Origin of the sequence: Pyxidicoccus trucidator (assembly GCF_010894435.1) — a bacterium.
Classification (GTDB): Bacteria; Myxococcota; Myxococcia; order Myxococcales; family Myxococcaceae; genus Myxococcus; species Myxococcus trucidator.
In genome coordinates, this window is record NZ_JAAIXZ010000009.1 from 398,028 (window position 1) to 455,698 (window position 57,671).

Annotated in this window: 41 protein-coding genes (2 of these 41 cut by a window edge); 10 read left to right on the forward strand and 31 right to left on the reverse strand. The window is 70.5% G+C overall.

Going from position 1 to position 57,671, the window contains the following annotated elements; all coding sequences use genetic code 11:
* The 11 genes from polA to G4D85_RS26145 all read right to left on the reverse strand — a co-directional run.
* Positions 1-1,236, reverse strand: partial view of a DNA polymerase I gene (gene polA / locus G4D85_RS26095; protein WP_164016698.1) — the 5' portion only. It extends 1,482 nt beyond the left edge of the window; only the first 1,236 of its 2,718 coding nucleotides appear in the window; it begins with the start codon at positions 1,234-1,236; the stop codon falls past the left edge of the window.
* Positions 1,237-1,281: 45 nt separating this feature from the next.
* Complete coding sequence (locus tag G4D85_RS26100; RefSeq protein WP_164016699.1) at positions 1,282-3,540, reverse strand: FHA domain-containing protein; 2,259 nt, start codon at positions 3,538-3,540, stop codon at positions 1,282-1,284.
* Between the two features lie 6 nt (positions 3,541-3,546).
* Positions 3,547-5,331, reverse strand: coding sequence for a TadA family conjugal transfer-associated ATPase (locus tag G4D85_RS26105; protein WP_164016700.1), 1,785 nt, complete (start codon positions 5,329-5,331; stop codon positions 3,547-3,549).
* Between the two features lie 155 nt (positions 5,332-5,486).
* On the reverse strand, positions 5,487-6,944 hold the full coding sequence (locus G4D85_RS26110) for a type II and III secretion system protein family protein (protein ID WP_164016701.1): 1,458 nt from the start codon (positions 6,942-6,944) through the stop codon (positions 5,487-5,489).
* Between the two features lie 29 nt (positions 6,945-6,973).
* A complete protein-coding gene (locus tag G4D85_RS26115; protein ID WP_164016702.1) occupies positions 6,974-7,510 on the reverse strand; it encodes an A24 family peptidase in 537 nt (178 codons plus the stop codon).
* A 102-nt stretch (positions 7,511-7,612) separates the two neighbouring features.
* Positions 7,613-8,488 carry an FHA domain-containing protein gene (locus G4D85_RS26120; RefSeq protein ID WP_164016703.1) on the reverse strand — a complete coding sequence of 292 codons (876 nt, stop codon included), beginning with the start codon at positions 8,486-8,488 and terminating at the stop codon, positions 7,613-7,615.
* 63 nt (positions 8,489-8,551) lie between these two features.
* Complete coding sequence (locus tag G4D85_RS26125; RefSeq protein WP_164016704.1) at positions 8,552-10,723, reverse strand: hypothetical protein; 2,172 nt, start codon at positions 10,721-10,723, stop codon at positions 8,552-8,554.
* Complete coding sequence (locus tag G4D85_RS26130) at positions 10,720-12,180, reverse strand: YncE family protein (protein WP_205525706.1); 1,461 nt, start codon at positions 12,178-12,180, stop codon at positions 10,720-10,722. The genes G4D85_RS26125 and G4D85_RS26130 overlap by 4 nt, the downstream gene beginning before the upstream one ends.
* Positions 12,181-12,413: 233 nt before the next feature.
* On the reverse strand, positions 12,414-14,525 hold the full coding sequence (gene glyS / locus G4D85_RS26135) for a glycine--tRNA ligase subunit beta (RefSeq protein ID WP_164016705.1): 2,112 nt from the start codon (positions 14,523-14,525) through the stop codon (positions 12,414-12,416).
* Positions 14,515-15,507 (reverse strand): glycine--tRNA ligase subunit alpha, encoded by a 993-nt coding sequence (glyQ, locus tag G4D85_RS26140; RefSeq protein ID WP_164016706.1) that lies wholly within the window; start codon positions 15,505-15,507, stop codon positions 14,515-14,517. The genes glyS and glyQ overlap by 11 nt, the downstream gene beginning before the upstream one ends.
* A gap of 82 nt (positions 15,508-15,589) precedes the next feature.
* Complete coding sequence (locus G4D85_RS26145; protein WP_164016764.1) at positions 15,590-17,884, reverse strand: protein kinase domain-containing protein; 2,295 nt, start codon at positions 17,882-17,884, stop codon at positions 15,590-15,592.
* 316 nt (positions 17,885-18,200) lie between these two features.
* Here G4D85_RS26145 and G4D85_RS26150 point away from each other — a divergent pair, with 316 nt between their 5' ends.
* The 5 genes from G4D85_RS26150 to G4D85_RS26170 all read left to right on the forward strand — a co-directional run bounded on the left by G4D85_RS26150 (position 18,201) and on the right by G4D85_RS26170 (position 28,180).
* Positions 18,201-19,166 (forward strand): carboxypeptidase-like regulatory domain-containing protein, encoded by a 966-nt coding sequence (locus G4D85_RS26150; RefSeq protein WP_164016707.1) that lies wholly within the window; start codon positions 18,201-18,203, stop codon positions 19,164-19,166.
* Between the two features lie 202 nt (positions 19,167-19,368).
* Positions 19,369-20,385, forward strand: coding sequence for a hypothetical protein (locus G4D85_RS26155; protein ID WP_164016708.1), 1,017 nt, complete (start codon positions 19,369-19,371; stop codon positions 20,383-20,385).
* 459 nt (positions 20,386-20,844) lie between these two features.
* The gene (locus tag G4D85_RS26160; protein WP_164016709.1) at positions 20,845-21,612 is read left to right on the forward strand and encodes a hypothetical protein; all 768 of its coding nucleotides are present in this window, start codon (positions 20,845-20,847) and stop codon (positions 21,610-21,612) included.
* Positions 21,609-26,036, forward strand: a complete 4,428-nt coding sequence (locus G4D85_RS26165) for a M15 family metallopeptidase (protein ID WP_164016710.1) — start codon at positions 21,609-21,611, stop codon at positions 26,034-26,036. Before G4D85_RS26160 ends, G4D85_RS26165 begins: the two co-directional genes overlap by 4 nt.
* 26 nt (positions 26,037-26,062) lie before the next feature.
* On the forward strand, positions 26,063-28,180 hold the full coding sequence (locus G4D85_RS26170; RefSeq protein ID WP_164016711.1) for a hypothetical protein: 2,118 nt from the start codon (positions 26,063-26,065) through the stop codon (positions 28,178-28,180).
* Between the two features lie 22 nt (positions 28,181-28,202).
* Here G4D85_RS26170 and dbpA read toward each other — a convergent pair whose 3' ends face one another.
* From dbpA to G4D85_RS26185, 3 genes are all read right to left on the reverse strand, one after another.
* On the reverse strand, positions 28,203-29,591 hold the full coding sequence (gene dbpA, locus G4D85_RS26175; protein ID WP_164016765.1) for an ATP-dependent RNA helicase DbpA: 1,389 nt from the start codon (positions 29,589-29,591) through the stop codon (positions 28,203-28,205).
* 98 nt (positions 29,592-29,689) lie between these two features.
* Positions 29,690-30,889 carry a cyclic nucleotide-binding domain-containing protein gene (locus G4D85_RS26180; protein WP_164016712.1) on the reverse strand — a complete coding sequence of 400 codons (1,200 nt, stop codon included), beginning with the start codon at positions 30,887-30,889 and terminating at the stop codon, positions 29,690-29,692.
* Positions 30,890-31,035: 146 nt separating this feature from the next.
* On the reverse strand, positions 31,036-31,350 hold the full coding sequence (locus G4D85_RS26185; protein ID WP_164016713.1) for an MmcQ/YjbR family DNA-binding protein: 315 nt from the start codon (positions 31,348-31,350) through the stop codon (positions 31,036-31,038).
* A gap of 223 nt (positions 31,351-31,573) precedes the next feature.
* Between G4D85_RS26185 and G4D85_RS26190 the strand changes: the two genes are divergently transcribed.
* Both G4D85_RS26190 and G4D85_RS26195 read left to right on the forward strand, forming a co-directional pair.
* Positions 31,574-32,443, forward strand: a complete 870-nt coding sequence (locus G4D85_RS26190) for a helix-turn-helix transcriptional regulator (RefSeq protein ID WP_240359503.1) — start codon at positions 31,574-31,576, stop codon at positions 32,441-32,443.
* 99 nt (positions 32,444-32,542) lie between these two features.
* Positions 32,543-33,352 carry a metal-dependent hydrolase gene (locus G4D85_RS26195; protein WP_164016715.1) on the forward strand — a complete coding sequence of 270 codons (810 nt, stop codon included), beginning with the start codon at positions 32,543-32,545 and terminating at the stop codon, positions 33,350-33,352.
* 7 nt (positions 33,353-33,359) lie between these two features.
* On the opposite strand, the gene G4D85_RS26200 is transcribed toward G4D85_RS26195, so the two are convergent.
* On the reverse strand, positions 33,360-34,088 hold the full coding sequence (locus G4D85_RS26200) for a TetR/AcrR family transcriptional regulator (protein WP_164016716.1): 729 nt from the start codon (positions 34,086-34,088) through the stop codon (positions 33,360-33,362).
* A 132-nt stretch (positions 34,089-34,220) separates the two neighbouring features.
* On the opposite strand from G4D85_RS26200, the gene G4D85_RS26205 reads away from it, so the two are divergent.
* Positions 34,221-34,862: a hypothetical protein gene (locus tag G4D85_RS26205; RefSeq protein ID WP_164016717.1), complete on the forward strand. Its 642-nt coding sequence runs from the start codon at positions 34,221-34,223 to the stop codon at positions 34,860-34,862.
* Positions 34,863-34,922: 60 nt separating this feature from the next.
* On the opposite strand, the gene G4D85_RS26210 is transcribed toward G4D85_RS26205, so the two are convergent.
* A complete protein-coding gene (locus G4D85_RS26210) occupies positions 34,923-35,792 on the reverse strand; it encodes a hypothetical protein (RefSeq protein WP_164016718.1) in 870 nt (289 codons plus the stop codon).
* A gap of 119 nt (positions 35,793-35,911) precedes the next feature.
* Here G4D85_RS26210 and G4D85_RS26215 point away from each other — a divergent pair, with 119 nt between their 5' ends.
* Positions 35,912-37,336: a sigma 54-interacting transcriptional regulator gene (locus tag G4D85_RS26215; RefSeq protein WP_164016719.1), complete on the forward strand. Its 1,425-nt coding sequence runs from the start codon at positions 35,912-35,914 to the stop codon at positions 37,334-37,336.
* A gap of 3 nt (positions 37,337-37,339) precedes the next feature.
* On the opposite strand, the gene G4D85_RS26220 is transcribed toward G4D85_RS26215, so the two are convergent.
* The 5 genes from G4D85_RS26220 to G4D85_RS26240 all read right to left on the reverse strand — a co-directional run bounded on the left by G4D85_RS26220 (position 37,340) and on the right by G4D85_RS26240 (position 47,030).
* On the reverse strand, positions 37,340-38,710 hold the full coding sequence (locus G4D85_RS26220) for a serine/threonine-protein kinase (protein WP_164016720.1): 1,371 nt from the start codon (positions 38,708-38,710) through the stop codon (positions 37,340-37,342).
* Positions 38,711-38,734: 24 nt separating this feature from the next.
* A complete protein-coding gene (locus G4D85_RS26225) occupies positions 38,735-40,225 on the reverse strand; it encodes a hypothetical protein (protein WP_164016721.1) in 1,491 nt (496 codons plus the stop codon).
* 166 nt (positions 40,226-40,391) lie between these two features.
* Positions 40,392-44,336 (reverse strand): serine/threonine-protein kinase, encoded by a 3,945-nt coding sequence (locus G4D85_RS26230; RefSeq protein ID WP_164016722.1) that lies wholly within the window; start codon positions 44,334-44,336, stop codon positions 40,392-40,394.
* 15 nt (positions 44,337-44,351) lie between these two features.
* Positions 44,352-46,208 (reverse strand): OPT family oligopeptide transporter, encoded by a 1,857-nt coding sequence (locus tag G4D85_RS26235; protein ID WP_164016723.1) that lies wholly within the window; start codon positions 46,206-46,208, stop codon positions 44,352-44,354.
* A 72-nt stretch (positions 46,209-46,280) separates the two neighbouring features.
* The gene (locus tag G4D85_RS26240; protein WP_164016724.1) at positions 46,281-47,030 is read right to left on the reverse strand and encodes a MerR family transcriptional regulator; all 750 of its coding nucleotides are present in this window, start codon (positions 47,028-47,030) and stop codon (positions 46,281-46,283) included.
* A 55-nt stretch (positions 47,031-47,085) separates the two neighbouring features.
* On the opposite strand from G4D85_RS26240, the gene G4D85_RS26245 reads away from it, so the two are divergent.
* Positions 47,086-47,577, forward strand: coding sequence for a GyrI-like domain-containing protein (locus G4D85_RS26245; protein WP_164016725.1), 492 nt, complete (start codon positions 47,086-47,088; stop codon positions 47,575-47,577).
* Positions 47,578-47,590: 13 nt separating this feature from the next.
* On the opposite strand, the gene G4D85_RS26250 is transcribed toward G4D85_RS26245, so the two are convergent.
* From G4D85_RS26250 to rpoC, 10 genes are all read right to left on the reverse strand, one after another.
* Positions 47,591-48,598 carry a carbohydrate kinase family protein gene (locus G4D85_RS26250; RefSeq protein WP_164016726.1) on the reverse strand — a complete coding sequence of 336 codons (1,008 nt, stop codon included), beginning with the start codon at positions 48,596-48,598 and terminating at the stop codon, positions 47,591-47,593.
* Between the two features lie 26 nt (positions 48,599-48,624).
* Positions 48,625-49,359 (reverse strand): DNA repair protein RecO, encoded by a 735-nt coding sequence (recO, locus tag G4D85_RS26255; protein WP_164016727.1) that lies wholly within the window; start codon positions 49,357-49,359, stop codon positions 48,625-48,627.
* A 9-nt stretch (positions 49,360-49,368) separates the two neighbouring features.
* The gene (locus G4D85_RS26260) at positions 49,369-49,755 is read right to left on the reverse strand and encodes a helix-turn-helix domain-containing protein (protein ID WP_164016728.1); all 387 of its coding nucleotides are present in this window, start codon (positions 49,753-49,755) and stop codon (positions 49,369-49,371) included.
* A 21-nt stretch (positions 49,756-49,776) separates the two neighbouring features.
* The gene (gene tgl / locus G4D85_RS26265; protein WP_164016729.1) at positions 49,777-50,538 is read right to left on the reverse strand and encodes a social motility TPR repeat lipoprotein Tgl; all 762 of its coding nucleotides are present in this window, start codon (positions 50,536-50,538) and stop codon (positions 49,777-49,779) included.
* Positions 50,539-50,572: 34 nt separating this feature from the next.
* On the reverse strand, positions 50,573-51,037 hold the full coding sequence (locus tag G4D85_RS26270) for a social motility and stimulation tgl protein (RefSeq protein WP_164016730.1): 465 nt from the start codon (positions 51,035-51,037) through the stop codon (positions 50,573-50,575).
* A gap of 36 nt (positions 51,038-51,073) precedes the next feature.
* Positions 51,074-51,784, reverse strand: a complete 711-nt coding sequence (locus G4D85_RS26275) for a hypothetical protein (RefSeq protein WP_164016731.1) — start codon at positions 51,782-51,784, stop codon at positions 51,074-51,076.
* 127 nt (positions 51,785-51,911) lie between these two features.
* Entirely contained in the window at positions 51,912-52,661 is a 750-nt protein-coding gene (locus G4D85_RS26280) for a lytic transglycosylase domain-containing protein (RefSeq protein ID WP_164016732.1), read from the reverse strand.
* Positions 52,658-53,008 carry a phasin family protein gene (locus G4D85_RS26285; RefSeq protein ID WP_164016733.1) on the reverse strand — a complete coding sequence of 117 codons (351 nt, stop codon included), beginning with the start codon at positions 53,006-53,008 and terminating at the stop codon, positions 52,658-52,660. Before G4D85_RS26285 ends, G4D85_RS26280 begins: the two co-directional genes overlap by 4 nt.
* 169 nt (positions 53,009-53,177) lie before the next feature.
* Entirely contained in the window at positions 53,178-53,684 is a 507-nt protein-coding gene (locus G4D85_RS26290; protein WP_164016734.1) for a hypothetical protein, read from the reverse strand.
* Positions 53,685-53,898: 214 nt separating this feature from the next.
* Positions 53,899-57,671, reverse strand: partial view of a DNA-directed RNA polymerase subunit beta' gene (rpoC, locus tag G4D85_RS26295; RefSeq protein WP_164016735.1) — the 3' portion only. 439 nt of this gene lie beyond the right edge of the window; 3,773 of the gene's 4,212 nt are visible here — the last part of the coding sequence; its start codon lies off the right edge, out of view; the stop codon is at positions 53,899-53,901.

A 57,671-nucleotide genomic window follows, 5' to 3' on the forward strand; every position in this document is an offset into this window, starting at 1 on the left:
CCCGCCACGCAGGGTGATTCCCTCGTTGGCCAGCACCAGGGTGAGCGCCTTGAGGTCGTGTCCGCCCTTCTTCACGGCCGCGTCCTCCAGCACCGCCTTGAGCGCGGCCGTGAAGGCCCCCGGCCTCACCTGCGTGACGCCGAGCACGTCATGGCGCAGGGGCACGTAGTACGTGCTCGCATCCGGCAGCGCGACGCCCAGGCCCACCAGCTTCGCGGCGAAGGGCAGCCCCTCGTAGGCGGGCACCAGGGTGACGCTCCCCCCCGCGCGCACGGCCTCGGCCAGCGTCTTCAGCTCCGCCTCGGTGCCCACCAGCGCGTGAGAAGAAGCGAGCGGCGCGGGCGCCTGCGCCGGCTCCGCCTGCGGCAGCCCCTGCTGCGGCAGGTCCTTGAGCAGCGCGTAGAACTCCAGCTCGGAGAACAGCTCGCGGGCGCGCGGCGCGTCCACCGGCTTGCGGGCCAGGTCCGCCATCTTCACGGGCAGCGGCAGGTCCGTCTTGAACGTCACCAGCTGCTTGGCGCGCAGCAGGCTCTCTCGGTGCGAGGCGATGGCCTCGCGAATCTTCGGCTTCTTCACCTCGTCCAGCCGGGAGAGCAGCGTCTCCACGTCGCCGAACTGCTGGATGAGCTCCGTGGCCGTCTTCGGGCCGATGCCCGGCACCTTGGGGACGTTGTCCACCGCGTCGCCGATGAGGGCCAGGTAGTCGCGCATCTGCCGGGGTTCGATTCCCAGCTTCGCCTTCACCTCGTCCGGCCCGGTGTGCGTGTCCTTCATCGGGTCGAACAGGCGCACGTCCGGCTCGACAATCTGGACGAAGTCCTTGTCGCCGGTGACGACGCGGACGCAGAAGCCCTCTTCCTTGGCCTTCACCGCCAGCGTGCCGATGACGTCGTCGGCCTCCCAGCCGGCCGCCTCCAGCAGGGGCAGGTTGAGCGCCTCCACCACCCGGCGGATGAGCCCGAACTGCGGCACCAGGTCCTCGGGCGGGCCCTCGCGGTTGGCCTTGTAGGAGGGGTCTATCTTCTGCCGCTCGGTGCGGCTCTCCTTGTCGAAGGCGAGCGCCACGTGCGTGGGGTTCAAGTCGCGCAGCGCCTTGAGCACCATGCGGGTGAAGCCCAGCACGGCATTGGTGGGCACACCCTTGCTCGTGGTGAGCGGCGGAATCGCGTGGTAGGCGCGGAAGATGAAGCCGGACGCGTCGATGAGGACCAGGGTGGGCGCGGAGGAGTCGGCCATGCCCCCGTGCCTAGCGCGCCCGTACGCCCCTGTCCACGATGCGGCTCAGGGGCACTTCCACTCGGCCTTCTTCTCGTCGACCTTCTCCGCGATGCCATCGCCCTTGACGGCGTAGTCCAGTACCTCCGCCAGGTTGGGGCAGCCACCGGCGGCCTTGAAGGCGTCCGACGCCAGGTTCGAGCAGTAGGCCGACGCCTTGTTCAGGTCCGGGTTGCCCGCGTAGAAGCCGAAGCCCAGCTTCCACACCCTGCACGCGCGCCGCCGGTCCTGGCGGTCCGCCCACTCCCTACCCCGCTGGTAGGACTTGTCCGCCATGTCCTGGAGGATGTTGCGCCGGTAGAAGGACGGCTTGGACTCGGCCAGGTCCAGCATCAGCTCCTTGTCCACCTGCAGCGCCTCGCGGAAGGGCTCGGCGGCCTTCTCCGGGTCGTCGGCGGCGAGGTACGTCTGCCCGCCCTTGAAGAGCTGATCCACGGTGGACATGATCTTGATGAGCTCGTCCGTCTGGGCGTGGAACGGCGCGGCCTCGTAGTTGCCACGCAGCTTCTGCAGGGTGGCCAGCGCCTCGCTGCCGCGGCCGGCCCAGTAGTCCATCATCGCCGCCTGCATCAGCTTGTGGGTGAAGCGCTTCTTCACCGCCGCGTCCACCACCGCGCGAGGGTCCGCCGTCGCCTCGTCCGGGCCGATGATTTCCGTCACCGGGCACACCCACGGCTGGGCGTTGGGGTCCAGCCGCTGCCGCGCGCTGAGGAAGCGCACGAAGAGCGTGTCCTTGGGCCGCCACTCGTTGCGGCGCAGCCGGCCCTCCAGCTTCAGCGTGTAGCCCAGCGGAGGGTTCAGGCTCTCGCGAGGCTGCGCCTGGCACCACACGGCCATGAACTGCTCGCAGCGCGGCACCGCGGCCGTCCACTGCGCGTTGCTCAGGTAGCGCTTGCAGTCATCCAGCGCGCGCTTGGTGACCTGCTCGGCCGCCTCGCGCGCCTTGCCCTTGCCGCGGCGGAAGTACTCGCTCTCCTTCGGAATCTTGCTGAAGGCCTCGAGCGCCTCGTCCGGCTTGAGGCGCTGGAGCAGCTTGTCTCCCGCCGAGTAGTGCTCGTAGGCCTCCTTCTCCAGCTTGATGCGCCGGATGAGGGTGTTGGCCTCGGGGTGGATGGGGTCCAGGTCCAGCGCCTGGGTGCAGACCTCTTCCGCGCGGGCCCAGTTGGGCGCGCCCAGCTCGCTCGACGCGTAGGAGCGGCACTCGCTGAGCAGCGTCTGGACCTGCTCCACCGGGTCCACCGGCGTGCCCCCCTGCTCCGGAGAGTCCCCGACGGGCGCGGGGCCCGGGAGGGCCGCCTTCACCACCGCCGCCACCAGCAGCAGACCCACCACCGCGCCGCCCACCACCAGCAGCTTCTTCCGGCCCGGGGGCGCAGCCTCCTCCTCTTCTGGCGGCAACGCCGCGCCCGCGCCCGTTCCCCTCCGCGAGGGGACAGGACCCGAGCCCCGCCGCGTCGGGACGGCCAGCGCCGCCTCCTCCGCGTCGAAGGACATCTCCACCACGCCGAACTGGAGCTGGTCGCCCGACTGGAGCGGCACGGGCTCCTGGCCCAGCGGCTCACCGTTGAGCAGCGTGCCGTTGGCGCTGCCCAGGTCTCTCACCGTCACGCCGGCCGCCGTCGCCTCCAGCTCCGCGTGCCGACGGCTGACCGAGTCGTCCTCCAGCATCACCAGGGCCGGGGGCTGCCGCCCCACCAGCACCTTGCCCTTCAAGGGGTACGTCCGGCCCGCCCACGGCCCCACCAGGCCGCGCAGCATCGCCCCGGTGCCGCCACCCGCCGCTCCAGCCGGCGCGGCGCCCGCCGGCTTCGCGGGCCGAGGGGGCCTGGGGGGCGCTCCGCCCGCGGGGGCCTTCGCCTTCAGGCTCGGCACCGCGCGGGTGGCCCGGGCGCCACTGCCCTCCGAGCCCACCGGCATCTCCTCGGGCGCGGGAGCAGGCGCGGCCTTCGCCGCCTTGCGCGGGCCCGAGCGGGACGCCGCCGCGGCCTTGAGCCGCAGCGTGTAGTCCCCCAGCACCACCTCCGACTGCGGGGTGAGCGGCGTCGGGTCGGCGATGCGCTCGCCGTCCACGAAGGTGCCGTTGGCGCTGCCCAGGTCCTCGATGAAGACGGTGCCGCCGTCGTCGAAGACCCTGGCGTGGTTGCGCGACACCCCGCCCTCGGTGAGGACGAGGTCGTTGCCCGCCTGGCGGCCCAGCTTCAGCTCGCCAGAGAGCTCATGTTCTTGTTCGGTACCGTCGGGGAGACGGACGACCAGGGTGGGCATGATGCGTCAGTCCTCCCGGAAGATGCTCATGTTGACGGGGATGCCCTTGCGCTGCAGCTCGTCGTAGAACTTCGGAACGAAGCCTGACGCGACGAAGCGACCGCGGATCTTGTGGTCCTCCGTGAAGCCATCCTGCTTGTAATAGAAGATGTCCTGGAGGGTGACGATGTCCACCTCCATGCCCGACACCTCGGTGACGTAGCAGATCTTCCGCGTGCCGTCGGAGAAGCGCGTCTGCTGCACGATCATGTGCACCGCGCTGGCGATCTGCTCACGGATGGCCTTCACCGGCAGCTCCATGCCGGACATCAGCACCATGGTCTCCAGCCGGGCGATGGCGTCGCGCGGCGTGTTGGCGTGAAGCGTGGTGAGCGAGCCGTCATGGCCCGTGTTCATCGCCTGGAGCATGTCCAGCGTCTCGCCCGAGCGGCACTCGCCCACGACGATGCGGTCCGGCCGCATGCGCAGGCAGTTCTTCACCAGGTCGCGGATGCTGATGGCACCCTTGCCTTCGAGGTTGGGCGGGCGGCTCTCCAGCTGCACCCAGTGGTCCTGCGGCAGCTGCAGCTCCGCCGCGTCCTCCACGGTGATGATGCGCTCGCTGTCCGGGATGAAGGAGCTGATGATGTTCAGCGTCGTCGTCTTCCCCGAACCCGTGCCGCCGGAGATGACGATGTTGCGCCGCGCCTTCACGCACATCTCCAGGAACTCCGCCATCTGCGCGGTCAGGGTCTTGTACTTGACCAGGTCCTGGATCTTCAGCGAGTCCTTCTTGAACTTGCGGATGGTGATGCAGGGGCCCTTGAGCGCCAGCGGGGGGATGATGGCGTTGACGCGGCTGCCGTCCTTGAGGCGCGCGTCCACCAGCGGGCTGGACTCGTCGATGCGCCGGCCGATGGGCGCGACGATTCGCTCGATGACGCCGAGCACCGCCTGGTTGGAGGAGAAGGTCTTCTCCGCCAGCGTCAGCTTGCCCTTGCGCTCGATGTAGATCTGGTTGGCGTGGTTCACCATGATCTCGCTGATGTCATCCGACGCGAGGAACGCCTCGAGGGGCCCCAGGCCCAGCGCCTCGTTGATGACGTCGGTGAGCAGCTCCTCCCGGTCCACGTCCTCCGGGAGCTCTCCGTCCGCCTCCATCTGGTCGATGATGTCGCGGATGGCCTTCTCGGTCCGGCGCCACAGCTCGTCGTCGCCGAGCCGGTCCATGTCCATGCGGCGCAGGTCGAGGTACTCGATGAGCCGGTCGTGGATCTCCTTCTGGAGCCGCGTGTACCGCTCGATGCGAGGGTCGACCTTCTTCTTGTTCTTCGCCAGGGCGGACGCCATGGACGCCGGCATGCGGCCGGCCACGGGCGCCGGGGCGGGAGGCGCTTCCTCCTCCTCCTCGTAGGGCGCCTCCTCCTCCTCGTACTGCTCCTCTTCCGGGTAGGGCTCCTCCCCGCCGTCGTCGTAGGCCTCCTCCTCGGGGGCCCCCGCGCGCGTCATCGCCGGCCCGTCCTCGAGGGCCTCGACGTTGAGGATGTAATCTCCGATGGAGACCTGGTCCGTGGGCTTGAGTACCTGAGGCGCGGCAATCTTCTTGCCGTTCACGAAGGTGCCGTTCGTGGACTTCATGTCCACGATGATGAACTTCCCGTCCTTGGCGACGATTCGCGAGTGGTACTTGGAGACGTTTCCCTTCGCGAGGATGATGTCGTTGCCGGGCAGGCGACCGATCGTGACTTCACTCTTGTGGTACTCGCGCTGCTCGGTCCCGCCGCTCTTTTCCGCGAGGGTAATCAAAAACATGGTGGGGGCGGATGCTAGCAAGCGCCCCTTCGACCTCAAAGCGCCAGACGACGTCGCATGCCTGCCCGCAAGGCGACGGGCCGGCACCCCACCCCCCGGGAGGGGGTAGAGGCCGGCCCGGCCGGAAGCGAGGGGGGCCCGGAAGGGCCCCGGGCTCAGTCGAAGATGTTGAAGTTCACCTCGGACCGGGCCTGCTTGTAGCGGCTCTTGACGTCCTCGATGATGGTCCGGACCTTGTCCGAGTCCGGGTTGACGATGCGGGGGGTGACGAAGATGACCAGCTCGCGCTTGGTCGAGTCGAACCCGCGGCTCTTGAAGAGCTCGCCGACAATCGGGATGTGACCCAGGCCCGGAATCTTGGACACCGACTTCTGCTCGTCGTGGCTGAACACGCCGGACAGGACGATGGTCTCTCCGTGGCGCACGGTGACGTTGGTCTTCACCTTGCGGGTGCGGAAGCCGGGGATGGCGGACGAGCCACCGAAGGACACCGACACCGAGGTGTCGATTTCCGACGCCTCCGCCTCAATCTCCGTCTGGATGTTGCCGTTGCGGTCCGCGGTGGGGCGCAGGTTCAGGATGACGCCGTACTTCTTGTACTCCACCGTGAACTGGTTGTTGGTGATGAGCGGAATCGGCACCTCGCCGCCGGCGAGGAACTCCGCCTTCTCACCGCTGGCGCACACCAGCTTGGGCTGGGCGAGCAGGCGGCCGTAGCCGTCGTTGCCCTGGAAGCCGATGGAGAAGTCCGAGCCACCGTTGATGCCGATGTTCGCGGCGCCCTCGCCGAACGTGCCAGGGAACAGCTGCTGGGTGATGGCCGCAGTGGCGGACACCGAGCCGGAGATGTCCGTGGGGTAGCGGATGCCGTAGCGGTCCCGGCTGTTGCGGCGGATTTCGACGAACTGCACCTCGGAGAGGATCATCCGCTTGATGCCGACCACGAGGAGGTTCTCCACCTTCTCGCCGATGGCCTTGGTGATGAGCTCGGCCTTCTGGAGGTCCTGCTGGCTCTCCACGGAGCCCTCCAGGAAGATGGTGGCACCCACCACGTTGGCCTGGACGTTCTTCAGGCCGGCCTTCTGGAAGGCCGCGTTGAGGTTCTGCGCCACCAGCTTCTTGGCGTTGGGAGCAATCTTCACGAACGACTTCACGTTCGGGTAGAGGCTCACCACCTCGTTGATGCGGTCCGCGTCCTGCGTGGTGTAGGCCTGACCGTCCAGGTAGATGCGGTCACCCACCATGCGGACGGAGACGCCTTCGATTTCTCCGAGCAGGCGCTTGATTTCGGAGATGACCTCGTTGGGGTCCTGCTTGCGGACGGCCACCAGGTAGCTGACGCGCTGACCGGAGGTCTTCCAGACGAGGAGCGTCGTCTTGCCCTCACCGAGGCCGGTGATGAGCAGCTGGCCGGAGCCGAGCGTCTTGACCTCGGCGATGGTCGGATCGCCCAGGGCGACCCGGCTCAGTCCGGGAATGGTGAGCACCTTCTGGGAGCCGACACCGAGGCTGACGCTGCTGCCCTCTTGCGCCAGGGCGCTGCCGCCGGGCACCAGAGCCACCAGGGCCACCAGGGCGCTCAGCGCCGCGGCATGCGTGAAGCGTGTGAACATCGTCCGTGTCCCCATTTCCAGAGTCCGAGCTAACCCAAGCTTCCGTGTTGCCACCACAGCGCCCAGAAGGTTCCGAGCGCGATGGCCACCCCATAGGGGATGTGGCGCTGCGGTGCCGGCCGGGCGTCAGCGCTGGCCAGGTGCACCCGCGCCGCCCACCGCCGCACCACCGCCGCCAGCGTGTCCCACACCGCGCCCTGCCAGAGCAGCGTCACCACTGCCTGCAGCGCGCCCACCAGAGAGATGAAGGCCGCGGCCGCCAGCACCGCCGGGAAGCCGAGCACGGCCCCCACCCCACCCATCAATTTCACGTCGCCCCACCCCATCCGCCCCCGAAGCGCCGCCGGTACCAGCAGCACCGCCAACCCCGCCCCCGACACCAGCCCGCTGAGCACCCCGTGCTCCAGGTCCCCCACCCCCTCGGTGGCGAAACGCACGACCAGCGCCACCGCCATCAGCGGGTAGGTGACGGCGTCCAGGATTTCTCGGCGCAATACGTCCGTCACCACCGAGATCACCAGGGCCACTCCGAGGACCGTCCACAGCGCGATCAGAACAGGCGTCATCCAGCGCCTGTCCCATCCGTGGCAGGCGTCCGGCATCAAACCAGCGAGGCCGGAGCCCGTCAATTGTCGAACATCCGGAAGCCCTGGGGGGAGGGGCCGAGCTCAGCTCACCATGAGGCGAATCTTCTCGCTGCAGATGAAGTACTCGTCCCCGTCTTCAATCTTCCGGCGCTTGATGCGCTGCTTGTTGTACCAGGTGCCGTTGGAGGACCCGAGGTCCTCGATGATCCAGTCATTCCCCTCGTGCACGATGACGGCGTGCTCGCGGGACACCTTGCCGGAGTTGATGACGAAGTCGCAGTGCTTGCCGCGGCCGATGACGAAGCGCTCCTTGACGATGCGCTCCTGGTCCCCCGCCTCGGTGACGAGGTACAGCGCGCCGGGCTCCTCCTCCTCGGAGGCCTCCTCGGCGGGCTCCTCCTCTGCCTCCTCGGGGGGCTCCTCCTCGTCCTCCATCGCCGGGTCCTCCGGCTCGGGCAGCGGCTCCTCCTCGTCCTCGATGATGTCGTCGTTGGGAGGGGGCGGCTCGTTCTTGCCCTTGATGAGGCGCTCCAGCTCGGCGGCCGTCTCCAGGACACGCTCGGCCACCTCGCGGCGCACCGGATCATTGTCCAGGCCGTTGGCGGAGGCGCGGTCCTCGGCGGGCGCGGCGCCCCGGCCGGCCGGGCGGGCCGGCTGCGGGGTGGGCTCGGGCTTGGGGGCCGGAGCAAGGACGGGCGGCGCCCCCCGGGCGGGAGCCGGGGCGGCGGCCACGGGGGCCGCGCGGGCGGGCGGCGCGAGGGAGGCCGCCGCCATGGGCGCTTCGGCGCGGGCCGCCTTCACCTCGATGAAGCCGTTGAGGCGCGCGAACATGAAAAGCGCCTGGTTGATCAGCGCATCGCGATCCGAGCCCATCTGCTGGGCCATCTCTTCGTACGTCTCCCACAGGTGGTCGGCGATGCCGACCTTGCGGGCGGGGCGGGAGTTCTGATCGATCATCGGTCTTGACTCGCGTGATTCAGGATGTCCCGGACGATACCAGAGCCCCCCGGGGGAGCCCAGTTACTCGAAGGGGTTCAGGGCGCCGGCGTTGAGCCGATTGTCCTCCACCAGCCCCAGGTTCACCTGGAGGATGCCGTCCGCGGACGGGTAGGCGATGTAGGCCAGGTCGGAGCCCGGCGCGGCGACCACGGGGCCCGGCAGCGTATAGAACGTCAGCCCCGCTCCCGCGGACTCCGAGTTCACACCGAAGGTATGGGTCCGGATGCCGGAGTTGAGCGACACCACGAAGCGGTCCCCTCGGAGGAGGCGTAGATCCCCCGACGGTGGCTCCACGCGGATGTCGATGTCCGGCGGGGTCGCCGGGAAGGCAGGCACCTGCCAGGGCGGCGGGTCCACGTTGGGGACGTCGTCCACCTCGACCTGCCCCAGCAGGGTCGACGGGTGGAAGAAGTAGCTCGTGGGAATCGAGTAGCTGCGCGCGGCGCCCGTGATGTCACGGGCCAGCAGCTCGCCTGCCGAGTTGACGAGCAGGAACGGCTGCTCGCCCGCCGCCAGGACGCTGAAGCGCGGCAGGCCGGCGCAGCCGGCGGGGATGTCGGTGGTGGTCAGTCGCACGCGGCCCTCGCTGACGGGCACCACGGCCGTCACCGCCAGGTCCGTGCCACACACCTCGCTGTCGCTCTCCAGGACGATGATGTCCCCCACCGCGACCTGACGGCGGAGGTCCGTGGGCTGCTCCACCTCGAAGAGCGTCGGGGCCGCGAGGTCCCGCGTCAGCCCCGCCAGGTTCGGGAAGACGCCCTGGTAGACGATGCGGTACGTGTTGTTGACGACCGAGCCCTCGAAGAGGGTCCTCCGGGTGAACGTGCGCGACGGGTCCTGGGGATTCACGTACTCGACGACCTGCTCGACCTTCACCATCGCGGGGAGGTCCTTGCTGCCGCGACCGCCCTCCGGGTCCACGACGGCCTCCGCGCCATTGCGCAGCTCCAGGGTGGCGCTGGCGGACGCGGGGTCCAGGTCGAACACGCGCCGGTCACTGGCGGAGAACAGGGTGATGGTGCCCGTGGACGACGGGAGGATGCCCAGCAGGGGGATGACGGCCGTGCCGCCGGTGCCATCCGCGAGCACCAGCCGCACCCGGGCCTCGGGGACGATGGCCAGGCCCGTGGGCAGGCCCGACACGCCAATGGGCAGCATGGGCGCGCCGCTGAGGTCCGTGGCGATGGCGCCGGTGGAGGACTCCACCGCGACCACGCCCGAGCACTCGGCTCCCGCGCTGCAGGCCGTCTCGTCCCGCACGCCGTAGATGAACCGGCCGGCGGTGAGGATCTCCTCCTCGCTGTCCGGAGTAGCCGGGTTGTCCGCCACGCGCGTCACCCGGGGGTGGGTGACGAGCCGGCGCACCGGGACACCGCCGAAGCCGGCGGTGAGGTCCACGGTGACGCTCGCCAGCCCGCCCGCCGCTGACTCCGTGAGCAGCACCGTGCGCCCGGGGAGCGCCGGGGGAAGGTTGGTGGTGCTGCGCGTGGCCAGTGCGAGCTGGCCGGCCTGGGGCATGATCAGCAGCGCCGACGCGGACTCGCGCGGGTTCAGGCAGAACACCGGCGTCGCGGCGGGAGGCGCGCCGGCCCCCAGCGCGTCCGGACCGGGCAGCTCCTGGCGCATGACCGCGCCGGAGGTGCAGGGAAAGCCGCTCGCCCCGGCGGGAGGCGTCTGCAGCGCGTAGTAGAGCACGCTGGGGGCACCCTCCCCCGCGGGCGCGCGCGCGGCGAAGGCGGTGACGAGGGCGCCCGTGTCCAGCGGCGCCCCCACCTGTACGAGGCGCTCGCGGGCCGCGGCCACCACGGAGATGAGAAAGGAGCCGGAGCTGCGCGCGTAGACATAGGGGCCGGAGAACTCGCGGCCTACGTCTTCGCGGCTTGGGTCCGCGACGTAGCCCACGTCCCGCGTGAGCGAGTCCGGCCGCTCCAGCACGGGGATGGCCAGCGCCTGCAACGGGTTGGGCGCGGGGATGAAATCCCTCGGGTTCCGGTCCACGTCCAACACCCGCAGGTTGTCCTCGTCCGAGGACGTGACGAAGACCAGGTTGTCGGACATGACGACGTCGTACGTGCCAGACAGGCCGGCGATGCCCGTCGTCACCTGGGAGTCGGAGCACGCGCCGGACAGCCCGGCGGAGGCGAGGAGGACGGCGAGGGTGCCACGGGAAAACAGAGCGCTGCACTTCAAGGGTCGATCTCCTGGCACACGCTGGTGCCCTGGCGCGGGTCGCGAAGCTGGCGAGCTCCGAGCCGGGCCACCATCCGCGCATCCTGCGGCCGGTCGAGGTCTGGAATGTCGATGACGGCGACGCGGCCGTCGCCGAAGGTGCTGGCGAAGAGGCGGGCCGCGTTCCCACGCACGTCCGCCGCCAGGCCGGTGGGCTGGCTGGGCTGGCTCGGGTCCTGCTCTCCCACCAGCACCTGGGCGACGAGCTGGCCCACCTCCTCGTCGTAGATGACCACGTTCTCGTCACCGCTGCCGGTCACCGCGACGATGTTGCCGCGGCCCACGGTGCGGGAGATGACCTCCACCTCGCTGGAGCCCGCGGGGAGCGGCAGCGCCGTCACCACGCGCAGCCTGGGGAGGTCCGTGAGCGCGTTCTCCACGTCCATCACCAGCAGGGTGTCCGGCCCGCGCGCCAGCAGGTACACGCGCTCACGGTTGGGGTCGAGCTGCGTCGGGTCCTGCACCGAGGGGAGCTGCACGACGGCCACTCCGCGCGCCTCACGGACGGAGAAGACGGCCTCGATGTCGGTCTCCAGCACGCGCTCCGTTGCGGTCCGGTCCACCAGCCGGAGGATGAAGCGCTTGGGCAGCGCCCCCAGCTGGGCCGACGAGGAGTTGCGGCCGGAGGCATACACGTACCGTCCGCCGAGGGCCGTCGCGTGCGCGGCGCCCGCGAGGCGGCCGTTGGTGCCCAGCGCCACGAAGTTGCCCACGCCCAGGGCGTCCCGGCTGGGGTCCGCGGCGGGGATGGCGGCGAGGTACGACTGGTAGTCCGCCTCGTTGCCCGACGTCTCGGGGCCCACCAGCTCCGTGTGCGTCACCCAGACGCGGGCCTCCGGGTCGTCGGAGTCCACGCTGACGCCGATGGGGGCCGGAGCTGCTGGAATGCCGTCGGTGGCCCCGGGGACGTCGAGGAGCGACAGCGCGCCGTCGCGGCAGTCACGATTGATGCCCCCCTGCGCGCAGGTGAGGGTCAGGCCGTCCTCGCCCACGTCGACGGCCTGGAGGAAGCTGCCCTCCGCGCGCGTGGGGACGAACAGGCGCGGGGTGCGGCCAGCCGGACTCCAGAGCGCCATCTCGCCCGCGAAGCTGTCGATCTGCACCGTCGACAGGGCGCCGATGCCCAGCTCTTCGATGAGCGTCCCGCGGTCCTCTTCGACCGTCTGGGTGAAGGGCGTGCCGAAGGGGCGGACACCGAGCGCATCCAGGTCCAGCGCAACCACCGCGCCGGAGTCGTAGCACTTGTCGAAGTTGGCGCTCGCCACGTAGAGGAACCCGTTGGTGGACGGGCCCACCTCGGGACGCCAGAAGGCAAGGCCACTCGGGTAGACGAGGCGGGTGGACGGCGGAGGCCGAGGCTCGGGGTCGGTATCACACGACACGAGCAGCAGCGCGGAGGTGAGGAGATAGGCGCGCATCAGAGGGGGGCGGAGTGTAGGAAGGGGCCTCCCCCCGGGCAACCGGAAACGGGGGCCATCATTCCCGGGCGCCCGGCAGCCGACGGAGCCGTGCCCCTCGGGGACATGGCCCGCATGCATGGAAAACCCGGCCGCCGTGCTCTGAGCGCCGGGCCCTCCCCCACCGGAACAGGCCACTGCCCTCCGGAGACGTGCTCCGTCCCCTGGAGGGCAGCCGGCCGACTGCGTGGGCTTCAGGCCGCCGCGGAGGCCTCGGCCTGGATCTTCGAGAAATCAGCCACCTGGTTGAACAGGGCGCCAATCTCCGTGAGGAGCCGGATGCGGTTCTCCCGCAACTCCTTGTCCTCGGCCATGACCATCACCTTGTCGAAGAAGGTGTCCACCGCGGGCTTGAGGCCGGTGATTTCGCGCAGGGCGCCGGCGAAGTCGTCCGCCTGGACCAGCCCCGTCACCGTGTTGCGGGCCTGGGTGAAGGCGGTGTGCAGGTGGCGCTCCGGCTCGTCCACCAGCTTCTGCGGGTTGATCTCCCCGCCCTTCACGTCCTTGCCCTGCTTCTCCACGATGTTGGCCACGCGCTTGAAGGCCACGGCCAGGGGCTGGAAGTCCGCCCGGCCGACGATGAGGCTCAGCGCCTCCAGCCGCTTCTGCGCCGCGACGAGGTCGTCGAAGCCCGCGGCCAGCACCGCCTCCACCACGTCCGTGCGGTGCTGCTCCGCCCACAGCGCCTTGAGGCGGCCGCGGAAGAACTCCAGCACCTGCTCGCGCGGAGCGGGCTCGCCGGCCTTGCGCTTGACGTTGGTGAGCTTCGGGGCGAGCAGCCGCAGGGCCTCGTCCACCGCGGCGGACAGGCTGAAGCGGTAGCCGCGACCCAGCACCAGCCGGATGATGGCGATGCACGCGCGCCGCAGGGCGAACGGGTCCGCCGCGCCGGAGGGCGCCTTGCCGATGGCGAAGATGCCGCACAGCGAGTCCAGCCGGTCCGCCAGGCCGATGAGCGCGCCCGCGTCACGCGTGGGCAGCGCGTCCTCGGCGCCGCGCGGCAGGTAGTGCTCGTAGATGGCCACCGCCACCGCGTCCGGCTCGCCGCTGGCGCGCGCGTACTCGCGGCCCATGACGCCCTGGAGCTCGGGGAACTCGCCCACCATGCCCGTGACGAGGTCCGCCTTGGCCAGCGTCGCGGCGCGCTCAATCGTGGCGCCCTCCCCTGCCCTGCCGGTGTGCTGGGCCAGCCACCCGGCGAGCGCGCGGAAGCGCTCCACCTTCTCCAGATACGTGCCGAGCAGGCCCTGCCACACCACGCGGCCCAGCTTCTCCACGCGGGCGTCCAGCGGCGTCTTCCGGTCCTCGTCGAAGAAGAAGCGGCCGTCGGCGAGGCGGGAGGCCAGCACGCGCTGGTAGCCGCGCAGGCTGAGCTGCTCGTCGCGCACCGGCGTGTTGGACACGGCGATGAACTTCGGCAGCAGCTTCCCCGCGCCGTCCGTCAGCGAGAAGTAGCGCTGGTGGCTCTTCATCTCCTGCACCAGCACCTCGGGGGGCAGGTCCAGGTGGCGCGCCTCGAAGGTGCCCACCACCGGGTTGGGCAGCTCCACCAGGTTCGTCACCTGGTCCACCAGCGACGCGTCCTCCATCAGCTGGCCGCCGGCCTTCTTCGCCGCCGCGGCCAGCTTCTCCACCAGCAGCGCGCGGCGCTTCGCCACGTCCGCGATGACGTGCGCCTTCTCCAGCGCCGCCTCGTAGTCCGCGGGCGCCTTCAGCTCGATGGCGCCGGGCGAGAGGAAGCGGTGGCCGTACGTGGTGCGGCCGCTCTTCACGTCGCCGAAGACGACGGGCAGCACCTCGCCGCCCAGCAGCGCCACCAGCCACTGCACCGGGCGCGCGAAGGCCAGGTCCACGTCACCCCAGCGCATGGACTTCTTGAAGTTGATGGAGTGCACCGCCGTGTGCAGCGCGTCCTGGAGGATGTCCGCCGCCGGGCGGCCCTTCTCCTCGACGCGCGCGGACAGGTACTCGCCCTTGGGCGTCTGGGCGCGGCCCAGCTGGTCCACCGGCAGCTTGAGGCTCTCCGCGAACTTCTCCGCCGCCTTGGTGGGCTTGCCCTGCGCGTCGAAGGCCGCCTTGGCGCTGGGCCCGAGCACCTCCTTCACGATGTCCTCGCCCTTGTCCGTCACGCCCGTCACCCAGACCGCGAGGCGGCGCGGGGTGCCGAAGACGCGCACGTCGCCGTGCTTCAGCCGCGCCTCGGCCATGCGCTCGGTGAGCACGCGCTTGAGGTCCTCCAACGCGGGGCCGATGAACGACGCCGGAATCTCCTCGGCGCCCACTTCCAGCAGCAGGTCACGCGCCACGGGTCACCTCCGCCTTCTCCTTCTTCTCCACGGGCTTGTTCAGCTGCACCGTCTTCCAGTAGTCGCTGGCCGGCTTGCCCTCGAGCACCGGCGGCTGCTGCCCCACCGTCCACGGCGTCTTGAGCAGCGGGTAGCCCAGCCGCTCGCGCATCTGGAGGTAGCCCTCCGCGCACAGGCGCGCGTTGTCGCGCACGCGCTTGATGAAGTTGGCGCGCTCGGTGACGGAGATGGCGCCGCGCGCATCCAGCAGGTTGAAGGTGTGCGAGCACTTCAGCGCGTAGTCATACGCGGGCAGCGGGAGCTGGCGCTCGATGAGCCGCTTGCACTCCTTCTCGTACGCGTCGAACAGCCCGAAGAGCATCTGCGGGTCCGACTCGTGGAGCGCGTACTTGCTCATCTCCACCTCGTTGGGGTGGAAGACCTCGCGGTACTTCACGCCCTTGACCCACTCGAGGTCGAAGACGTTCTCCACACCCTGGAGGTACGTGCAGAGGCGCTCCAGGCCGTACGTCAGCTCCGCGGCGACGGGCTTGCAGTCGAAACCGCCGCACTGCTGGAAGTAGGTGAACTGCGTCACCTCCTGTCCGTCACACCACACCTCCCAGCCCAGGCCCCAGGCGCCGAGCGTGGGTGACTCCCAGTCGTCCTCCACGAAGCGCAAGTCATGCTCCATGGGGTCGATGCCCACCTTGCGCAGCGACTCCAGGTAGAGCTCCTGCACGTTCTTCGGCGCGGGCTTGAGGATGACCTGGAACTGGTGGTGCTGGAACAGGCGGTTGGGATTCTCGCCGAAGCGACCGTCCGCGGGGCGCCGCGAGGGCTGCACGTAGGCCACGTTCCAGGGCTCCGGGCCGAGCGCGCGGAGGAAGGTCGTCGGAGCCATGGTGCCCGCGCCGACCTCGGTGTCGTAGGGCTGGGCGATGATGCAGCCCTGGTCGGCCCAGTGCTTCTGGAGCGTCAGGATAAGGTCTTGAAAATACATGATTGGCAGATCCTTCTCGCAGTGCGTCGAAGGAGAAACGCGCGGACCCTAGTGAGGGGGGTCCGGAGCGTCAAGGACGCGCTCACTCGTTGTACAGAGGGAGGTCCGCCAGTCGAATCTGGATCTTCGTCACCTCGCCCGGCTTGATGGGCGCGGACAGGAGCCTGCTCGCCGCCTCCGCGTCCGTGGGGTCGACCACGCGCAGGCGGTACGTGCCCACCGGGAGCGGGAACTTCTGCAGAGGGGTGGTGCCCAGGTGGGTGGCCCCGTCGAACACCGCCGCGCGAGGCACGGTGTAGAGGGTAATCCACCCGAGCCCGGCCTTCGCCGCGCCCTTGGCCGTGCTGGTGTCCAGCACCTCGCCCATGCCATCCGGGTCCTGCGTCACCGTGGTGACGGGCTCGGGGACCTTGGCCTGCTCAGCCGGAGTGCCCTTGCGCTTCGCCGTCTTGCTCGTGTCGGTGCCGGAGGGCTCCTTCTTCGAGGCGGCGGCCCAGTTGGCGGGAGAGGTTCCGTCCTTGCCCTTGCGCCCGGGCGTGGCCCGTGTGCCCGAGGCAGTCCCCGCGCGGGGCTCCTCGCCCTCGTCGGTGGCGGCGGCCGTGCCGTCCGTGGGGGCCTCGGCGACAGGCGTGGGCTCAGGCTCGGCCGGGGCTGTCGGGAAGCCCGGCGGAGGGCCGGCCTTCTGCGGCGGAGGCCAGGGCGCGTTGGCGGGGTCCACCGGGGGCGCGGGGTCCAGTTCCGCCTTCACCCAGGCCTTCGCGGACTCGTAGGCGGGGACGAACTGCGCGCGGATGGTGGGCTTCGTCGCCAGCCAGCCCAGGCCCCCGAGCAGCGCCAGGAGGAACAGCCGCCCCACCCAGCGCGAGGCCGAGCGCGCGGCGGGAGTCTCCACCGGGGTGTCGGTGCGGGCGGACGGACGCGCCGTGGGGCGTGCGCCAGGGCGCGGGGGCCTCACGCGGAAGCGCGACGTCTCCAGGTCGCTCGGCTCGTCGAAGGTCTCGGGGGTCTCCGGCTCGGCGGCGACCTGCCGGGGCGGAGGCCGGGGCCGGGGCGTGCGGGAGACCTGCGCCGGGTCCTGCCCCGGCCGGGGCCGGGGCGTGACGGGCGCGGCGCCAGCCACGGGCGCCTCGGTGGGGCGGCGCTGCGGCACCGGCTTGGGGCCACTGCCACTCGACGGGGCGACACGCGTGGCCGCGGCCGATTCGGTGGGACGGCGCTGCGGCACCGGCTTGGGGCCGCTGCCGGCCCGGGTGGGCGTGGCGCTCTCGGTGGGAGTGGAGGGGGCCAGCCGGGCCCGCTTCGCCGGCACCTGCGCGGTGAGCGCCTGGTCCCCGCTACCATCGTCGGCCTGGAGGGCGCCCGCGACCTCGCTCACGCGCGCGTCCTCCGCGCTGCTCGCGAGCTCCAGCAGGGTGCGCGTCTTCTGCCGCTTCTCGGCGAACATGTCGCCCATCACCGCGGTGATGCCGTCCTCGTCGAACAGCTCCGGGCCGAGCGCGGCCTCGATGGCGCGCGCCATCTCCCGGCCGCTGGTGAAGCGCTGGGACGCGTCCCGAGCGAGGGCGCGCAGGGCCACCGCTTCGAGGGCCTCCGGCACGTCCGGGTTGATGGACCGGGGGGCGGGGATGTCGCCCTCCACGATCTGCAGCATCACCGCGGCCTCGTGGGGGCCGGTGAAGAGCCGCTGGCCGACGAGCATCTCGTGGAGCATGACGCCCACGGAGAACAAGTCGCTGCGGCCGTCGAGGGCCGTGTTCCGCACCTGCTCCGGGGACATGTAGCCGCTGGTCCCCTTCACCATGCCCACCTGGGTGCGCCCCAGCCGCCCGCGGGCCTTGGCGATGCCGAAGTCGATCACCTTCACGACGCCGTCGTAGGTGAGCATCACGTTCTTCGGCGACACGTCGCGGTGCACCACCACCGCGGGCCGGCCCGAGGGGTCCGTGAAGTGGTGCGCGTAGTGCAGGCCCAGGCAGGCGTCGCGGATGACGCGCCCGATGAAGCCCATGGGCAGCGCGTAGCCCTGGCGGGTGGAGGCCTTCACCACCTGCTCGAGGTTCTGCCCCGGCAGGAACTCCATGGCGAGGTACAGCTCGCCGCCCTCCTCGCCCAGGTCGAACACCTGCCCGATGTTCGCGTGCGAGAAGGCCGCGGTGATGCGCGCCTCATCCAGGAACATCTTGACGAACTGCTCGTCCTTCTTGATGTCCGGGAGGATCTGCTTCACCGCGACGAACTTGCGAAAGCCACCCGGTCCCGAGGTGAACGCAAGGAACAGCTCCGCCATGCCGCCCATCGAGAGGCGGGTGAGGATCTCATACTTTCCGATGCGCCTCCCCCTATCGGGATCATCTCCGGCGCCACCCTGCATGGCCATTCGGGCGCGCATGTTATCCCCCTGGGCCCTCCGCGCCAATGCTCCTCCCCGAGAAAGGCACCCGCCTGGCCCTGAAAAGCGAGGACTTACGAGTTGCCGGGCAGTGGCTCCGGTGACGGAACGTTCCTTCCGTCGCGCGCCGCCGGGCGGATCAGCGCCGTCGGGTTCGAGCGCTCCGCGAGGCGCCCGGAGTCTTCTGGCACCGGATGGACAGTTGTTGGAGCGCTGTGGGATATTTTACAGCCTGGAATTTTCCATCCGGCTCAAGCAGTCCGGTTGACCGCTTTCTCGCTGTCGCTTCGGCCCGAGCCTCCACATGCTCCTCCATCAACGCCTGAGAGAAGGGCAGCGCGAGTATCTCCTGCTCGCATTGCATGACCCGCTCCCCGAGGGTTGCCAGGCCCTGGAGGCTGGCCGGGGGTGGACGCTGGAGCGGCGGCTGCGGCAGCTCGCGCAGGACGAGTCGAACCTGAGGACGCTGAGCACGCTCGTGCAGGTCCATGGCGCCCTCGGACGGCACGCGCTGCGGACCTCCGAGGACGTGGTGAAGCAGGCGGCCACCCTGCTCTCCTTCGGGCACCTGCGGCTGGCCCTCGCGCCCCCGCCCGAGCGCTACGGGGCGCCCGCCTTCCCGGAAGAAGTGCCGAAGCAGGAGCCGCCCGTCACGCCCCAGGAGGACCTCACGCTGCGCTTGCAGGTGGTGGACGACGTCTCCGACGGCCCCATCTCCGGCATCAAGCTGCGCATCCTGCTCGCGGACGACACCGAGAAGGAGGCCACCACCGACGCGGACGGCAACGTCACGCTGGAGAAGGTGCCGAAGGGGACCTTCAACGTGCTCTCCGTCGTCGACGACGCCACGCTGAGCAACAGCGTGGCGCTGGTGCGGACCGGCGGACCGTGGTCCGGACAGAAACCCTCGAAGGCGGGGACGAAGTCGAAGGCGACGTCGCAGCGCGTGCTGGTGAAGGTGACCGAGCACCGGGTCATCGACGGCGAGAGCCTGGACAGCGTCGCGGAGATGTACGGCCTCACGGAGGATGCGCTCGCGCAGTTCAACTGGGGAACGACGGACGCGGACAAGGTCCAGCAGCGGCTGGCGGTCTCCGTGGGCTGCACGCTCAAGGACAAGGCTGGCAAGCTCGTGTTCAGCCGCGACGACGACCCCGGCATCCTCTATGTCCCCCGCCCCGTGGCCATGACCGGGCTGGCGGTGGAGCAGAGCCACATCCTCCGCGTGGGCCGGGCTCGCAAGCCGCAGCCGTTCAGCTTCTCGGTGTGAGCCCGGAATGCCGTGGGCGGGACGGCGAAAAGCCGCCCGCCTGGAGGCACTTCGCGGAGCTCAAGGGCGGAGGGAGGAAGCCGCAGGGACGTAGAATCGCGCCGGGCGGGGGATTCGCATGGAGAGGCTGACGCACAGGACCTGGGATGCGGCGGGACGCCCCCGCGGGCCCCTTCCGTGTGCGCGGTGGGTCCTCCCCTGCGTGCTGGCCCTGCTGGGGACGGTGCCCTTTGCTTCGGCCCAGGCGGCGGAGCCCGTCGCGGGCAAGGCCGGTTGCTCCAAGCCGGAGTTCGCGAAGGCCCGCCGGAGCGCCGAGAAGCTCTACCGCGACGGCCGGTACGCGGACGCCGTGGAGGCCCTGCGGCGGACCAAGGAGTCCTGCTGGAGCGCGCTGGACGCCACGGACCGGGGCTGGCTCGTCTCGGACCTGGGGCTGGCCACGCTGCGCGCCGGTCAGCCGGAGGTGTGCCGGCAGGTGCTCGCCGAGGCGCCCGCGGAGCTCGACGCCGGGTCCCGCGTGGCGAAGGCCATCGCGCACAACCGGGGGCTGTGCCAGGGGGATGGAGGTTTCCCGGTGCAGGTCTACGCCTCGGGGCTCCTCATCTCCTCCCCGGAGGAGGCACCCGCCGCACTGACGCGGGAGTGGAACTATTCCTTCGCGCTGCGCAACGGCCGGCACCCCGAGCGACGGGATCGTGAAATCGACCGGTGCACCGAGACGGACGGGGTGGAGCTACGGGACCTCGACGTAAGGACCACGGTGGACATCTACCCCGCCCAGGGCCAGCTGCTCCGCTGTCGCGTGCTGAAGAGGGTGACGCAGGCCCGTCCCTCACGGGTGAGCCATGTCCGGGAGCTCTTCTCGAGCAAGGCGCTCGGCAAGGTGCTCCCGGCGGACCTCGCCCCGGCCTTCGCGCCCGGGGAGGACGAGCAACGTGCGCTAGCCGGCAGTGAAGGGCGCACCTGGAGCGAGTGGGATCGAAAGGTGCGCTTCGAGCCGGACCCCGACCGCAAGGGCACCCTTCGGGTCCAGGGCGACGGAGTGGCTGGCTCGCTGACGCTCTGGGCGCAGGGCGACTTCAACGGTGATGGCATCGAGGATGTCATCGTCGATCGCAGCATGAGACCTGAGGGCGGGAGCCTGGTCGACGGAGCCACCTTCCTGCTGACGCGCACCCAACCCGGGGGCGTGCTGACGATTCTCGAGCGGATGGAATAGCCGGACATGCGCGGGACAATCCTTATGAGAACAGGCACTTCTTCACTCTGGTCGGCCGGTCTGCCTCGCCGTGGGTGGCCAGCCCTGCTCACCTTGCTGACGCTGGCGTGCGTGACGCCCCCTACCCCGGCGGATGCCTCGCAGCCCGCGACGACGGGCGCGACGGCCTGCGACGGGGGCGACTGCGGCGGGCAGAAGGCGCCTCCGACACAGGCTGCCACTCCGCCCGCGACACCGGCTCCGGCCCCAGCGCCGGCATCCGAGCAAAAGGCCCCGTCCACGCCGACGTCCGCACCGGCCACGGCGACTGTACCCACGACCACGCCCGCGCCATCTACGGCCACACCCGCCACCTCGCCAGCGCCCACTCCGGCAACGCCCGCGACGACGGCTCCTGCCACCGCACCTGCGGAGTCGCCCTGCGACACCGATTGGGGGATCGGTCGTGCGCGCATCATCGTGCTGAGCTATCGGAAGGACGATGGCAAGCCGCTCACGCCCTTCAGGCCGAGCGACCCGATGTACCCCTACGAACTTCGCGGAGGACGCTTCCTCTTCGGAGAGCCGGACACCATCGTCACTGCGGTGGGCCGGTTCGAGGACCGGAAGGACGCCGAAGTGGCCTTGAAGCAGGTGGAGCTGGAGCGGCCCAGCACTCGCTCCTTCATCACCTCCATGGGGCCCTACCTGCTTCCCGAGTCGCCCACGTGCCGGGTCACCCGGCGGGCCCGGGGCAAGAACCCCACCATCGATGCCGCGTCGTGGATCGCCGAGAAGGAAGGCGTCCTGCTCGCGGGCTCCCAGACGCCATGCAAGAACGGCAGGCTGACCAAGAAGGTCACCGTCATGTCCTGCGACGGGATGAAGAACCTGCTGACCGACACCTCGGAGCACGTGTGTGACGACGAACCCCGGCATGTCGATACCTGCGTGTACGCGGTGGAGCCGGGCGTCGTCCTGATCAAGCACGCGTACACGCTGAACGGGGTGACCACCATCCGCGCGCGCGCCTTTGACGTGCGCAAGAAGAAGCAGGTCTACAAGCAGGACATCACCAACGGCAGCGGCCTGCCGGGCGGAGACCCGGAGAACCAGCCCGAAACGGACTTCGAGGACGTCGACCAGGACGGCGTCCCCGAGCTCGTGGTCAGCGTGCCCGACAAGGGCCAGCGCACCTCGGTGCGCAAGTGGAAGCAGGGCAAGTTCGTGGAGGTGAAGACGCCATGAGCTATCCGCTGCAGGAACCGTCGCACAAGTGCCTTACCAAGCCGGAGGTCGTGGGCCTCTATGGCGCCCCTGCGTTCGAGCGCGAGCTCTACAGCACGGACGGCAACAAGAAGTTCGCCAATACGACGCGGCTGTTTGGCAATCCGCTCATCGACGGCTTCGAGGCGAACAACATCGTCAAGGTGCCCCTGGTGGGCTTCGGTGCCGACAAGAGCAAGTCCATCCATGTGCCGATCAACCGCAAGCTCGCGCCGCTGCTCCAGACGGCCTTCGAGAAAATCAAGGCGGCCCGGCTGCCCTACGTGCTGCATGAGGTGGGCGGCTACATCTTCCGGTACCAGCTCAATGACAGCGTCGGCGCCGCCCTCAAGGGCCGCTCCGAGTACGCTGGCGTCGGTGGCGCGTGGAACATCGAGTACGCGAAGCATGACCTGAAGACCCAGGCCTTCGACCAGGTCATCGCCTACGGCAAGGGGCAGACGGCCAAGAAGAACCTGCTCTCCAACCACGCCTTCGGCAGCGCCATCGACATCAACTGGGGGACGAACGACTACAACAAGGCCAAGCCGTTCGACATGCCCCAGAAGATCGTGAAGATCTTCGAAAGCCTGGGCTTCTACTGGGGCGGCTACTACCACGACTACATGCACTTCGAGTACGAGCGCGCCAGCATCGTCGGAATCTCCGACGAGTCGCCGCCGCTGGTGCTCTACCCGTTCGGCGCGGACATGCAGCGCCGCGAGTCGCCGCTGAAGTACTACTTCTTCAACGAGGGCGGCGCGGGCGGCTACTTCCCGCTGGGCAAGCAGCAGAACATCCACGCGGGCGTCCACCTGGAGCCGGACTCGCGCGAGGAGCTGGTTCCCGTCAAGGCGGCCATGCCCGGCTACGTCGTCGCCGCGCGGCTGCTGACGCCCGGCAAGGAAGGCGACGACCCGCTCCTCCTGGAGGCGACGGAGGGCCGGCCCCTGGGCTTCGTCCTCATCAAGCATGAGCTCGCGGCGATGGAGGACAACAAGCCCGCCGAAGAGGTCCATCCGCTCTACAGCCTCTATATGCATCTGGCCCCGCCCGAGTGGGGTGGCGGGCCGGACGCGGACAAGGAGTTCCAGAAGGCCCCCTGGCTCGCGGCGTTCCTCCAACTGCAACACGGCGCGGTGGTCAACCTGGATGCCACGACCGAGGACGCCGGCAAGACGTTCTGGTCCGAGGTGCCGCTGAATCCCGAGGCGGAGAGCTTCAAGGTCAAGGACCGCGCGGATCCGCTCAAGGGCAAGAAGGACGGGCGGACGTTCGCCCTGACCAAGCCCAGCCCCGAGGACGTCCGCGAGTCGATTGAGTCCCTCAAGAAGGGCTCCATCATCACCTTCGACCGTCCTCTCTTCCCGGTGGCTGCGGGGGACACCGTCGGCTTCATCTCCAAGGGGCGCGCCACGCCCCGTCCGGCGGGCGCCGCCGCCGGGTCCCCGCCTCCGCCGCCCCGGTACCTGCACTGGGAGCTGTTCTCGCTGAGCGGCGACCAGGGCGGGTTCCACTTCCTCGCGGAACAGGACCCGGCGTTGAAGGAGCTGCTCCTCAAGGTCGAGGAGAAGCGCCCGGACAACTTCCTGCAGATGCCCTCGGACGGGGCGCCGACCGCCGACAACGAGGTCAACACCATCCTCGGCTCCACCGGTGTGGAGGTCGTCCAGGCGCTGCAGCGGGCGCGGTACGGCAAGACGCTCCAGGAGTACTTCAACGACGGAACGAAGTTCTTCTCCGCCGGGGCCGCCCGCGAGAAGCCGTTCACCTGGCCCCTGCCACTCACGCTCGACAACAAGCACAAGTTCGCGGGAACCCCGGGCCGGACGTGCACCCTGGAGGTGCTCTACAAGAAGGCGGGGCAGCCCCTCTCCAAGGAAGTCCTCACCCTGAATCCGAAGAACCAGGCCACGCTGAACGTGACGCTGAACGTGCCAGCGAATGCGGACGCGCTGGCGCTCTGGTCGGCGGACTTCTTCGCGGACCCGGTGGAGGTGGCGCCCGACGTGCTCCGCGAGAAGCGCCTGGAGAGCCGCACGAAGCTCTTCCAGAAGGCCGTGAGCCACCGCTGGCGCAACCTGATGTTGGACCACATCAACGAGTGGACTCCCAAGGGGCTCGGCACCCAGCTCGACGCGCGCGACGAAGCCGGGCTCTTCGAGCACCTGAAGGACGCCCCCGACTTCACCGTCGAGGCCCTGAAGAAGCAATTGCTGCCACTGTGCTGGTGGGCGCGCCCGGCGACGCGGGAGGACCCGTTCGGCGAGGTTCCCGTGCTGGGGGCCGAGCAGAAGAGCCTGTTCGGCGCGGAGGAGGGACGGCTTCCCGAGGACGCCTCCATCGTCAACATGCACCCCGTCACGGCGCTGTGGCTGGTGGACCTGCTGCTGGAGAAGGAGCGCATCGCCCTCAAGAAGGAGTGGCCTCCGGCCACGCTGAAGCGCGACGAGAGCAACGACAAGCCGCTCTACCTGGGGCTGATCTCCAAGGAGGCGACGGCGCTGTCGGGCATGGAGGCGCTGGCCGTCCTCGTGCAACACGGCTACGGCACCACCGACGGCACCACCGCCGCTGACGTCACCTTCTGGCTGGCTCCGAAGGGCGAAGGCGCATCGGGCCCGCCGCGCGTCCTGTGCCGGGCCCCCTATGACGAAGGCGTCGCCCGGGCGCGCATCCGCATCCCCTCCTGGGGACAGTGGGAGGTGTACGCGACCGGGGCCGATGAGAAGCGCTTCGAGCCCGCGCAGACGCAGGCGACGACATTCGAGGTGCCGAAGCCCGTGGTCACCGGGCAGCCCTTCGTGCTCGGCACGAAGCAGGTGAAAACGGCCTCGAAGCAGGGCCCGTTCCGTCCGCTCACCACCGGCAGCATCGTCGTGAGCGACCACTGGCCCGTCGCGCTCGCGGGCTACATCGTCTTCGAGTACTGGAAGGTGCCCCCGCGCGAGCAGCCCAAGGCCGAGGTGCAGCCCATTCCCGCCACCCTGGCCGTGCCCGTCGTCGCGCAGCGCCCCCCAGAGGAGGCGACGGCCAACGGGCTCAAGTACAAGAACGGCTTCATCGTGGGCGTGGAGAAACGGGGCACCAACCCGAAGGTCACCCCGAACTTCTCCTTCAACGAGTTCGTGAAACTTCCCTCGGGCGACCCGGTCTTCGACGGCGAACTGGTGGATTTCCTCCTCGCCGTCCCCCTGGCCCTGCGGCTCCAGCAACTCCGGGACAAGTGCAAGTCGACAACCGCTGGGGTGAAGGATCTCCAGCTCACCGTCCATCAGCTAGCGGCTTCCGGTGAATCGCTGCTCGTCGGCCCCACCCTGGGCACGACCGCCGCGCTCGACAAGCTCATGGAGAAGGTGGCCCTGCTGCCGCCGTCGGACCCGCCCGAGCTCTTCACTGTCACTCGCGACGACACCAACGGGGCCCTGCGCATCACCTACAACCCGCCTGCCACATCCACCGGCACGCTCGAGCTCGCGTTCGACCCGGCCCCGGCCCTGGGGCGGCTCGCGGCGGAGGTGCTGTCCGCCGAGACGGGAGGCGAAACGCTCCACATCCGCCCCCGCTTCATCGTCCCGAACACCGGGCACGCACTCCATCAGTCCGGAACGCTCGTTCCCGTCGAAGGCGTGCAGGACCTGTTCACCGCTTCGGCGGCGCAAATCCAGGCCGCGTGTGGCAATGACTTCCTGGAGGTCATCGCGGACAAGTGCCTGCCCCCGGTGGCCCGGTTCGAGTTCGGAGAGCCCCAGTACAAGATGGGCGGCAACAAGCTGCGCGTCGAGGTGCCCCTGCATGGCGACGCGAAGCAGTGGCTCGCGGCCGAGCCCCTGCTCAAGCTCGCGGGCGCGTCGCAGAGCAAGCGCGTGGGCACGGTGCTCCAGGCAGACTGGCCCCTGCTCGACAAGAACGGCGCGCGAGTCCCCGCCATGTGGAGCGGGCCGCTCACCTTCACCGCCGAGGTCTCCCAGCCCGGCAAGGTGCTGACGCCCCCGCCCCCGGTGACGCTCCAGGTGGAGGTGAAGCCGCGCCTCGAGCCTCTCACCCACGAGGTCCGTGAGAAGGACCTGGCCCTCCGGGGGCAGGGACACTTCATCCCCACGGACGCGGACTTCCGCGTCTTCTGTGAGCGGCTGGACGCGACCTCGGGCCAGTGGGTGGAGGACCCCACCCTCAACAGTGCCGTCCGCTACAAGACGGCCGGAGACCCCGCCTACGGCCGCTGCACGGAGCTGGGGGTGTTCGAGGCCTCCATCCCCAAGCCGGCGCTGAAGAAGGTCGGCGGCTCCTTCCGCTTCACCTGGCGCCGCCGGCCGGACCGGGCGGGCGCGCCCCGTCCGGTGCTGGGCGTCGTGCTCGACGAGCAGACCACGCCGGAAATCACGCTTGCTGAGTTGGGCCTCTAGCCACGGCGCACAGCCGCTCCCGAACCATGCCCCCACAGAACTCCGAGCAGAACGCCGCACCGCCGCTCACCTGGACCGGCCCCCAGGAGACCGAAGCCACCCACGTGAGCGCGGGCTACCGGGACGCGCTGTCATTCGTGCTCGTACCGCGCACGTCCCTCAAGTTCGACCCGCCGGACCCCGCCGCCGTCCGCCAGCTCAACAGCCCGAGCGAGCTGCTCATCGAGGTCCCCATCCGGGGCAAGGCGGTGAACTTCGAGCCCGGGGTGACGCTGCCGTGCGAGCTGTCCTGGATGGTGAAGCGCGGGACGGGCTCACCGCTGGGCGTCCCCGTGGGCAACGCGACGATGAAGGTCGACGCCAGCGGCAACTTCCAGATTTTCGTGGACGGCAAGACACCCGTCGTCGATCTGGTGGCCCACAAGCTCATCAACCAGGGGCTGCTGGGCTACTCCGTCACGCCCCGGTTTCCCCACGCCGAGGCGTCCGAGCTCGCCCCCGTCATCCGCTTCAACAACCCCTGCGCCATCAAGACGAAGAAGCCGGAGCCCGCGAACACCCGCGTCGGGGAGCTGGTGACATTCACTCCCCAGTTCGCGTCCGTACTCAACAAGGCGGACCTGGAGCTGCGCGTCCTCGAGTTGGACGAGGGCTCGGGCGAGGTGTCCTCCGAAGCGGGCCGGTACGCCTTCACGCACCGCTGGGCACCCGCCGCCTTCTACACGTTCCGCAGCAACAGCAGCGTGGACTGGGCCATCGGCTTCACGGATGACACCTGCGAGCACTTCGCGGACGTAGGCGACGAAGAGGAAGGCGGCTACGAGTTCGGCTGGCAGCTCTGGGGCCGCAGCCGCCCGGACGGGCCCGAGACACTGCTGGCGGAGGACAAGAACTTCCTCACGCTGCCCAAGCCCCACCTCGAGGAGCTGAGGGTCGAATACGACGAGTCCTGGGATGGCACCTGGGAGGTCCACGGGAAGATTCTCAATGTGTCCCCGCGTGCCCATCTTCGGCTGGACGTGGCGGTGGTGCGACCCGCGGCGCCTCCAGCGACGGTGACGGCCACGCCGCTGCTGACGCCCAATCCCCTGGTGACGCCTCCGCCGCTGTCTCCACTGATGCCCACGGCCCAGGTTGGAGCGGCAACGACTCCGGCCGCGGAGGACCGAAAGACGGAGACCGTCCGGGTCCAGCTTGGCCCCGACGGCATCTTCGAGGCGAACCTGGGCGAGCGGCACTGGGGCGTCAACCTGACGTCGCGCCCTGCCGCCGCCCCACCGAAAGGGTACGCCATCATCACGCTGGCGGCGGCGGCGCGCGAGGGCAAGCCCGGCCCCCTCCAGCCCTACCTCAACTTCGACGAGAACAAGTACTCCCCCTACAAGGAGTCCAAGCTGTCGTGGGACGTGGACGCGCCGTGGGTCTGCTCGGAGGAAGCCACCTCGCTGGCGACGCGCCCGCCCAGGCCGACGCGGCGCAAGCGTGGCGTCTCCGTCAGCCCCGCGCCCGGTCCCGAGGTGGGAGACCCCAAGACGCCCATCACCTTCGATGACATGTGGCTGGACATCATCGCCTGGGAGGGCGTGGTGCCGTACATGTACCTGGACACGGAGGGCTGGGTGACGGTGGGCGCCGGCAACCTGCTCAAGCACATCGAGTCGACAGGGGCGGGAGACAAGCTCGCCGCCAAGGCGCACCCCTTCCAGAACATCGACCAGGGCCGGGCCGCCACGCCCCAGGAAATCACGGAGGCCTTCAACAAGGTGAAGGCCATGCACAAGGGCATGTTCTACACGGAGTACGCGCAGCGCCCGAAGCTTGCCCTCACCGACGCGTACATCAAGCAGCTGGCGAAGGAGCGCTACGAGAAGGAGTTCCTTCCCGCCGTGAAGGCCGGCTTCCCCGACTTCGAGACCTACCCCCGCTCGGCGCGCCGCGGGCTTCTCGACGTGACGTACAACGTGGGCATCTCCGTCCCCACGAAGTGGACGAAGCTCATCGCGGCGGTGAAGGCCCGCAACTGGACGACGGCCTCCGTCGAGTGCCGGACCAAGCCGCAGAATGCCGAGGACACGCGCAACGAGTGGCGCAAGGCCCTCTTCCTGTACGCCGCCCGCGTCGACTGGAAGCGGTCCGGCTCCTGACGTACCCAGCGTCGAGCGGGCGCTACTTCACCCGCTCGATGCGGTGCTTGCGCCCCTTGATGCGGCCCTCGCTCAGGCGCTGGAACGCCACGCGCGCGACGCGCCGGGCGACGGCCACGTAGGCAATGTGGTCCTGGATTTCAATCTTGCCGACGTCGGTGGCGCTCAGTCCGCCGGCCTCGCCCGTCAGGGCCCCGAGGATGTCTCCCGGCCGCATCTTGTCCTTGCGTCCGGCGGAGATGTAGAGCGTCTCCCAGTTGGACTCGAGCTTCACGGCATTGCGCGGGTCCGCCGAGGGCAGCGCTTCCACGTCGCCCTTCTCCATCTTCACGCCGGTGGCGTGCTCGATGTCCTCCACCTTGCGCGTGTCGCGCGGCGTGACGAGGGAGATGGCCAGGCCCGTCCGCCCCGCGCGCCCCGTGCGGCCGATGCGGTGCACGTACGGCTCCGACTGAATTGGCAGGTCGAAGTTGACGACCGCGTCCAGCGCCTCCACGTCGATGCCCCGCCCCGCCACGTCCGTGGCGATGAGCACGCGGGTGCTCAGGTTGCGGAACTTCGCCATGCAGCGGTCCCGCTCGAACTGCTCCAAGTCCCCCTGGAGTCCGTCCGCGCTGATGCCGGCTTCGGTGAGCGCCTGCTTCAATTCCGTGACGGTTGCCTTCAGGTTGCAGAAGACGATGGCGGACGCGGGCTGGTACTGCCGGAGGATGCGGACCAGCATCGCCGTCTTCTCCTCCACCGCGCAGTCGTAGCGGAGCTGCTGAATCGCCGGAATCGCGTCCGGCGCCTCCTCCACCGTCACGCGCGTGGGCTTCTTCTGGAAGGTGCGGCTCAGCGCCTCGATGTCCGGGGGGAACGTCGCTGAGAAGAGCACCGTCTGCCGCGACGCCGGGGTGGTGGCGAGGATGCGCTCCATGTCCTCGCGGAAGCCCATGTCCAGCATCCGGTCCGCCTCGTCGAGCACCACCGTGGCGAGCGTGCTCGGGTCCAACACCTCCCTGTCCAGCAGGTCGAGGATGCGGCCCGGCGTGCCGACGGCGAGGTGGGCGCCCTTCTCCAGCGCGTCCACCTGGGGACGAATCGGCTGGCCTCCCGCGAGCACGAGCACCTGGAGCCCGGGCAGCCTGCGCGCCAGCCGGCGAATCTCTCCGGCCACCTGGGCGCACAGCTCGCGCGTCGGGCAGAGCACCAGCGCCTGGAGCCTCCGGTTTCCCAGGCGCACCCGCTGGAGGATGGGCAGCGCGAAGGCCGCCGTCTTCCCGCTGCCCGTCTTCGCCTGGCCGACGAGGTCCTTCCCCTCCAGCAACACGGGGATGCTCTGGGCCTGGATGGGCGTGGCGGTCTTGAACTCTAGCTCCTCCAGGACCTGGAGCAGGGGGGGAGCAAGCGGGAGCGCGGAGATGTCCATCACGGCCTCGAAGGAAGAGAGGGGGCCCTTGTAGCAGCCAGCGGACGAGGGACAAGCCCGTCCGCCCCGGAGTGTCACGCCTGCACGCTCGGAAGCCCTCAGGTGCTCAGGGCGCGGACCCGGCCCGCGAGGTTCTGGGTGAAGAGCCGGTAGATGCGCAGCGCGGCGGCCTCGTGGGTGTCCAGGTAGTGCTCGAAGTCGGAGCGGCTGATGCGCAGCGCTCGCACCTGCGTGCGGGCCCGGACCTGCGCCGAGACGGGCGCATCCTGCACCAGCGAGATTTCCCCCAGGTACTGCCCCGGCCCCAGCGTGTTGAGGTGCCGCGCGTCGTCCTCCGGTCCGCTGTAGACGTCCACCGAGCCGTCCATCAGCACGAAGAGTCCCGTGCCGGGCGTGCCCTTCTCCAGCAGCACGGCGCCCGGAGCGATGATGACCTGCCGGGCGAGCCGGTAGAGGTCCTTCATGTCCTCCAGCGACAGCTCGCCGAAGATGGGGATGGCCTTGAGGAAGCGGTAGCCGTTGGCCGCAGGGGCGGCGGCGCCCACGGAGCGGCGCAGCAGCATGGCCTCGGCCTCGGCCTCCATGCCCATGCGGCGCAGCAGGCGCGCCTTCTCCGTCACCAGCCCCGGCTCCGCCCGCGCCTCCTCGGAGCTGCTCAGCGCGTCCGCCAGCACCGCGAGCGCCCGGTGCGTGAAGCCCTCCGAGTCCAGCAGCGTGCTGATGCGCAGCACCGCCTCCACGTACCGCGAGTCCTCGGGCTTCACCCCGCCCAGCGCCTCTACCTCCGCGTGCGCCTGGCCCAGCTGGCGGTAGAGCTCCGCCGCCTCGAAGGGCCGGCCCAGCCGGACGAGACACTGCGCCATGGACTCGCGCGCGCCCAGGTTCCGGTACACGTCCAGCGCGCGCTCCAGCGCCCCGGCCCGCTCGAAGGCCGCCGCCGCGCGCTCCGCCTCACCGGCGCGCAGGTACGCCTCGGCCGCTTCCAGGTACTGCCCGCTCTGGGCGTAGAGGTCGGCCACGGTGGCGTCCTCGCCGTCACCGTCCATCAGCCGGGCCGCGCCCAGGAAGTCCCGCGCGCGCCGGAGCACCTCCACCAGTCCGCGGCGCTCCTTCACCGGCCGCTGGGCGGCCTCGCGCCTCAGGCGCTCGCGCTGCACGGCCCCCAGCTCCTCGTAGAGCTGGGTTGCCTGGTCCGTCTGCTCCTGCTCCACCAGCGACCGCACCGCCCGCAGGGCGCCCTCGGCGGGCGTGTTGATGCGCCCGCTCCCCTCTCCCTGGCCGCCTGCCATTCCTGCCATGTGCTGCCTCCCCATACCGTCAGACCGGTCAGCATATGCCGGCTCCGGCGCTTTCTCCCGCCGGAATACGGTGTCACGCATCCTCCCTCGCGCGACGGACCCCGGGGCGGGGTGTTGGCACGGAAACAGCGGCGCCAGGACGTCCCCTACCCGGGTTGCTTCTCCCGCTCCGCCAGGTGGCGCTTGGAGGCCGCCGCCCGCCAGGCCTCCTCGACGAGCTTCACCAGAACCTCTCGTCGGACCTTCGACAGTCGGACGAGGAGGTACTCGGGGTAACCGGCGTAGTGTTCGGTGAAGTAGAAGGTCTCCGGCTCGGCGCGGGTGAGCACCTCGCGGGCCTCGGGGTCCACCTTGAGGACCAGGGACTCGCCATCCGGGTGGAGGCGCGCGATGAACTTCTTGCGCACCCGCAAGGCCGGCGTGCCGTAGGCGGTGCCCTCCTCCATGCCGGGCAGCGCCATCGCGAGCTCTCGGACCGCGTCGAAGGTGAGCCCTGGCTTCTTGCTTCCGCGGGCCGTGCTCTTGGTGGCCTGTGTCGCGGGGGTCCGTGCTCCTGCTGCCTTGCGCGCCGTGCTCCGGGTTCCCTGTGCCGCGGGGGGCCGTGCTCCTGCGGCTTTACGCACTGTGCTCCGGGTGCCCCGTGTCGCCATGGTTCGTGTTCCTCCGTGGAGGCCGCACGCAAGCATGGACAGCGCGCCCGGGGATTGGAAATTCGTTACCCTCCCGGGCATGCGGAGTGCTGTCGTCCCCACCGTGTCGCTCTGGTGCCCGCCCCTGCTGCCGGGCGTGCAGGTGGTGCGCGTGGAGGCGGACACTCGGCTGTGGTCCGGCCACTCCATCCAGTACGCCATCGGCGTGACGCATGCGGGGGCCTTCGACTTCTGGTACCGCAAGCGCGTGTGGACGCATTCGCCCGGAAGGCAGCTCAAGCTCAAGGAGCCGGGCGAGGTCCACCGTGACGTCCGCGTGCATGCGCCCGTCACGGCGGAGTCCGTGGCCTTCGCGCCCGGGCTGGTGGACGAGGCCGCGCGGCTGCTCGGGCTCCCCGCGTCTCCCCACCTGAGCGCCGCGCTGAGCCGGGGCACGGGACGCTGCGAGGCCGCCGCACTGGCACTGCATGCGGCGCTGGCACGACGCTCCGAGGACAGGCTGGAGTGTGAGTCGCTGCTGGCGGAGACACTCGACGCGCTGCTCACGGAGTACGCGGAGCGCTCGCCGTCCGGGTGCCCCGAGCACCGTCCCGCGGCGCTGCGAGCGCGAGAGCACCTGCGCGCGTGCTTCGCGGAGAACGTGGGCCTGGAGGCGCTCGCGAGCAGCGTGGGCCTGAATCGCTTCCACCTGCTGCGCGTGTTCCGCGCCGAGTTCGGCCTGCCCCCGCACGAGTACGTCACGCACCTGCGCGTGGCACGGGCGAAGGTGCTGCTGTCGCGAGGGATGGCGGCCGGAGACGTCGCGGCCGAGGTGGGCCTCTACGACCAGAGCCAGCTCAACCGGCACTTCAAGCGCATCGTCGGCCTCACTCCGGGCCAGTACGCCCGGGCCGTGTGTCAATAACGCCCAAGCGTTGCCGGCCCAGCTCCCGCTATCCCTCCCGTCCAGCACCTCGCCGCGCCCGTGGACCCGCGCGGCCCGCTTCCCCGACGAGGAGTGACGATGCGTGGTTTCCCTGTTCGATGGCCCCTGTTCCTGTCCGCGTGCCTGCTGGCAGCCCCTGTCTCCGTCCTGGCCTCGGAGCCCGCGAACGGCAGCCCCCAGCCGCGTGTCGTCAGTGGCCTGCGGGTGACGTGGCTCGGCCATGCGGCGTTCGAGGTGGTCTCTCCGGGCGGCACGCGGCTCCTCATCGACCCGTGGCTGAAGGAGAACCCGAGGACTCCGGCGGCGTGGAAGGAGCTGTCCCGCTTCGGGCAGGAGGACGCGAAGCCGGCGGCCATCCTGGTGACGCACGCGCATGGAGACCACGCGCCGGACGTGCCCGAGCTGGCCCGCGTGAGTGGAGCCCTGGTGGTCAGCACCGGCGAGCACCTGCGCGCGATGAAGATTCCCGAGGCGCAGCAGCACAGCGTCAACGTGGGCGGCTCGTTCCGACTGGGCGACGTCACGGTGCACGCGGTGCCGGCGATGCACTCGACGGACCCGGGAGGGCGGCCGCTCGGCTACGTGGTGACCTTCTCGGACGGGCGCTCGCTGTACCACACGGGCGACACGTGGCTCTTCGGGGACATGGCCCTCATCCAGGAGCTGTACCACCCGGACATCGTGCTGCTCACCACCGGGGGCGGTCGCTGGGGACTGGATCCGAAGACGGCCGCGCGCGCCATGCGAAAGTACTTCAAGCCCTCCATCATCATCCCCATGCACTTCGGCACCTTCGAGCCGCTCGCGGAGGAGCCCGAGGTGCGCGCCGCCTTCGCCGGGGACAAGCGCGTTCGCTTCCTCACGCCGGGGCAGGACACGGCGCTCTGAACAGCGGTCAGCGGGAACGCGGGCCGCCGCTCTTGCGTGACGTCTTCCGGCGCGGTGCGGGCACCCTCCCCCGCCGCGCCTGGCCCTTCGACTTTCGCGCCGCCGGCTTCTTCCCGGCCGGGCCCGCCACGCTCGCGAGGACAATCTGACTCAGCAGCGCGTACACGGGCGCGGGGTCGAAGCGCTCGTCGAGCAGGTGGTGCAGTGCCAGCCCGTCCACGCACGCCTTGATGATGGCGGCGTAGTGGTGGTCCACCGGCTCGGGCTTCGCCCCCTCGCCATTGCGCACGGCGGCCACGGTGAGCGCCACCTCCTCGCCCACGCACTGCAGGGACTCCGCCACCGCGGGCTTCAGGTCCTTGTTGTGCAGCCCCATGGCGAACAGCTCGTAGCGCACGCGGAACTGCTCGGGCGTCTCCTTCAGCAGCTTCTCTCCCCACGCGAAGCTCGCGGCGGCGAGCTGCTCGGTCGGAGTCTCCTGGCGCAGCCGCTTCAGCTCGAGCATGTACTGCTGGCGGGCCTCCTTCGCGACGGCCAGCAGCAGCGCGTCCTTGCTGCCGAAGTAGTAGTGCACCAGGCCCTGATTCACTCCGGCCTCGCGCGCCACCTCCTTCACCGTCGTCGCTTCGTACCCACGCTCCGCGAGCACCCGGTAGCCGGCGGTGATGAGGCGCTCCCGGGCATCAGGTTCCGCGGATGCGCCGGGCGACTTCGTGCCGCTGCGAGGACGAGCCATCCCATTCCCATAGGTCAGGCGATGTAGGCCCGCAAGGGAGCAGCCCGCCAGGCAGCCTTGACATCGCGCGTCACCAGCTTTAGTTAGTCGTGTAGCTAATTTAGTCAAACAACTAAAGCCTGGAGGCAACCGATGCGCGTCTCGTCCCTGAATGCCGTGAATGTGTCCAAGGCCGTCCTGATGGTGGTTCCCCTGCTGGCCGCGCCCGTGCTGGCGGACGACGCGGGCGAGCAGATTCCCGCCAGCGAGCGCGAGCGCCGGGCCGCGCTCCTCATGGAGGTGTCGCCGCCCGCCCTGGACGGCTCCATGTACGGCATCCGCCTGGACATCGCCCCCTCCATGGAGGGGCCGTTCTCCTTCGGGCTGATGGGCCGCGCCGGCCAGTGGGGCAACTCCCTTGGCGCGAAGACGCGCTTCGACGGCGTGGGCCTCACCGAGGTGAAGCTGAACTACGCGGTGGGCGTGGATACCCGCTACACGCTGGGCTCCTTCGCCAACGGGACGCTGCGCCCCTTCGTGGGGCTGACGGTGGGCGTCGAGGAGTTCGTGAGCCGCACTGGCGACGGCCCCTCCGAGGCGGCCACGACGGCGGCCTTCGTGGAGCCCGCGGCGGGCCTCATGTGGCGGCCGGGCGCCGGGCGCGTGGGCCTCTCCGCGCGCGTCGGCCCGGGCTTCACCTTCACGGATGTGCGTGACTTGGAGCTCCGCGCCGGCGACCTGCGGCTGAAGCCGGTGTACCCCACGGCCTCGCTGGGTCTGCTCGTCGTCCTCTAAGCCATTCGCCATGCCTGGCGCCCGGCTTCGGCCCGGGCTGCCAGGCGGCGCGGCGGGACGTCACCGCCCCGAGGACCAGGAGTCGCCGGTGATTTCCATGACGAACGGCAGCTTCAGAAGCAGACCCACCTGGGTCGACTCCCGGAAGCCCCGCAGCTGGGGGTCGTACATGCCCTGGAAGCTCGCGTAGCCGGCGACATACGCGATGGTCAGCAGGCCCCGCACCTGGAAGCCGCCACCGAAACGTCCCCGGCTCAGCTCGCCCACCACGCCGAGGTCCAGCCCTATCGGCCCCCAGCCCACCTCTGGCCCGAGGCTCATGCGCGTGGCCCGGTTGGGCAGCGAGTGCACGAGGTCCACGTAGCCGCCAAGCCACACGAGGTCCCTCGAGTTGAGCTTCACCATGCTCGCCTCGACTCCCAGCACCGGGTACAGGTTGCCGGTGGGGAACAGCTCATCCGCGGCCTCGGGCTCGTCACCGCCCATGCCCAGGTTGAGGCCCATGGACAGGAACGTTCCGTCATACGGCCGCGTCGCCAGTTGGAGCCGCTCCGGCTTCGGCTCGCGGCCCCGTCTCCCTCGCCGGGCGGCCTCGCCGTCCGTGGAGACCAGCCCCACGCCGAGCACCAGCCACGCCGCGAGGAACGACACCGCGCTGCGCGCACGGCACGGCCACTTCGAATCACCAGGACGGCTCATGCCGTCATGATGACGCCATGGGCCTCCTTGCACACCGGGTAGGGGCGGACCCGTCGGCGTTGGAGTCCGAGCGGGCCAGCCGTGCTCCTGCTCAATCGTCACGACCTCGCGCGACTCCAGTAACAGGATGACAAAGAGGTTGACGTCCGAGCCCTGCAGCGGGCTGGCGTCGAACGCCGCGCGCACGTCCTCCGCCCCGTTGCCGCAGGTGGCGAGCAGCCGCGCTCTCATCGGCCTTCCTCTTGGGGTGGGCTTCGAGTGGCGGCGGTGCCTGCCCGCCCGGCCCTCGCCGCGCCGGGCGGCACGAGGTTGGGGGCCCGGACGTCGGGGCACATGATATCTTCAATTTCATGTCTGCACTGGACCGCCCCCGGGCCGCTCACTCCTCGCCGGAAGTGAAGGGGGAGCAGCCCTGGACACAGGAAGCCGAAGCCGAGGACGGCGGAGACGAAGCGCTCCACGTGACGCTGCCGTACGAGCATGCACGACGGGCCTACGACGCCTCCACCGTGCGCCGCTTCCGGCTCACCGTGGCCGAAGGCCCCGGCGCGGGCACGATGTGGGAGTCCACGGTGGACACCTGCTCGGTGGGCTCGCACCCGCTCAACGACTTCGCGCTGGATGACTCCACGGTGTCGCGCTTCCACTGCGAGGTGCGCATCGGCCCCCGAGGCCCCCAGGTGAAGGACCTGGACAGCCTCAACGGCGTCATCGTGGACGGCGTGCAGGTGGTGGAGGGCGTGCTGCGCAGCGGCAGCCTGCTGCGGCTGGGACGCGTGGTGCTGCGCTTCGACTTCAGCGCGGAGAACAACCGGCTGCCCCTGTCGGAGAGCACGCGCTTCGGCACGCTGGTGGGCGCGTCGGTGGCCATGCGCGGGTGCTTCGCGATGATGGAGCGCGCGGCCGCGCGCGACGTGACGGTGCTGCTGGAGGGCGAGACGGGCACCGGCAAGAGTCAGGCGGCCCTCGCCATCCACCAGGCCAGCCGCCGGAGGGACGCGCCCTTCCTCGTGGTGGACTGCGGCGCCATTCCCGCGCACCTGCTGGAGAGCGAGCTGTTCGGCCATGAGAAGGGCGCCTTCACCGGCGCGCTCCATCGCCGCGTGGGCGCCTTCGAGGAGGCCGTGGGCGGCACCGTCTTCCTGGACGAGATTGGCGAGCTGCCCGCGGAGCTGCAGCCCAAGCTGCTGCGCGTGCTGGAGAACCGGGAGATCCGCCGCGTGGGCAGCAACACGCATCTGCCGGTGGACGTGCGCCTCGTCGCCGCCACGCACCGGGACGTGCGCGCCGAGGTGAATGCGGGGCGCTTCCGCTCGGACCTGTTCTTCCGGCTGGCGGTGCTGCGCATCTCCCTGCCGCCCCTGCGCCAGCGTCCGGAGGACCTGCCGATGCTCGTGGAGGGCATCCTCGACTCGCTGGGCGCGGACCGGGAGCGGACCGGGGCACTGCGCACGCAGGACTTCATCGCACGGCTGAGGCACGCGGCCTGGCCGGGCAACGTGCGCGAGCTGCGCAACTACCTGGAGCGCTGCCTCGTCTTCGAGGAGGCCGTGGACCTCACCGAGGAGGAGGCGCTGCACGGAGGCCCGCTGGAGGTGGACCCCTCGCAGCCGTACGCGGACCAGCGCCGCCGCATGGTGGACGACTTCGAGCGGCGCTACCTGCGCGCGCTGCTGGAGAAGCACCAGGGCAAGGTGGCCCAGGCCGCCGTCACCGCCGGCATGGACCGCGTCCACCTCTACCGGCTGCTGCGCAGGCACGGCATCAAGCCGTGAGCGTCAGCGAGAGCCGGTGACGCGCAGCCGGCCCTCCAGGACTCCGGGCTCCGTGACGAAGCCCGGCTCCAGCCCGCGCAGCGCCGCCTCCGTGACGGTGAGTCCCGACTCTGGCGACGCCGCCGCCCACGCGGGCAGGTGCAGCAGTCCTCCCCCGCCCTCCTCCGTGGGCAGCCGGGCCACGTGGACGGTGACGGCCAGCTCCACCCGCCGGGTGTCGTCGGAGGCGTCCCCGTCCTTCACCAGCGCCAGCGCCGCGGACAGCACGCGCTCGCGGACGGCCCGCTCACACGCCTCTTCCTCGGGGAGCGTGGCCAGGGCCAGCACACAGCCGCTTCCGTCGACCCGCACCTCCAGGCCGGCCTGTCGCGCCGCCGCGCCCGCGCGCTCCAGCAGCGCGTCCAGCCGCTCCAGCGAGGCCACGTCGGGCGTGCCCTGGAGCCGGGCCTCCGCGTACAACGCCACCGCGTACCCCTCGCGGGCCGGCGCGCGTCCGCCCCGCACCGCGTCTCGCAGCGCGTCCAGCAGCGCGTCCACGTCCGGGTAGCGGTCCTCGCGTCGCTTCGCCAGGCAGCGAAGCACCACCGTGTCCAGCGCGGCCGGCACGGGGGCGCGCTCTCCCGGGCGTGGGGGCGGCGCGTGCAGGTGCTGCTCCTCCACCTCGTGCCGCGTGGTGCCCTGGAACGGCGGCTGCCCCGTGACGAGCTGGAAGAGGAGCACGCCCACCGCATAGAGGTCCGTGCGCGCATCCGGAACCTCGCCTCGAATCTGCTCGGGCGCCATGGACAGCGGAGTGCCCAGCGCCACGCCGGTGTGCGTGAGCGTGGAGGCCCCGGGCGAGTCCGGCGTCAGGCCCTTCGCCACGCCGAAGTCCACCAGCTTCACGTGGAGCGCCTCGCCCCGGCCCGACAGGCGCACCACGTTCTGGACCTTCAAGTCCCGGTGCACCACGCCCGCGCCGTGCGCGGCCCGGAGCGCGGCGCCCACCTGCTCCAGCACCTCCAGCGCCTCGCCGGGGGACAGCGGCCCGCGCGCGGCCAGCTCCGCGGCCAGGTCCCGGCCCTCCAGCCACTCCATGGCGATGAAGGCCCGGCCGTCCGGCAGCTCCCCGTGGCCGAGCACCTCGACGATGTGCGGGTGGCTCAGCCGCTGGAGCGTCGCCGCCTCACGGCGGAAGCGGCGCAGCGCGATGGTGGCCAGGGCCGCCTGCGGGTGCAGCACCTTCAGCGCCGCGGGCGCGCCCGTGCGGGTGTCCTTCGCACGGTAGAGCGTGGAGACAGGCCCCCGGTAGTGGACGCGCTCCACCACCCAATGCCCCACCAGGGCACCGGCCCCCAGCTCCTCACCGTAGAGTGGCTCTTCTCCGCCTGGCACCTGGCACTCCCGGGGTGTGCGCCGCTACGTCCGCTCGCAGGTCGGCGCGCCCGTGCGCGGCTGCACCGTGTCGCACGCGGAATGGAGGAAGGTCGTCACCGGGTGCTGCCACACGTTCCCCAGCGTGTCCTGGCACTGCTCGTAGTCCCTGTCGCCTGTCGTCATCGGGCCTTCCTGGACGGCGCACCTGCCGGGCATGGGCGGGTTGAGGGACTTGAAGCACGCGCCCGTCACCGTCGCCGCGCAGTTGGCGTTGGCGCCCGGCAGCGCGCAGACCCGGTTGGAGGAGTAGGCGGCCCCGCTCGCCCACGCCGGGTCGTAGCAGGAGAACATCCGCGTGTAGATGGAGCCCTGAATCTGCACGTCGGCGCCCACCACCACGTACCGCGCCTCCTGACCCTTCCCGTACTGCACCACCTCCACGTTCACTCCGCGAGCCAGCGCCTTGGAGTCGAACACGTTGCCGTAGAAGGCGCCCTCGCGCTCGGCATACACCTCCGTCTCAGCCAGGCCGTAGCGGACGACGCTGTCTGGCGACACCGCCACGTCCGGGAGCAGGACGCTGGTCGTGCTGGCCGAGAACGGCGCCGCCATCACGCTGAAGTACTGCCCTGCCGTGCAGGTGAAGGACACCACCGGCACCGGAGACGCTCCAGCACAGCTCCCCGTCGCCTCACCGAGGTTGCGCTCGTCGTCGTGGTCGCAGCCATTCACACCCGAGCACACGCGGAGCACCGTCTGCATGTTGCTGGAGCCCAGCACGGGTGCGGGGCCGGGGCAGGACGTGAGGCCGCCCGCCCCCACCTGCACCAGACCGCTCGCCGTGCAGTAGCCGATGCCGTCCGCCGTCCAGCCGCAGTCACGCGCGGGCCCCTGCTGCGTCGTCGGGTTGCACGACAGGAAGCTGTCCAGCGGCTGGCCGGTGGCCGGGTGGTGGTCGGCGGGACGCGTCTTCGCCTCCAGCGTGTAGATGTTGGGCCCCGTCGCGTACGTCCGGTGCTCGCCTCGCATGGACAGCTCCACGCGGCGGCCCAGGGCGTTGTTGCGCGCGAGGAGGCACGAGGAGACGCGCTCCAGGCAGTCCGGTGTCGGCACCCCGCCGGCCCACGCCGGGCAGAGCCCTGCCTGGCCGTACCACTTCCGCGGGGTGTAGGTCAGCGGGTCGAACCAGTTGATGAAGTCGCCCTGCTTCAGCGCGCAGCCCACCAGGTACGACATGAACTGCTGCGCGTTCGGGTCTCCCAGCCGCCTGCGGGTGTTGACGTCCCCGCTCACGGGGTCGAAGAGCGACTGGAGGGATTGCAGGGACAGCTTCCGGTTGGAGTCGATGTTCGCGGAGATGGCGTTGAGGACCAGCGCCTGCGTGGTCAGCGAGTTCGCGATGCGGATTTCCGACTGCTGTGTAGAGGGCGATAGGGACCCGTCCTCATCGTGAATCGCGGTTCCACAGCCGGCGAAGGCAAGTACCAGCAGGGACACAGGGACCAACAGGGAGCGACACGAACGGATGGCCATGGAGCTTTTCTCCAGCGGAGTCTGGGACATGGACGGGATGTCCCGGAGCAAGCACGTGCCGAGCCAGCATCCGGAAAACCACTGTTCACCTGAAGAACGGCCCTGTCCCCCACCCTTCGTTTGTAGCGCGGAATGCCACAGGCGCGGCGGGTTGTGACGTCTCGCGCTACAGGGCGCACAGGGACGCCCTCAGGGACTCCAGGCGCGGGCGCCACAGGGGAGCGCCCTCCACGGCGCGCTCGGCCCGCTCCAGCCAACCCTGGGCCTCTTGTTTGAGCCCCGCCTGGAGCGCGCCCCGGGCGGCCTGGAGGATGATTTCCGCCTTCTCGTCGTCCGACGCGTACGTGGCCGCGTCCTCTACCAGTGCGTGCCAGGCCCGCGAGTCCGGAGCCGCGCCGCCCGGCCGCGCCTCGCGAACCTGGAGCTCGACCAGGCGACGCATGACGGCGGTGGGAGGCAGGGACTCGGGAGCGCAGTGCGTCTCAATCCATCGGAGCTGGCGCGTGGCCTCGTCCAGGTCCCCCAGCGCGGCGCCGATGCGGGCGAGGAGCAGCGCGTCCACCGGCACCGGGTGCTCGCGGAAGAAGCGGACGCCCAGCTCGTGGACGCGGCGGGCCAGCGGCAGCGCCTCTTCCAGGCGGCCCTGCATGTAGAGCACCTCCGCGAGGTTGAAGGTGGACCAGCGCTCCACCTGGGCGTGGCCCAGCTCGCGGCCCAGGGCCATGGCGCGCCGCAGGTCCTCCTCCATCCGCGCCACGTCGCCCAGGCGCAGCCAGAGCAGCACGCGGTTGATGAGGGTGGCCGCGAGGTGCAGCGCGTCGCCGGCCTCCTCGCAGCGGACCAGCGCCTCGTCGAAGCGCGTGGCGGCCTCCTCCGTCCTGTCGAGGAACGTCAGGGCCGAGCCCAGCAGCGCGCCGGCGACCACTCCCGTCTCGTGCTCCCGGGCCAGCTCCGCGCCCTCCACCGCCGAGGTGAGGATGCGCGCCGCGCTGCCCCACTCGCCCTGGCGGATGTGCAGCCGGCCCCGGGCCAGGGTGCAGCGCAGGGACAGTCGCGGGTCATCGAGCTGCTCGATTCGCTCCAGCGCATCGCGCGTGCACGAGGTGGAGCCGTCGATGTCCTCCATCCAGTCGCGCGAGGTGGCCTCTTCCAGCAAGAGGTCCACCTGCAGGGCCACGTCCCCGCGGGCCTCGGCCAGGACTCGCGCGGAGGCCAGGTCGGCGAGTCCCTCGCGGAAGCGCTGGAGCCGGTGCCGCACCCGTCCCCGCCCGGCCAGCGCGCGGGAGCGTCGCTCAACGTCGCCTTCTGGAAGCAGCGCGAGCGCGCGGGTGTAGTGCTGCTCGGCCTCCACGGAGAGGTGGGCGCGACGGGCCTCTTCGGCCAGCGCGAGGAAGGTGGTGGTGGCCTCCTCGTGGGCGCCACAGGCCGCGGCATGGTGGGCGCGGCGGCGGCGCTCGGCGAGGCCCTCCTTCGGGGTGGCGCGCAGCGCGGCGGCGTGCAGGGCGCGGCGCGTGGGCGGAGGCAGCAGGGCTTCCAGGGCCTCGCGCAGCAGGGGGTGACGGAAGACGAAGCGGCCCGGAGCCACCGGACGCAGCAGCCCCGTGCGCGCCAGCCTCTGGAGGCCCGCCCCGGCGTCCAGCGAGGCGACGCGCCCGGGCTCGTCCTTCGCGTCGAGGTGCCGCAGCGCCGCGTCCACGCGGGACACCTCGACCTCCGTGCCCAGCACCGCGCACAGCCGGGCCAGCACCCGGTGCGCCTCCGGCAGTCCAGCGAGGGCACGCGCGGCGAGGCGCTCGAAGAGGGGCGTCACGGAGACGTCCAGCAACGCGTCTGGCGCGATGTACCAGCCACCACCGGGGGAGGCGCGCAGCGCGCCCGCCGCACGGAGCGCACCGGCGAGTTCCACCAGCGACAGGGGCACGCCCTGCGCGAGTTGCTCCAGGCGAGCCAGCACGGGCTCGGGGATGTGCTCGGCGGGGAGGAGCAGGCGCAGCAGGAGCGCGCGGCTGGCCTCGGGGGACAGTGGAGGCAGCGCGTGGTGCGCGACACGGGCGCTGCGCTCGCCCAGGTGGGGGCGCAGGCCCAGCAGCGCGGGCCGTGCGGCGATGCAGACCCAGAGCGGTGCCCGTGTGCCGGCGAGCGTGGCGACCTCGAGCGCGTCCAGGCTGGTGGGGTCCGCGAGGTGGCCGTCATCCACCAGCAGCACCAGGGGCTCGTGTCGCGCACGCTCACGGAGCGCGGCGGCCAGGGCACGCGCGGCGGCATGGCGCACGTCCGCGAGCGGCGGCGAGCCTCGCTGGCGGAGCATCGGCAGCGCGGAGGCCTGGCCCGATATTCCGACGGGTGGGCCTCTGCCGTGTCGCGGCGCTCCGCTCTCGTCCATGTCGGCGGAGTCCAGCTCCGCGATGGCGGCCTTCAGCGTGTCGTGCAGCGACTCCTGGGTGACGGCATCCGGCGCGGGCGCGCGCACGCGGACCACCCGGGCACGCCCCTCCTGCTCGAGCCGCGCGGCCAGCGCCTCCAGGAGACGGGACTTGCCGTGGCCCACGTCGCCAGTGAGGACAGACAGTCCGGGCACGCCCTCGTCGAGACAGCGCGCCGCTTCGTCCGCCAGCGCCGCCACCGAGGCTTCACGTCCGGACAGAGGTGGCGCTTCGGATGAGGACGAGGACGCGCCACCGTCGTGGAGCCGCAGGCGCAGGCTGCCGACGCGAAGCGTGGGGCCATCCGCGGGCACGGGCTCGGTGGCTCCCGGGCCAAGGCGCGCGGAGGCCGCGGCGGTGACACGGACCTCTCCGCCAGAAAGGTCCTCGGGCCACCACTCCGCGAGCGCCTCCAGCGCGGCGCCCGCCACGCGCGTCGTGGTCACCCCCGGGAACACGTGCAGCTCCGCGAGGTGGAGGACGGCACCTCCCCTTCCCTCCTCCGCCACCCTGCGCGCGACGAGCGCGCCCGCGCGCAGGTTCGCCTCGGCCGAGATTGACTCGGAGAAGGCCACGACGTAGCCGCCCGCCCGCACCCGCGCGAGCGTTCCTCCCTGCGGCTCGACAGCCGCCAGCAGCGCATCCACGGCCAGCCCCGACCGGATGCCCAGCAGCGCCACGGGCCGCACCCCGATGCCCAGGGATGAGAGCACCGCCACCGGCGCCGCGACCGAAGGCGAGACTCCCACCGCCGAAGCCTCCTCACGGCACGCGGCATCGAAGGCGGAGAGCACGTCGCCGGCCCGCGCGAAGCGCTCCTGGGGTGACTTGGCCAGGCACCGGCGCAGCACCTCGTCGAGCGCGGCGGGGACGCCCACGCGCTCCGTGACACGCGGAGGACGCAGGCTCACATGTCCGTGGCGGATCTCCTCGGAGCCGCCGGTGAAGGGCGGCGCGCCGGTGAGCAACTCGAAGAGCAGCACCCCGAGCGTGTAGAGGTCCGAGGCGGTACCCGCCTCACGCGCATCGAGGCACTGCTCGGGCGCCATGTAGATGGGCGTGCCCAGCCGCTGTCCCACGGGAGTGAAGCCCGGGGCCTCCGCGTCCGGCACGGCTCCGTCTCCAGGCTCGTCGAGGAAGCGCGCGAGGCCGAAGTCGAGCAGGCTGAGCGCGCCGCCCTCGCGCAGGAAGATGTTCTCCGGCTTGAGGTCGCGGTGCGCCAGGCCCGCCTCGTGGACACGCGTCAGGGCCGAACACAGGCCACTGAGCAGCTCGCGCACGCGCGGCACGGAGGCAGCGCCGGTGCCCGGAAGCGCGGCCATCCATGCGGCCAGCGTCTGTCCATGCAGGTGCTCCAGCACGAGGAATGGCCGGCCCCGGGCGGTGCCATACTCAAGCAGCTCGGGCGCGGTGGGCGGGCCCACGCGCCGCAGTGCGGCGGCCTCGCGGGCGAAGCGCTCATGGTGGGGCCCCAGGCCCAGCTTGAGGGCCACCTCGAGTCCGTCCTCGTCGCGGTACGCGGTGAAGACGCGGGAAAAGCCACCCCTGCCCAGCAGGGCAGCGCAGGTCAGTCCGGGCACGTCCGGGAGCAGCAACGGCTCGACGGAGTGGCCAGCCGACAGTCGCTCACCATGCACGGGACACGCCGCACCGGTGGCGAGGCGGCGATGGCAGACCGGGCAGCGCATCGGAGGACGCCCACGTTACCAGAGGGCCTGTGCCAGGACGATGGCGACGCCCACAAGTCCCTCGCCCGCGATGAGCCCCGAGGCCAGCGTCACCACCCCCTCGCCAGCGGAAGGGCGCAGGCGCCGCGTCACGGCCGCGGCCAGCGCCCCCAGGAAGAACCCCAGCGCGGTGGAGAATGGCGTCAGGCAGGCCAGGCCCATGCCCAGGGGCGACGGCACCCACTGGCGCGCCCGCTCGGGGAGGCGGCGCTCCGCCAGCGTGAGGAGGATGGCGGCCAGGCCGGCCCACAGCATGGCGGCACGGGTGGCGGGCCCCAGGCTGCCGACACCCGTGGACAGTACCTGGGCCACGCTGGCCGTCATCGCGGCGACGGGCGCGGGGAAGCGCTCACTGCCCAGGACGGAGCGGTCCGGCACGAGCAGGTAGAAGAGCGGCACGACGGCGGCGGCCCCCACCAGGGCGCCGAACAACTGCGCGAGGAACAGCCGTCGCGGGTGGGCGCCCAGCAGGTGTCCCGTCTTGAGGTCGCTGAGGAGGTCCGCCGCGGCCGAGGCCGAGTTGACGGTGATGCCAGCGGTGGCGAGGTTGGCCTCCACGTTGCGAGGCAACAGCACGCCGAAGGTGAGCTGCGTCACCTGCTGGAGCGGGCCCACGGGCGTCGCATCCGTCTCCCCGGTGACGCGGCAGGCGATGAGACACAGGACGAAGGACAGCGCCACCGCGAGCGCCGCGTGGGCCACGGGCACGCCGAAGCCGACATGCGCCACGGCGAGGATGGCCGGAGTCAGCACGGCCACGCCCACCAGCACCCAGCGCCCGGGCACCTGGAGCGCATCCACCGGGTGGGGCGCGGCGCGGCGGCCGGAGAACAGTCCCCGCAGCGCACGCCCGAGGACCCGGCCGTCCAGGGCGAAGTGCAGCAGCGAGGCCGCGGTCAGCGCGGCGGCACCGGGCCAGAGGCTCCACCCGAGGAAGCTCTCGTCAGCGGGGACGATGCCGGCGGCGAAGATGCGCGGCGCGACGACGCCGTGGATGAGCAGCGCGCCCAGCAGCCATGAAGCGGTGAGGCGAAGTCCGAGGAGCGCGCCTCCGCCCAAGGGCAGCAGGCTCGTCTCCAGCGCGAAGCCCAGTTGCTGCAGGGGCATGCCCCCGAGCGAGCCGGGAAACGGGAACGCATAGGGAAGGCGGCCGAGCCCATCCCGGACGAGGGTGACGAGGCCGGCCACGAGGCCCCCCACGCCCAGCATGCGCGTGCCCGAGCGGGCTCCGGTGCCGGGAGCATGCAGGGCGCGGATGGCGACAGCGGCGGCGGTGCCGGTGGCGAACGGAAGCTGCTCGTGGTCCACGAGCCGGCGCTTGAGGGGCACGGCGAAGAAGACGCCCAGGGCGGACAGGAGGAAGGTCCACGCGAGCAGCGCCCAGCCCGGCGGGTGACTCCCGGTGGTGAGGAGCCACGCGCCCTGCACGGAGATGAGCGCGCCGCCCGTGGCATAGCCGGCGGAGGACGCCACGGCCTGCGCGCAGCACGTCTCCAGCGGGGACAGCGGTGCGCCCGAGACACCCGGCGCGAGGCGCCGCAGGCCGCCATGGGTCGCATGCGCGAGCAGCGCGGCGGTGATGGCGATGGGGAACACGATGGCCAGCTTCAACCCCGCGTAGAGGTTGGTGGCGCACGTGAGGGCGCCGATGCCGCTCCCCAGCAGCACGGCGCGCAGGGTGAATTGGGGAACGCGGTCCGCCTGGTACACCTCGCGAAGCCAGTACGTGTCCGAGTCCTCGGGCGTGTCGCCGGGGATGGTGAGCAGCGCCAGCGGGGCCGGCGTCGGCGCGTCTTCCTCGGGTGTGGGGCGGAGTACGGGCTGGGCGGCCATGAGCCCCCCATCCTTCCACCCCACGCCCCCCGGGGACGAGCCCCCCTCCCGCTCCCCTGGACTGGGACCAGGCTACAGCCGCCGCACGGCCATCATGAGCAGGTACCGGTCCGACGCGCCCGGCAGGTAGCGCTCCAGGTGGAGCCCATCGGGCTGGAAGCCGAGTTCGTCGAGGAAGCGGAACATCCGGTGTGCGGCCAGGTCGTCGCGGAGGGTGCACTCCAGGGTGGCGAAGAGCGTGGGCGGCACGTCCTGGCGCCGAGCGCCCTGTGGCACCCGCCGCCCGGGCTTGAGTCGGAAGCCAACCTCGCCCGAGAGCTGTCCGCCCACCACCTCCAGCGTGCGGACGTAGCCACTGGTCAGGATGGGGAGACCCCGACGCTCCAGCTCCTTCTTACACGTGGCCACATGGGAGAGGAACGGCAGCGGCCCCTCCGGCGCGCTCACGGGGAACCAGGTGAGCATGGACGGCTCCGCCCAGTGCTCCAGGTGGACGCGGGGCTGCGACGCCTTCAACCCCCGCAGGTACTGGTCCGCTACCTGGAGGGAGAGCAGCCGTGCGGACAGGTCCTGCCGCCACGTGGAGAGCATCGCCTCGCGAGCCCGCCCGTCCTTCCGGAGGAACTCGCGGATGGCGGAGATGGGGATGCCCGCGGCCCGCAGGCTGCTGATGAAGCGGGCATCCCCCACCTGGGCGGGGGCATAGGCGCGGTAGCCATTCTCGCGCCGGGTGGCGGGAGACAGCAGTCCCTTGCGCTCGTAGAAGCGCAGCGCGCTCGGTGAGATTCCGCTGCGGTCCGCGAACTGGGAAATCGTCAGCATGCGGCGGCATTCTCCTTGAGCTTCAACCTGGTTCAAGGTGCAGGGTGGGGAGCATATGAACGTGTCCATCGTGTCCCGAGGTGCAATCCGACTGGTCGGCATCAAGGTGGTGGGCCGGCGCAGTGAGCTGAGCCACCGCGTGCCCATGGCCTGGCTCGAACTCGTCGCGCGTCAGGACGCCATTCCCCACGTCGTGGACCGAGACGTGTTCCACGGCGCCTTCCCGGAGAGCGACCACCTGCGCGCGAGCGCCGACGGCGTCTACACGTACTGGGCCTGCACCGAGGTGAGAGGGTCCGACACGCCGCCGGAGGGACTGCACGCCCTGGTGCTCCCCGCGAGGACGTACGCGACGGCGCGGGTGCAGGGCACAGCCGAGGCCATCGACACCGCCTACCTCGGACTGGCGCGATGGATTGACGAGCAGGGGCGCCGCCTCCACGACGAGGCCCTCGCGCTGGAACGGTACGACCAGCGCCGGCAGAAGGTGACGCCGCCCTACGGGCGCTTCGACTACGACATCCTCAAGCCGCTGTCGGACGAGTAGTTCTCCGCATCCCCTACCCGGAGGCGGGCGGGCGCGAGGGCATCACTGCTGACAGCTCCTCCGCGCGAGGCAGGCCCTCCACCGCGCCGAAGCGCTCCACCACCCGCGCGCCCACCTCGCACGCGAAGGTGGCCAGCACCGTGAGCTCCTCGCGCGAGGCGCCCGACAGCGCCCGCGCGCTTCCGTACCACCGCACCAGCCCGTGCAGCAGCGCCGCCACGAAGCCATCCCCGGCGCCGGTGGTGTCCAGCACCGTCACGCGGGGCGCGGGGACATGGATGCGCTCGCCCTTCCACAGCAGCACCGCGCCCCGCTCGCCCAGCGTCACCACCGGCAGCGGGATGCCCAGGGCGGCGAGCCGCGCCAGCGCCTCGTCCGGTGCCTCCGTCCCGGTGGCGAAGCCAATCTCCTCCTCGGAGAGCTTCACCACGGTGCACAGCGGCAGCATGCGTCCCAGCTGCCCCTTCAGCTCGCTCGGGTCCTCCCACGCGTGCAGGCGCAGGTTGGGGTCGCAGCTCACGATGCGGCCCGCGCCTCGCGCCACCTCCATCATCCGCAGGGTGGCCTCGCGGGCCTCTTGCCGGTGGAGCGAGTTGGAGCCGCAGTGCACGGCCTTCGCCCGCAGCAGGAAGGCCGGGTCCACGTCCTCCGCGCCCAGGAGGAACTCCGCCGAGCGCGTCCGGAAGTACGTGAAGCTGCGCTCACCGCGTGCATCCAGCGAGATGAACACCAGTCCGGTGCGGGCCTGCGCCGTCTGCCGCAGATGGCTGACGTCCACACCTTCCGAGGCCAGGCGCTCGCGCAGGAAGTGGCCGAACTCGTCGGAGCCCACCACGCCCAGCATGGCCGGCCGCAGTCCCAGCCGGGCCAGCCCCACCGCGACGTTGGCCGGCGAGCCGCCCGTGCAGGGGTGCCAGGCCGGCACGTCGCGCACGCGCTGGCCCGGAGCGGATGGGAGGAAGTCCACCAGCGTCTCGCCGAAGCACACCACATCCAGCGGCGGCACCGTCCCCTCGCTCATCGCTGCTCCAGGTCCGGGCGCGCCGGTCAGTCCAGGCCCACCTGGGCCATGAAGTCCACGCTCTTGAGGCGCCGGCCGAGGTGGTGGGAGATGAAGACGTTGAGCAGGCCGCGCGCCCGGGCGCGCAGGTCCGCGGGCAGCGGCGTGCGCTGGCCCTCCTGCAGCGCGCGCAGGCCCGACAGCAGCGCCACCGGCACCGCCACCGACTCGCGCGCGCGGCCGCCACAGGGCTCGCACACCGCGCCGCCGTGGGCCTGGTCGAAGCGGGGCCGCTCGCCGGGTGCTCCGCCGCACAGCGTGCAGGTGTCGAAGCGCGGCATCAGCCCGGCGTGCGCCAGCGCGGACAGCTCGAAGGCGAGCAGCGACGTGGGCCCGGCCTCCTTCGCGTCCAGCCGGACGAGGTACTCCTCCAGGAGGAGGAACAGCTCCGGGTGCGGCTCATGATCTCTCGTCAGCTCGCGGCACAGCTCCACCGCGTACAGCGCGCGGGCGATGAGGGACAGGTCCTCCCGCGCCGCGTAGTAGCCCGACACGATGTCCGCCGAGTCCAGCCGCACGGTGCTGCCGCGCGTCTCGACGATGTGCACGCGCAGCCGCATGAACGGCTCCAGCGCGCCCGCGAAGCGCCGCTTGCTCTTGCGGGCCCCGGCGGCGAAGGCCGTCAGCTTTCCGTGCTCACGCGTCAGCAGGGTGACGAGCCGATCCGCCTCCCCGTAGTCCATGGTGGACAGCACGAGCGCGTCATCGTCGAAACGCTCCATAGGAGTGATTCAACGCATGAGCGGGGAGGGAAGCTTCCCGCTCAGCACGAGGAACAGGTACACGCCCAGCAGCAGGGCCCCCACCAGCACGCTCAACCCCACGTACGCCCGCTTGCGCCGCTCCTGCTCCAACTGCACCGGCGACGGCGCCGGCACCGACTTGTCCACCTCCTCGTAGCGGAGCACCGCCTCCTCGGGGGACATGCCGATGACGTGCGCGTACGCCTTGATGTAGTTCACCACGAAGATGCGCGAGGGCAGCCGCTCCACCTGCCCGGCCTCCAGGGCCGCGATGAGGGTGGGAGGAATCTTCGTCTCCCGCGCGACGTCATCGCGCGAGAGCCCCCGAAGCTCCCTCTGCTGGCTGAGGTACTTGCCGAATTCGACGTGGTCCACGGAGTCCAGATAGCCAACCGGCTAGAGCTTTTCCAGCAACCTCCGGCAGTCATCCTTCATCTGGTGTTCAGCGGGCTTCGCTTTCGTCTCACAACCCGCGAAGGCCGCCTTCGCCTCGTCCACCTGGCCCCGCTTCGCCTGGCACACGCCCTCGCGCATGTAGGCATCCGCCGTCTCCGGGCAGCTCTCCCGGTAGCGGGTGAACTGGCGGCAGGCGTCGTCCGTGCGCCCCGTCTCGTCGTAGATGAGGCCCAGGTTCTTGTAGCCGAGGCAGAACGAGGGGTTCGTCGTCACCGCCGCCTTGATGTTTTCCAGCGCGCGGTCCGTCTCGCCCTTCTTGTAGTACGCCCAGCCCATGTTGCCCTGAGCGATGTAGGGCGTCGGGTAGACCATGTCGTTGAGGACCTGCTCGTAGAGCTTGATGGCCTGGTCATACCGGCCCTGGTCCAGGTGCACGTTGGCCAGGTTGTTGCGCGCCTCGGAGAACGTGGGACGGACCTTGAGGGCCCGCTCGTAGTGGGTCACGGCCTCGTCCGGCCGGCGGAAGGCCAGGTGCAGCAGCAGCCCCATGGCGTTGTTGGCCTCGGGGTAGTCCGGGTCATTCTCCAGCGACTGCTGCAGCTCGCGCACCGCGTCCTGCATGTGGCCCTGCTGCTGCGCCTGGAGGGCCAGGTCGTAGTGGATCTCCGCGCTCCGCCGCTCCTTCTCCGTCGGAGTGTGGGCACAACCAGCGGACACCAGGAGGAGCGCGAGCGAGCAGGACGCGAGGGCGAGGCGGGACATGGGGCGATGGGCTCTCAGCGGGAGAAAGGGGGGTTCAGAAGGCGGCGAGGAAGCGGCCCAGCGTGGTGGTGACGTTCTTCTTCTCCTCGGCGCGCGCCACCACGGCGGGCACGAGCTTCGGGTCCTTGAAGAACACGGGCAGCGTCTTGAGCCACTCGTCCTGCTGTGGGGGCGGCGCGGCGCGCCAGTTGGCGTCGTCCATCATGAAGCCGAGCGACTCCACGAAGGCCAGCGCGTCGCCCTCGTCTTCGCGGTACTCGTCCGCGTTGCTGTTGCGCCGGCCGGACAGGTACACCGCGCAGTCCCCGGCCTCGGCCAGATAGAGGTACACGAAGACGGCGGCGCCCTGCCCGCCGCGAATGCCCACGACGAAGGCCTGCGCCGGCCCGGCCTGCTTGCCGGGAATGGCCACGTGCGGCGTGTTGAGGGAGGTGTGCAGCGCGAGGATCTGCTCCCGCGTGGCGGGCAGGCCGCGGTAGCGCTCGTCGAGGTTGAACACGGTGGTGTCTCCGTTACCGGAAAAGCCCCTCGCCCGTCAGCGCGTGGTGAGGGTGTACTCCTGCGTGGCGTCCTGCGCGTCCGCCGCCGTCTTCTGGAAGCGGATGAGGGGGTTGTCGATCATCACATTGCCACCGCCCTCGTTGCCCTCGCCAATGATGACCCGGAATACGTGGCCGGGCGAATTGCTGCGCCGGCTTCCGGTGAGGACCTTCCGGGCAATCAGCGTCACCGTGTTCGCCCCGGGCAACAGGTGACGCGTGATGTCGGACACCACCTGGTCATCGTTGCCGCGCAGCTTCTGCAGCCACTTGGAGTTCACGAACACGTCGATGTCGTACTCGGTCATCCCCGGCACCGTCTGCTCCGTCACCAGGAAGTAGCGCTGGGTGATGCGCCCCGGCGTGGGGGAGGGAGCCACGGCCGGAGCCGCCGGCGCGGCGCCCGCGACGGGGGCCGCCGCCGGAGCTGGCGCCGTGGGCGCGGGAGCCACCGCCTGCGGCGCGGGGGCCGGCGTCGGGGCCGTGGCCACGGGCGCGGGCGGCGTCACCGTCGTCACCCGGGCCGCGTAGCCGGGCGCGTCGATGTGGACATTGCCGGCCTCGTCGATGCGGACGGTGGCCTTCTCGAACTTCTGGTTGGTGACGCCGTCAATCTTGACGCCATTGAGGAAGACGGAGCCGGCGAGCGCCCCGGTGGGGGCGAGGGCCAGCACGGCGAGAGCAACGCTCGAAAGCAGGCGATTCATGCGGGTCTCTCCTGGGAATCTCCAACAGTCCCGGGCACTTGCAACGCTTAGCGCACCCCAGGGGAAGGGACAAGGCGCGCGTGTACCCGGTTGGAGCGGCCGGGCCGCCCGGAGATTCACCCGCCTGTCAGGGGGCCGGCTGGACGGGCTCCGGGGGCAGCTCGCGCTGGGCCAGGGCCCAGTCGCCGCCCAGGCCGTGGCCTTCGCGGAAGCGCCGGAAGTCCCGCCGCACCGCGCGGGGGTAGCGCCGGAAGCGCTCCAGCTCCCCCTGTTTGATGGCGGTGCGGATGCGGGTGGGACCGGCGTTGTAGGCCATCAGGGCCAGCTCCAGGTCCCCACCGAAGCGCTCCTGCAGCGAGCTCAGGTAGCGGATGCCCAGGCGCACACAGAGTGCGGGGTCCGCCGTCACCTCCTCGCGGGACAGCCGCAGGCCCGCCTTCTCCGCCAGGAAGTGGAGCGTGCTCGGCTTGATCTGCATCAGCCCGCGCGCGCCCTTCTCGGAGATGGCCTCCTCCTCGAAGTCGGACTCCACATCGATGAGGGCCAGGATGAGCAGCGGATCATACTTCGTGAGTCGGGCCTCCTCGGCGATGGCCTGCCCGAGCTGCCGGCGCAGGGTGAGCCCCAGGTCCGGGGCCCGCCGCGCCAGCACCGCATCGATGAGGGCCGCCTCGGGCGAGGAGTGCTCCGCCGCCACCACCTCCGGCACCACGGGCGGCGCCGGGCGCTGGTCCAGCAGCGGCACCACCCGCGCGGACACGACGAGCGCCACCCCCGCCAGCAGCGGGAGCCGGGAGCAGCCAGAGCTCAGGGCGTGGAGATGTTCGAAGAGCCGCGTGCCGAAAGACCTCCCGCCCGTCCGGGCGGGGGCTTTCACTTGCGCTGCTCCAGTTCCTGGATGCGCTCGGCGAGCCGGTCCAACCGCGTGCCGAACGACGACAGCTCCTCACGACGGGGCAGCTTCAGCCGGGTGAGGGCCAGGCGCACACGCTCTTCGACGTTGTGCTCCAGGTCCTTGCGGTGTCCGGCCAGCCGCTCGGTGAAGTCACGCGCCTGCCGCTTCACCTCTTCCTGGCTCCAGCCGGCCACCGCCGCCACGCGCTGCACGGCGCGGGAGGCTTCCTCCTCCGCCGTGTTCACCGCCAGCAGGGCCTGACTCCAGAGCTTCTCGAAGGTCTCCGCGACGGCGTTCTTCTCTCGGGGGGCCTCGGGCTTGTTGTCCATGGGTCTCTCCGGGAGTGGGTCCCCCGGGCCGCCTGGCCCGGAAGGGTCGAGGAACGGCCGAAGTAAGCACACCCCCGACGTGAAGGGAACGACGGTGAGCCCCCTCCCCCGCCCTGAGTCCACTCAAGGAAAGGGGAGGTGATACCCACCGTCACAGGTTCTACGTTCTTCAGGCCCGCGGGGGCGACGACGGGCTGCTGGACGGCTTGGCGCCGCTCACCCGGCGGACCGGCTTCAGCAGCGCGTCCACCTTGCGCGACAGCTTCGCCAGCTCCTTGTTGAGGTCCTTGAGCTGGGCCTGGCTGGCCACGCCCACCGCCTCCACCACCTTCGTCTGGACGGTGTCCAGCCGCTTGCGAAGCTCGGTGCCGGCCGCGTCCACCTTCTTGCCCAGCTCCTGCACGCGCGGGTCCGCCAGCAGCTCACCGGCCTGCAGCTTGCCCCACAGCACCTGGGCCTCCTTCGCCGCCTCCTGGCCGCGGCTCTCCAGCGTCTTCACCACCTTCTGCGCCTCGCCCTCCAGCTCCTCGATGCGCTTCTGCGCCACGGCCAGCTGCGCCTTCAGGAACGTCTCCACCTGCGCAAGTCCGCTCTTCGCGGCCTCGGTGGCGGTGGCGGTGGCCTCCACCTTCGTGGTCTCCGTCGTGGTCTCGGTCGTCTCGTGCTTCGCGGTCATACCGTCCTCCCCTTTTCATCCCGGTCGTGCCGGGCGGTAGCCAGCTGCGTCAATCAGCTTCGTGCCCTGACTTAACGCAGCGCGCCATGACCGTCAAGTCAACCTGCGCAGAAATCACGGATACCCCGCCAAAAAGAAAACCGCCGCCCCGGTGTGGACACCGGAGGCGGCGGCAGTCTTCAGCGGAGCGCCCTTCCGGGCGGCCGGGTGCGGACTAGGCCGCGCCGGTCGTCTGGGTGCCCTCCGGGCGGGAGGGCGGCGGCGTCAGGGGGCCGTCGCCGTGCGTCGCGGCGAGCGCGGCCTCCATCTCGTTGACCTCGTCGGTCGGGCTCTCCACCTCGATGTCGAGGTGCTTGTAGTTCGGCAGGCCCGTGCCGGCGGGGATGAGCCGGCCCATGATGACGTTCTCCTTGAGGCCGCGCAGGTAGTCCACCTTGCCGTTGATGGCGGCCTCGGTGAGCACCTTGGTGGTCTCCTGGAAGGAGGACGCCGAGATGAACGACTCGGTGGAGAGCGAGGCCTTGGTGATGCCGAGCAGCAGCGGCTCACCCACGGCCGGGCGCTTGCCCTCGGCCATGACCTTCTCGTTCTCCTCCTCGAACACCCACTTCTCCACCTGCTCGTCGACGAGGAAGTTGGTGTCGCCCACGTCGGTGACGCGCACGCGGCGGAGCATCTGCCGCACGATGGTCTCGATGTGCTTGTCGTTGATCTTCACGCCCTGGAGTCGGTAGACCTCCTGCACTTCGTCCACCAGGTAGCGCGCCAGCTCCTTCTCGCCGAGCACCTTGAGGATGTCGTGCGGGTTCGCCGCGCCGTCCATCATCGCCTCGCCGGCCTTCACGCGGTCGCCGGAGTGGACGCTGATGTTCTTGCCCTTGGAGATCAGGTACTCCTTGGCCAGGTCGGTGCGCTGCTCGCCATTCACCTCGGGGGTGATGATGAGCTTGCGCTTGCCCTTGGTGTCCTTGCCGAACGACACCACGCCGTCGATTTCGGCAATCGCCGCCGCGTCCTTCGGCTTGCGCGCCTCGAAGAGCTCGGCCACGCGGGGCAGACCGCCCGTGATGTCCTTGGTCTTCGTCGTCTCGCGCGGCACCTTGGCGATGACCTCGCCCGGGTGGATTTCATCACTGTCGTTGACGGTGATGATGGAGCCCTGCGGCAGGAAGTAGCTCGCCGGGTTGCGGGAGCTGGGCAGGTCCTTCACGTTGCCATTCGCGTCGCGGATGGTGACGCGCGGGCGCGCCTCCGGGTCCTTGGACTCGATGATGGTCTTCCGGGACAGACCGGTGACCTCATCCAGCGTCTCGGACATCGTCACGCCTTCGATGATGTCCTCGTACCGGACGACACCGCCGACTTCGGTGAGCAGCGGAATCGCGAACGGGTCCCACTCGGCCACGAGCGTGCCCGCTTCGATGCGCTGCCCTTCCTTCACGAGGATGCGGGCGCCGTAGATGACCTGGTAGCGCTCGCGCTCGCGGCCCGAGTCGTCCACCACGACGAGCTCGCCGTTGCGGTTCATGGCCACCAGCGTGCCGTCCAGCTTCTGAACGGTGCTCAGCGCCGCGAACTTCACGGTACCCGCGTAGCGGTTCTCCAGGCTGGACTGCTCCGCGCGCCGCGTCGCCGCACCACCGATGTGGAAGGTGCGCATCGTGAGCTGGGTACCCGGCTCGCCGATGGACTGCGCCGCGATGACGCCGACCGCCTCACCCACGGACACCTTGCGGCCGCGGGCCAGGTCACGGCCGTAGCACTCCACGCAGATGCCGCGCTTGGCCTGGCACGTGAGCACCGAGCGGATCTTCACCTTGTCCAGGCCGCTGTTCTCGATCCGGCGGACGCGGTCCTCGTCGATCTCCTCGTTGGCGCGCACCAGCACCTCGCCCGTGACGGGGTCGAGGATGTCGTCCAGGGCCACGCGGCCGAGGATGCGCTCACCGAGCGGCTCGATGATCTCGCCGCCCTCCACCAGGGCGCCGATGAACAGGCCGTCCATGGTGCCGCAGTCGTACTCGTTGATGATGGCGTCCTGCGCCACGTCGACGAGACGGCGGGTGAGGTAGCCGGAGTTGGCCGTCTTGAGCGCCGTGTCCGCCAGGCCCTTGCGGGCGCCGTGCGTGGAGATGAAGTACTGGAGCACGGAGAGGCCTTCACGGAAGTTGGCCGTGATGGGCGTCTCGATGATTTCGCCGGACGGCTTCGCCATCAGGCCGCGCATACCCGCCAGCTGGCGGATCTGCTGGGCGCTACCACGCGCGCCCGAGTCGGCCATGATGTAGATGGGGTTGAAGGACGGCTGCTTGCGCGTCTCGCGCTTGCCGTCGCGGTCGCCCGTCGTCTCCTCGCCGGAGATCTGCTGCATCATCTCCTGGGCGACCTTCTCCGTCACCTCGGCCCAGATATCGATGACCTTGTTGTAGCGCTCACCGTCGGTGATGAGGCCCTCGAGGTACTGGTTCTCGATCTCCGACACTTCCTTGCGCGCGTAGTCCAGGAACTCCTGCTTCTTCGCAGGGATGATCATGTCCTTGAGCGCGATGGAGATGCCGGCGCGGGTGGCGTTGTAGTAGCCGAGGCTGCGGATGCGGTCGGCCAGCAGCACCGTCTCCTTCTCGCCGGTGAGGCGGTAGCAGAGGTCGATGAGGCCGCCGAGCGACTTCTTGTCGAGCACCTTGTTGATGGCGTCGAAGCCCACGCGGCGCGGCACCACGTCCCAGAGCATGACGCGGCCGACGGTGGTCTCCTTGCGGACGCCGTCGATGCGGCAGACGACCTTCGCCTGCAGGTGCACCTCGCCGTGGTCGTACGCGGCCCGCACCTCGTCCGGAGACGAGAAGATGCGGCCCTCGCCGTTGGCGAACTCACGGGCGCGGGTCATGTAGTAGATGCCGAGCACCATGTCCTGCGTCGGGACGATGATGGGCTTGCCGTTCGCGGGGCTGAGGATGTTGTTGGTCGACATCATCAGCACGCGGGCCTCCATCTGGGCTTCGATGGAGAGCGGCACGTGCACGGCCATCTGGTCGCCGTCGAAGTCCGCGTTGAAGGCGGCGCACACCAGCGGGTGCAGCTGGATGGCCTTGCCCTCGATGAGGACCGGCTCGAAGGCCTGCATGCCCAGGCGGTGCAGCGTGGGCGCGCGGTTGAGGAGCACCGGGTGCTCGCGGATGACGTCCTCGAGGATGTCCCAGACCTCAGGACGCTCCTTCTCCACCATCTTCTTCGCTGACTTGATGGTGGTGACGTAGCCCTTCTCTTCGAGCTTGTTGTAGATGAACGGCTTGAACAGCTCGAGCGCCATGATCTTCGGCAGGCCGCACTGGTGCAGGCGCAGCTCGGGACCGACGACGATGACGGAGCGGCCCGAGTAGTCCACGCGCTTGCCGAGCAGGTTCTGACGGAACCGGCCCTGCTTGCCCTTGAGCATGTCGGACAGCGACTTCAGCGGCCGCTTGTTGGGGCCGGTGATGGTCTTGCCGCGGCGGCCGTTGTCGAACAGCGCGTCGACGGCCTCCTGGAGCATCCGCTTCTCGTTGCGGATGATGATGTCCGGCGCGTTCAGCTCCTGGAGCCGCTTGAGGCGGTTGTTCCGGTTGATGACGCGGCGGTACAGGTCGTTCAGGTCGGAGGTCGCGAAGCGGCCACCGTCCAGGGGGACCAGCGGGCGCAGGTCCGGCGGAATCACCGGAATCACGTCCAGCATCATCCACTCGGGCTTGTTGCCGGAGACGCGGAACGCCTCGGCCACCTTCAGGCGCTTGGCGTACTTCTTCCGCTTCGCCTCGCTGGAGGTCTCCCGCATGTCCTTGCGGAGCTCCTCGGACAGCTTCTCCACGTCCAGCGACTTGAGCATCTCCCGGACGGCCTCGCCGCCCATGCCCGTGGTGAAGGAGTCCTCACCGTGCTCCTGGAAGAGCCGGTGCATCTTCTCCTCGCTGATGAGTTCGCCCTTCTGCAGGGGCGTCGCCTTCGGGTCGA

Excerpts from the sequence above, each read along its gene's own strand:
- G4D85_RS26100 (WP_164016699.1), bottom strand. The coding sequence starts at position 3,540 with ATGCCCACCCTGGTCGTCCGTCTCCCCGACGGTACCGAACAAGAACAT.
- G4D85_RS26105 (WP_164016700.1), bottom strand. The coding sequence starts at position 5,331 with ATGTTTTTGATTACCCTCGCGGAAAAGAGCGGCGGGACCGAGCAGCGC.
- G4D85_RS26110 (WP_164016701.1), bottom strand. The coding sequence starts at position 6,944 with ATGTTCACACGCTTCACGCATGCCGCGGCGCTGAGCGCCCTGGTGGCC.
- G4D85_RS26115 (WP_164016702.1), bottom strand. The coding sequence starts at position 7,510 with ATGACGCCTGTTCTGATCGCGCTGTGGACGGTCCTCGGAGTGGCCCTG.
- G4D85_RS26120 (WP_164016703.1), bottom strand. The coding sequence starts at position 8,488 with ATGATCGATCAGAACTCCCGCCCCGCCCGCAAGGTCGGCATCGCCGAC.
- G4D85_RS26130 (WP_205525706.1), bottom strand. The coding sequence starts at position 12,180 with ATGCGCGCCTATCTCCTCACCTCCGCGCTGCTGCTCGTGTCGTGTGAT.
- glyQ (WP_164016706.1), bottom strand. The coding sequence starts at position 15,507 with ATGTATTTTCAAGACCTTATCCTGACGCTCCAGAAGCACTGGGCCGAC.
- G4D85_RS26145 (WP_164016764.1), bottom strand. The coding sequence starts at position 17,884 with ATGGCCATGCAGGGTGGCGCCGGAGATGATCCCGATAGGGGGAGGCGC.
- G4D85_RS26150 (WP_164016707.1), top strand. The coding sequence starts at position 18,201 with ATGCTCCTCCATCAACGCCTGAGAGAAGGGCAGCGCGAGTATCTCCTG.
- G4D85_RS26165 (WP_164016710.1), top strand. The coding sequence starts at position 21,609 with ATGAGCTATCCGCTGCAGGAACCGTCGCACAAGTGCCTTACCAAGCCG.
- G4D85_RS26170 (WP_164016711.1), top strand. The coding sequence starts at position 26,063 with ATGCCCCCACAGAACTCCGAGCAGAACGCCGCACCGCCGCTCACCTGG.
- dbpA (WP_164016765.1), bottom strand. The coding sequence starts at position 29,591 with ATGGACATCTCCGCGCTCCCGCTTGCTCCCCCCCTGCTCCAGGTCCTG.
- G4D85_RS26180 (WP_164016712.1), bottom strand. The coding sequence starts at position 30,889 with ATGGCAGGAATGGCAGGCGGCCAGGGAGAGGGGAGCGGGCGCATCAAC.
- G4D85_RS26185 (WP_164016713.1), bottom strand. The coding sequence starts at position 31,350 with ATGGCGCTGCCCGGCATGGAGGAGGGCACCGCCTACGGCACGCCGGCC.
- G4D85_RS26190 (WP_240359503.1), top strand. The coding sequence starts at position 31,574 with ATGGACAGCGCGCCCGGGGATTGGAAATTCGTTACCCTCCCGGGCATG.
- G4D85_RS26195 (WP_164016715.1), top strand. The coding sequence starts at position 32,543 with ATGCGTGGTTTCCCTGTTCGATGGCCCCTGTTCCTGTCCGCGTGCCTG.
- G4D85_RS26200 (WP_164016716.1), bottom strand. The coding sequence starts at position 34,088 with ATGGCTCGTCCTCGCAGCGGCACGAAGTCGCCCGGCGCATCCGCGGAA.
- G4D85_RS26205 (WP_164016717.1), top strand. The coding sequence starts at position 34,221 with ATGCGCGTCTCGTCCCTGAATGCCGTGAATGTGTCCAAGGCCGTCCTG.
- G4D85_RS26210 (WP_164016718.1), bottom strand. The coding sequence starts at position 35,792 with ATGAGAGCGCGGCTGCTCGCCACCTGCGGCAACGGGGCGGAGGACGTG.
- G4D85_RS26215 (WP_164016719.1), top strand. The coding sequence starts at position 35,912 with ATGTCTGCACTGGACCGCCCCCGGGCCGCTCACTCCTCGCCGGAAGTG.
- G4D85_RS26225 (WP_164016721.1), bottom strand. The coding sequence starts at position 40,225 with ATGGCCATCCGTTCGTGTCGCTCCCTGTTGGTCCCTGTGTCCCTGCTG.
- G4D85_RS26230 (WP_164016722.1), bottom strand. The coding sequence starts at position 44,336 with ATGCGCTGCCCGGTCTGCCATCGCCGCCTCGCCACCGGTGCGGCGTGT.
- G4D85_RS26235 (WP_164016723.1), bottom strand. The coding sequence starts at position 46,208 with ATGGCCGCCCAGCCCGTACTCCGCCCCACACCCGAGGAAGACGCGCCG.
- G4D85_RS26240 (WP_164016724.1), bottom strand. The coding sequence starts at position 47,030 with ATGCTGACGATTTCCCAGTTCGCGGACCGCAGCGGAATCTCACCGAGC.
- G4D85_RS26245 (WP_164016725.1), top strand. The coding sequence starts at position 47,086 with ATGAACGTGTCCATCGTGTCCCGAGGTGCAATCCGACTGGTCGGCATC.
- G4D85_RS26250 (WP_164016726.1), bottom strand. The coding sequence starts at position 48,598 with ATGAGCGAGGGGACGGTGCCGCCGCTGGATGTGGTGTGCTTCGGCGAG.
- recO (WP_164016727.1), bottom strand. The coding sequence starts at position 49,359 with ATGGAGCGTTTCGACGATGACGCGCTCGTGCTGTCCACCATGGACTAC.
- tgl (WP_164016729.1), bottom strand. The coding sequence starts at position 50,538 with ATGTCCCGCCTCGCCCTCGCGTCCTGCTCGCTCGCGCTCCTCCTGGTG.
- G4D85_RS26275 (WP_164016731.1), bottom strand. The coding sequence starts at position 51,784 with ATGAATCGCCTGCTTTCGAGCGTTGCTCTCGCCGTGCTGGCCCTCGCC.
- G4D85_RS26285 (WP_164016733.1), bottom strand. The coding sequence starts at position 53,008 with ATGGACAACAAGCCCGAGGCCCCCCGAGAGAAGAACGCCGTCGCGGAG.
- G4D85_RS26290 (WP_164016734.1), bottom strand. The coding sequence starts at position 53,684 with ATGACCGCGAAGCACGAGACGACCGAGACCACGACGGAGACCACGAAG.